Origin of the sequence: Nocardia abscessus NBRC 100374 (assembly GCF_000308455.1) — a bacterium.
GTDB lineage: Bacteria > Actinomycetota > Actinomycetes > Mycobacteriales > Mycobacteriaceae > Nocardia > Nocardia abscessus.
In genome coordinates this window covers 1-42,196 of sequence record NZ_BAFP01000103.1, presented here as the reverse complement: position 1 = coordinate 42,196, position 42,196 = coordinate 1, and the positions used below count along the sequence as shown (strand labels likewise).

37 protein-coding genes, 2 pseudogenes and 1 riboswitch are annotated in these 42,196 nt (G+C 69.9%); of the genes and pseudogenes, 24 read left to right on the top strand and 15 right to left on the bottom strand.

Features of this window, described 5'->3' with window-relative positions; genetic code table 11:
- Positions 1-51: 51 nt before the first annotated feature.
- Positions 52-582: a GNAT family N-acetyltransferase gene (locus ON19_RS20965; protein ID WP_051169124.1), complete on the bottom strand. Its 531-nt coding sequence runs from the start codon at positions 580-582 to the stop codon at positions 52-54.
- Between the two features lie 89 nt (positions 583-671).
- On the bottom strand, positions 672-863 hold the full coding sequence (gene rpmB / locus ON19_RS20960) for a 50S ribosomal protein L28 (RefSeq protein ID WP_011210730.1): 192 nt from the start codon (positions 861-863) through the stop codon (positions 672-674).
- A gap of 302 nt (positions 864-1,165) precedes the next feature.
- Here rpmB and ON19_RS20955 point away from each other — a divergent pair, with 302 nt between their 5' ends.
- On the top strand, positions 1,166-2,971 hold the full coding sequence (locus tag ON19_RS20955) for a DAK2 domain-containing protein (RefSeq protein ID WP_372478714.1): 1,806 nt from the start codon (positions 1,166-1,168) through the stop codon (positions 2,969-2,971).
- 3 nt (positions 2,972-2,974) lie between these two features.
- A complete protein-coding gene (gene recG, locus ON19_RS20950) occupies positions 2,975-5,254 on the top strand; it encodes an ATP-dependent DNA helicase RecG (RefSeq protein WP_043695452.1) in 2,280 nt (759 codons plus the stop codon).
- A 7-nt stretch (positions 5,255-5,261) separates the two neighbouring features.
- Here recG and ON19_RS20945 read toward each other — a convergent pair whose 3' ends face one another.
- The gene (locus ON19_RS20945) at positions 5,262-6,683 is read right to left on the bottom strand and encodes a short-chain fatty acyl-CoA regulator family protein (protein ID WP_043695448.1); all 1,422 of its coding nucleotides are present in this window, start codon (positions 6,681-6,683) and stop codon (positions 5,262-5,264) included.
- A gap of 146 nt (positions 6,684-6,829) precedes the next feature.
- Here ON19_RS20945 and ON19_RS20940 point away from each other — a divergent pair, with 146 nt between their 5' ends.
- On the top strand, positions 6,830-8,353 hold the full coding sequence (locus tag ON19_RS20940; RefSeq protein WP_043695446.1) for an MmgE/PrpD family protein: 1,524 nt from the start codon (positions 6,830-6,832) through the stop codon (positions 8,351-8,353).
- A gap of 8 nt (positions 8,354-8,361) precedes the next feature.
- Here ON19_RS20940 and ON19_RS40530 read toward each other — a convergent pair whose 3' ends face one another.
- Complete coding sequence (locus ON19_RS40530; protein WP_083899514.1) at positions 8,362-8,538, bottom strand: DUF1737 domain-containing protein; 177 nt, start codon at positions 8,536-8,538, stop codon at positions 8,362-8,364.
- Positions 8,539-8,564: 26 nt separating this feature from the next.
- Between ON19_RS40530 and prpB the strand changes: the two genes are divergently transcribed.
- The 3 genes from prpB to ON19_RS20925 all read left to right on the top strand — a co-directional run bounded on the left by prpB (position 8,565) and on the right by ON19_RS20925 (position 11,097).
- Positions 8,565-9,473, top strand: a complete 909-nt coding sequence (gene prpB / locus ON19_RS20935; RefSeq protein WP_043695478.1) for a methylisocitrate lyase — start codon at positions 8,565-8,567, stop codon at positions 9,471-9,473.
- 5 nt (positions 9,474-9,478) lie between these two features.
- Positions 9,479-10,603, top strand: coding sequence for a bifunctional 2-methylcitrate synthase/citrate synthase (locus tag ON19_RS20930; RefSeq protein WP_043695475.1), 1,125 nt, complete (start codon positions 9,479-9,481; stop codon positions 10,601-10,603).
- Between the two features lie 122 nt (positions 10,604-10,725).
- Complete coding sequence (locus tag ON19_RS20925; RefSeq protein WP_043695443.1) at positions 10,726-11,097, top strand: nuclear transport factor 2 family protein; 372 nt, start codon at positions 10,726-10,728, stop codon at positions 11,095-11,097.
- A 316-nt stretch (positions 11,098-11,413) separates the two neighbouring features.
- Here ON19_RS20925 and metE read toward each other — a convergent pair whose 3' ends face one another.
- On the bottom strand, positions 11,414-13,714 hold the full coding sequence (gene metE, locus ON19_RS20920) for a 5-methyltetrahydropteroyltriglutamate--homocysteine S-methyltransferase (protein ID WP_051169123.1): 2,301 nt from the start codon (positions 13,712-13,714) through the stop codon (positions 11,414-11,416).
- 116 nt (positions 13,715-13,830) lie between these two features.
- Positions 13,831-14,060: riboswitch (cobalamin riboswitch) on the bottom strand.
- A 274-nt stretch (positions 14,061-14,334) separates the two neighbouring features.
- Between metE and ON19_RS20915 the strand changes: the two genes are divergently transcribed.
- The 3 genes from ON19_RS20915 to coaD are packed head-to-tail and all read left to right on the top strand — an operon-like array spanning position 14,335 to position 18,837.
- Positions 14,335-17,739 carry a pyruvate carboxylase gene (locus ON19_RS20915; RefSeq protein ID WP_043695437.1) on the top strand — a complete coding sequence of 1,135 codons (3,405 nt, stop codon included), beginning with the start codon at positions 14,335-14,337 and terminating at the stop codon, positions 17,737-17,739.
- Positions 17,736-18,299 (top strand): 16S rRNA (guanine(966)-N(2))-methyltransferase RsmD, encoded by a 564-nt coding sequence (gene rsmD / locus ON19_RS20910; RefSeq protein ID WP_043695434.1) that lies wholly within the window; start codon positions 17,736-17,738, stop codon positions 18,297-18,299. Before ON19_RS20915 ends, rsmD begins: the two co-directional genes overlap by 4 nt.
- A gap of 52 nt (positions 18,300-18,351) precedes the next feature.
- The gene (gene coaD / locus ON19_RS20905; protein ID WP_043695432.1) at positions 18,352-18,837 is read left to right on the top strand and encodes a pantetheine-phosphate adenylyltransferase; all 486 of its coding nucleotides are present in this window, start codon (positions 18,352-18,354) and stop codon (positions 18,835-18,837) included.
- Positions 18,838-18,876: 39 nt separating this feature from the next.
- On the opposite strand, the gene ON19_RS20900 is transcribed toward coaD, so the two are convergent.
- Entirely contained in the window at positions 18,877-19,395 is a 519-nt protein-coding gene (locus tag ON19_RS20900) for a GtrA family protein (RefSeq protein ID WP_083899513.1), read from the bottom strand.
- 203 nt (positions 19,396-19,598) lie between these two features.
- On the opposite strand from ON19_RS20900, the gene ON19_RS20895 reads away from it, so the two are divergent.
- The 12 genes from ON19_RS20895 to ON19_RS20840 all read left to right on the top strand — a co-directional run bounded on the left by ON19_RS20895 (position 19,599) and on the right by ON19_RS20840 (position 31,396).
- A complete protein-coding gene (locus tag ON19_RS20895; protein WP_043695429.1) occupies positions 19,599-20,345 on the top strand; it encodes a DivIVA domain-containing protein in 747 nt (248 codons plus the stop codon).
- Positions 20,346-20,446: 101 nt separating this feature from the next.
- The gene (locus ON19_RS20890) at positions 20,447-21,076 is read left to right on the top strand and encodes a YceD family protein (protein ID WP_043695469.1); all 630 of its coding nucleotides are present in this window, start codon (positions 20,447-20,449) and stop codon (positions 21,074-21,076) included.
- Positions 21,077-21,129: 53 nt separating this feature from the next.
- Entirely contained in the window at positions 21,130-21,312 is a 183-nt protein-coding gene (rpmF, locus tag ON19_RS20885; RefSeq protein ID WP_043695426.1) for a 50S ribosomal protein L32, read from the top strand.
- Between the two features lie 22 nt (positions 21,313-21,334).
- Positions 21,335-22,048: a ribonuclease III gene (gene rnc / locus ON19_RS20880; protein ID WP_043695424.1), complete on the top strand. Its 714-nt coding sequence runs from the start codon at positions 21,335-21,337 to the stop codon at positions 22,046-22,048.
- Position 22,049: 1 nt separating this feature from the next.
- Positions 22,050-22,910 carry a bifunctional DNA-formamidopyrimidine glycosylase/DNA-(apurinic or apyrimidinic site) lyase gene (mutM, locus tag ON19_RS20875; RefSeq protein ID WP_043695421.1) on the top strand — a complete coding sequence of 287 codons (861 nt, stop codon included), beginning with the start codon at positions 22,050-22,052 and terminating at the stop codon, positions 22,908-22,910.
- Between the two features lie 63 nt (positions 22,911-22,973).
- Positions 22,974-23,555: a dihydrofolate reductase family protein gene (locus ON19_RS20870; RefSeq protein ID WP_043695418.1), complete on the top strand. Its 582-nt coding sequence runs from the start codon at positions 22,974-22,976 to the stop codon at positions 23,553-23,555.
- 28 nt (positions 23,556-23,583) lie between these two features.
- Complete coding sequence (locus ON19_RS20865; RefSeq protein ID WP_043695467.1) at positions 23,584-24,621, top strand: PHP domain-containing protein; 1,038 nt, start codon at positions 23,584-23,586, stop codon at positions 24,619-24,621.
- Positions 24,622-24,724: 103 nt separating this feature from the next.
- Positions 24,725-26,248, top strand: a complete 1,524-nt coding sequence (locus ON19_RS20860; RefSeq protein WP_043695464.1) for a PstS family phosphate ABC transporter substrate-binding protein — start codon at positions 24,725-24,727, stop codon at positions 26,246-26,248.
- A gap of 78 nt (positions 26,249-26,326) precedes the next feature.
- On the top strand, positions 26,327-27,436 hold the full coding sequence (locus tag ON19_RS20855; RefSeq protein ID WP_043695415.1) for a winged helix DNA-binding domain-containing protein: 1,110 nt from the start codon (positions 26,327-26,329) through the stop codon (positions 27,434-27,436).
- A 352-nt stretch (positions 27,437-27,788) separates the two neighbouring features.
- Positions 27,789-28,982 carry a glycosyltransferase family 4 protein gene (locus ON19_RS20850; protein WP_083899512.1) on the top strand — a complete coding sequence of 398 codons (1,194 nt, stop codon included), beginning with the start codon at positions 27,789-27,791 and terminating at the stop codon, positions 28,980-28,982.
- A complete protein-coding gene (locus ON19_RS20845) occupies positions 28,979-31,108 on the top strand; it encodes an amylo-alpha-1,6-glucosidase (protein ID WP_372478681.1) in 2,130 nt (709 codons plus the stop codon). The genes ON19_RS20850 and ON19_RS20845 overlap by 4 nt, the downstream gene beginning before the upstream one ends.
- A 99-nt stretch (positions 31,109-31,207) precedes the next feature.
- Entirely contained in the window at positions 31,208-31,396 is a 189-nt protein-coding gene (locus ON19_RS20840) for a hypothetical protein (protein WP_043695413.1), read from the top strand.
- A gap of 84 nt (positions 31,397-31,480) precedes the next feature.
- Here the strand turns inward: ON19_RS20840 and ON19_RS20835 are convergent, their stop codons facing one another.
- The 6 genes and pseudogenes from ON19_RS20835 to ON19_RS43895 all read right to left on the bottom strand — a co-directional run.
- The gene (locus ON19_RS20835; protein WP_043695410.1) at positions 31,481-31,936 is read right to left on the bottom strand and encodes a DUF350 domain-containing protein; all 456 of its coding nucleotides are present in this window, start codon (positions 31,934-31,936) and stop codon (positions 31,481-31,483) included.
- Positions 31,937-31,999: 63 nt separating this feature from the next.
- Positions 32,000-33,166 carry a glutathionylspermidine synthase family protein gene (locus ON19_RS20830; protein ID WP_043695406.1) on the bottom strand — a complete coding sequence of 389 codons (1,167 nt, stop codon included), beginning with the start codon at positions 33,164-33,166 and terminating at the stop codon, positions 32,000-32,002.
- Complete coding sequence (locus ON19_RS43900) at positions 33,167-33,991, bottom strand: hypothetical protein (RefSeq protein ID WP_227954665.1); 825 nt, start codon at positions 33,989-33,991, stop codon at positions 33,167-33,169.
- A gap of 30 nt (positions 33,992-34,021) precedes the next feature.
- Positions 34,022-34,300, bottom strand: a complete 279-nt coding sequence (locus ON19_RS20820; protein WP_043695403.1) for an acylphosphatase — start codon at positions 34,298-34,300, stop codon at positions 34,022-34,024.
- Complete coding sequence (locus tag ON19_RS20815) at positions 34,300-34,761, bottom strand: OsmC family protein (RefSeq protein WP_043695401.1); 462 nt, start codon at positions 34,759-34,761, stop codon at positions 34,300-34,302. Before ON19_RS20815 ends, ON19_RS20820 begins: the two co-directional genes overlap by 1 nt.
- A 104-nt stretch (positions 34,762-34,865) precedes the next feature.
- Positions 34,866-34,994: pseudogene (locus ON19_RS43895) on the bottom strand (DNA-binding response regulator); the annotation flags it as partial.
- Between the two features lie 2 nt (positions 34,995-34,996).
- Here ON19_RS43895 and ON19_RS42035 point away from each other — a divergent pair.
- A pseudogene (locus ON19_RS42035) lies at positions 34,997-35,104 on the top strand (potassium-transporting ATPase subunit C); the annotation flags it as partial.
- A 55-nt stretch (positions 35,105-35,159) separates the two neighbouring features.
- Here the strand turns inward: ON19_RS42035 and ON19_RS20810 are convergent.
- The gene (locus tag ON19_RS20810; RefSeq protein WP_086006678.1) at positions 35,160-35,789 is read right to left on the bottom strand and encodes an MBL fold metallo-hydrolase; all 630 of its coding nucleotides are present in this window, start codon (positions 35,787-35,789) and stop codon (positions 35,160-35,162) included.
- The gene (locus ON19_RS20805) at positions 35,783-36,868 is read right to left on the bottom strand and encodes an S-(hydroxymethyl)mycothiol dehydrogenase (RefSeq protein WP_043695396.1); all 1,086 of its coding nucleotides are present in this window, start codon (positions 36,866-36,868) and stop codon (positions 35,783-35,785) included. Before ON19_RS20805 ends, ON19_RS20810 begins: the two co-directional genes overlap by 7 nt.
- Before the next feature lie 229 nt (positions 36,869-37,097).
- Here ON19_RS20805 and ON19_RS20800 point away from each other — a divergent pair, with 229 nt between their 5' ends.
- On the top strand, positions 37,098-37,523 hold the full coding sequence (locus ON19_RS20800; protein WP_043695393.1) for a DUF1707 SHOCT-like domain-containing protein: 426 nt from the start codon (positions 37,098-37,100) through the stop codon (positions 37,521-37,523).
- A 57-nt stretch (positions 37,524-37,580) separates the two neighbouring features.
- Here ON19_RS20800 and ON19_RS20795 read toward each other — a convergent pair whose 3' ends face one another.
- Entirely contained in the window at positions 37,581-39,245 is a 1,665-nt protein-coding gene (locus ON19_RS20795) for a hypothetical protein (RefSeq protein ID WP_157229769.1), read from the bottom strand.
- A 420-nt stretch (positions 39,246-39,665) separates the two neighbouring features.
- Here ON19_RS20795 and smc point away from each other — a divergent pair.
- The coding region (gene smc / locus ON19_RS20790) for a chromosome segregation protein SMC (RefSeq protein ID WP_043695388.1) at positions 39,666-42,196 on the top strand (2,531 nt) is incomplete at its 3' end.

The following is a 42,196-nucleotide window of genomic DNA, read 5'->3' as shown; positions in this document are numbered from 1 at the left end:
AGCGAAGGCAGGAGGGAGCTGCGCACGGCCGGAGCGAAGGCGGAGGTACGCCTAAGGGGCGTCATCAGGCGCGAAGTCCGCGTGCATCGTCGGCGTGCGCACCATGCGCACCTCCACCTCGGCGGTGAACGACTCGAGTTTGCGCGTGCCGTCGAGCACGAAGCCGTGCCTCCGGTAGAACGCCTGGGCGCGCGCATTCCGCTCGAACACCCACAGCGAGCACGGAGCGGCCGGGTCGAGTGCGGCGCGAATCAGGTCGTCGGCTACGCCACTGCCGTGCCAGCGGGAGCGCACGTAGAGGGCGTGTAGTTCCAGCGGGGTCACCGCGTCCGCGGCAGCAGGCGGGCCCGCGCTGGCGAACCCGACCACGTCGTCCTCGACGATCGCGACGTGGGTGCGGCCCGGGTAGCGCACCCGATCGCGTTCCCACAGCTCGGCTCGCCGCTCGATGTCGAACGCGTCGAGCACGTGGTCGGGCACCAGCCCCCGGTACGCCTCGCGCCAGCAGGAGATGTGGCATTCGGCGAGGCTGTAGGTGTACTCGGCGGCCAGCGGCTGGACCCGCCAGGGGCGCTCGCTCACCGCGGGAACGCTCGCCGAGCGCCCGCAGTCATGACGACGCCCCGGACCACCCGTAGTGGGTGCCGGGGCGTTCGGTCAGCCGGGGCGGATCAGCCGCGGACGACCTTGCCCGCCTTCAGGCAGGAGGTGCACACGTTCATGCGGCGGGTGTTGCCCGGGGCGACCTGCGCGCGAACGGTCTGGATGTTCGGGTTCCAACGACGGTTGGTGCGCCGGTGCGAGTGCGAGACCGACTTCCCGAAGCCGGGGCCCTTGGCGCAGACGTCGCAGACGGCAGCCATAGTCGCGAACTCCTTCATGTCAATGGTGGGGACCGCCGCTTTCGCGAGCGCGCCCTCGTGCAATGTCGAGTGTGCCCTGTCGGCTGGGTAGCCGACCAGCGCAGACCGGTGACGGCCGCGCGAGGCAACCCTGCAAGGGTAGCTGTGCCGGTACCGATCCACCAAACCGGTCCCCGCGGACGAGTGCCGGAGCGGTAGCTGGGCACCTCCAGTTTAATGGCGCGGTCTTGCCGGTTGCCTGTCGGCACCGCCAGCTAACCTGGCGGACGGTGTGGTGCGGCGGCGGAAGGAGTGCGGTGACGGTGTCCGGGGCGCGAGATGTGCTGGACGGCACGGCATTGCTGTGCTGGGGCCGCACCTGTCTTGCCGGCCTGGAACACCGCCGCGAGGAGATCAACGCGCTCAATGTCTTTCCCGTCCCGGACGCCGACACCGGCACCAATCTGCTGGCCACCATGCGGGCCGCGGTCGAGGCGGCGGAAGCGGTCGCGGCGTCGCGGGCGAACACCGAGGCGAGCGGGGACGGGAGCGCGGCTCACGCCGTCGCCGTCGCGATGGCGCACGGCGCGACGGTCGGGGCCCGCGGCAACTCCGGGATCATCCTGTCCCAGGTGCTGCGGGGCGTCGCGGAAGCGGTGGGCGGGGGTCCGTTCACGGCAGACAGCCTGCGCGTGGCGCTGACCAGGGCCTCCGAGCTGGTGCGCGAAGCGCTGAGCGTGCCGATCGAAGGGACCATCCTCACCGTGCTGGACTGCGCCGCCGCGGCGGCCGCGGGGTGCCCGGATCGGACACTGGCAGGCGTGGCCCTGGCCGCGGCCGACGGTGCGGCCAAGGCGCTCGGCGATACTCCCTTTCAATTGGGTGTGCTGCGTGAGGCCGGTGTCGTCGATGCGGGTGCCCGCGGGCTGGTCGTGCTGCTGGACAGTTTGGTCACGATGACCAGGGGCGAAGCGCCCGAGCGGCCGGAGTACCCCCGGCCGTCGTCGGTGGCGCGCTGCGCGTCCGCCGACGACGCCGAACCGCAGTACGAGGTGATGTACCTGCTGGCCCACTCCGACGAGTCGAGAGTGGCCGCGCTGCGAGCCCGTCTCGGCGAACTCGGCGACTCGGTGGTGGTCGTCGGTGACGGCGGCGGGTCCTGGTCGGCGCATGTGCACTGCGCCGACGCGGGTGCGGCGGTGGAGGCGGGCATCGCCGCGGGCACGCTCAGCCGGATCCGCGTCGAGAACGTCACCTTCGGGTCGCATCGAGACGTATGGCCCGCGCCCGGAAACCGCGCCGGGGTCGCGGGCGCCGGAAACGAGCCGAACCCCGGCGCCGGCCGTGCCTCCGACGCGCGGACCTGGCCCGCTCGAACCGGAGACACCACGAAATCCACCCCGGCCGCCGATTCGACCCAGGTCGTGGCCGGTGCGCTCGGCTCGGCCGCGGCGAAGCCCCCCGGCGCTCCGGCCGACCGCGGGATTCTGGCGGTGGTCGCCGGCGCGGGCGCGGCGTCGCTGTTCGAGGACGCGGGTGCCGTGGTGCTGGCGGGCGACGAGCCGGTCACCGCGACGGCGCTGCTGGCCGCCATCCGGCGGATGCCGAACCGCGAAGTGCTGGTGCTGCCCAACGGCGCGTTGCCTGCGCACGAACTGGTCGCCGTCGGCGTCGCGGCGCGCGACGCCCACCGCGACGTGCTGCTGCTGCCGAGCGCGTCGATGGTGCAGGGCCTGGCCGCACTGGCCGTGCACGACCGAGGACGGATCGCGGTCGACGACGCTTTCACCATGTCGGAGGCGGCCGCGACGACGCGCTGGGGATCGCTGCGCGCGGCGACCGAGCGCGCGCTCACCATGGTCGGCACCTGTGAACCGGGCGACGGGCTCGGGCTGGCCGGCCACGACGTCGTCGTGATCGAGCCCGACGTGCGGACGGCGGGCCGGACGCTGTTGGACCGGCTGCTCGCCTTCGGCGGCGAGCTGGTCACCTTGCTGATGGGAGCGGCCGCGCCGGAAGGCCTCGGCGACGAACTCGCCGCCCACATCGCGCAGCACTTCCCCGGTGTCGAGGTGATCGTGTATTCCGGTGGGCAGCACGGCGATTCGGTGCAGATCGGAGTGGAGTAGGGCATGGCGACACTGAGCGATCGGCTCGACCACATACTCGGGGCGAAGGCGGCGGCCTCGCTGGCGGACGCGTTCGACATGCACACCGTCGAGGACCTGCTGCGGCACTACCCGCTGCGCTACGCCACACAGGGGCAGCCGCTCACCGAGGAGGCGCCCGAGGACGGTTCGCACATCACGGTCATCGGGCGGATCACCAAGGCCGATCTGCGGCCGATGCGCAACCGCCGCGGGTCGCTGCTGAAGGTGGTGCTCGACACCGGCTCCGGGCGCGGCGTCGACGTCACCTTCTTCAACGGCGACAAGGTGAAATACGTCGTGCGCGAAGGTCTGCGCGCGATGATGTCGGGCACGGTGACCTACTGGCGGCCCGGCCAGTGGAACCTCAGCCACCCCGGTTACCTGATCCTGCCGGAGACCGAGGACGACGACTCGGTCGGCGCGTTGACCAAGGTCCGCGGCGGCGGAGACCTGCGCGGCCTGGCGCAGAGCGCCAAAGGCGCCGGGGGAGTGGACACCTCGTTCATGGAACGCGAGTTCATCCCGGTCTACCCGGCGACCGCCAAGGTGCAGAGCTGGGATGTGCTCGCCTGCGTGCGTCAGGTGCTCGACCAGCTCGATCCGCTCGATGATCCGCTGCCGGAGGACGTGCGCGCCGAACGCGCGCTGCCGAACCTGTCCGACGCGCTGCGCTTGATCCACCTGCCCGAGCGCAAGTCCGATATCGATCAGGCCAGAGACCGGCTGCGTTTCGACGAGGCGCTGGCCCTGCAACTGGTGCTGGCCGAGCGCAGGCACGAGGTATCCGGTCGCCGCGCACGCGCCTGCGTGCCACGCACCGACGGCATCGCCGCGGCGTTCGACCAGCGCCTGCCCTTCGAGCTCACCGCGGGGCAGCAGCAGGTCGTCGCCGAGATCTCCGCCGACCTGGCTCGCGAGCAGCCGATGCACCGGTTGCTGCAAGGTGAGGTGGGCTCGGGCAAGACGATCGTCGCCCTGCACGCCATGCTGCAAGTGGTCGACGCGGGCCTGCAGTGCGCGCTGCTCGCCCCGACGGAGGTGCTGGCCGCGCAGCACTACCGGTCGCTGCGCGGCATGCTCGGCGAGCTGGGCGCCGCGGGCGAGCTGGGCGCGGCCGACAACGCCACCCGCGTGGCGCTGGTGACCGGCTCGATGTCGGCCGCGGCGAAGAAGGCCGCGCTGCTGGAGGCGGTGACCGGCGAGGCGGGCATCGTGATCGGCACACACGCGCTGATCCAGGACAACGTCGAGTTCTTCGACCTCGGCATGGTGGTGGTCGACGAACAGCATCGCTTCGGCGTCGAGCAGCGGGACGCGTTGCGCGCCAAGGCGAAAGCGGGCGCCAGCCCGCATCTGCTGGTGATGACCGCGACGCCGATCCCGCGCACCATCGCCATGACCACGCTCGGCGACCTGGAGACCTCCACGCTGACCGAACTGCCGCGAGGTCGCTCGCCGATCGTCTCCAAGGTGGTGCCGCGCAGACAGCATCCGAACTGGGTGGATCGCGCCTGGGAGCGGATCGTGGAGGAGGTCGCCGCCGGACGCCAGGCGTACGTGGTGTGTTCGCGCATCGGCGACGACGAGGAGGCGACCGGCAAGTCCCGCAACGGGCGCTCCAAGTCCGGTGACGGCGAGAAGGAAGGCCCCACCACCCAGGCCGTGCTCGACGTGTTCGAGATGCTGCGCGGCGGGCCGCTGTCGGGCGTGCGGGTCGGCCTGCTGCACGGCAGACTGCCCGCCGATGAAAAAGACCAGGTGATGCGGGCGTTCAACGACGGATCGGTGGACGTGCTGGTGTGCACCACGGTGGTCGAGGTCGGGGTGGACGTGCCCAACGCGACGGTGATGGTGATCGTCGACGCGGACCGGTTCGGCGTCAGTCAGCTGCACCAGCTGCGCGGCCGGATCGGCCGGGGAAAGCACCCCGGACTGTGCCTGCTGGTCACCGACGCCGCGCCGGGCGGGTCGGCCATGGCGCGGCTGGACGCGGTCGCGGCCACCACCGACGGCTTCGAACTCGCGGTGCTCGACCTGCGCACCCGCCGTGAGGGTGACGTGCTCGGCGCCGCCCAGTCCGGCACGGCCCGCTCGCTGCGCCTGCTGTCGCTGCTGGACGACCTCGAGGTCATCACCGCCGCCCAGGATTTCGCCCGGGACGTGGTGGCGTCCGATCCCGGATTGCGCAAGCATCCCGGTCTGGCCGGGATGATGCACGCGGCGGTGGACTCCGAGCGGCTGGAGTATCTGGCGAAGTCGTGATGCCTCGTCAGCGTCCGAGCCGCGGGTAGGGCAAATCGGTGCTGGTGTATTCGGTGACCGCCAACGGGCTGCCGATGTGCGGGAACGCCCGCTGCGGGCACCCGGGACGCTCGCACACCTTGCAGCCCGCGCCGATCGGGACCGCGGTGGCCGGGTCGTCCACCTGCAACCCGGCCGAATACACCAGGCGGTCGGCGTATTCGATGTCGCAGCCGAGACCGATCGCGAAGTTCTTCGCCGCGGTGCCGAACCCGTGCGGTGCGATCGCCGCGGTGCGGGCCACCCACAGATAGCGGCGGCCGTCGGGCATCTCGGCGATCTGGGTGAGTATGCGCCCGGGGTGTGCGAAGGCCTCGTGCACCACCCACAGCGGGCAACTGCCGCCCACCCGGGAGAAATGGAACGCGGTGGCGGACTGACGTTTGGAGATGTTGCCCGCGCGATCGGTGCGCACGAAGAAGAACGGGACGCCGCGCTGCCCTTGCCGCTGCAAGGTGCTCAGCCGATGGCAGATGGTTTCGAAGCCGACCTCGAAACGAAGGGCGAGCAGGTCGATGTCGTAGTGCAGTTCCTCGGCCGAGCGCAGGAATCGCCCGTACGGCAGCACCAGCGCGCCGGCGAAGTAGTTGGCCAGCCCGATCCGCGCCAGCGTGCGGGATTCGCCGCTGAGCGAGGGGGTTTCGGCCAGGACCCCGTCCAGCTCCGCCCCGTACAGCAGGAAGCCGAGCGTGGTGGCGATCTGGAAGGCGCGCTGGCCCGGCCGCAGCCGACGGGCGAGGGTGAGCGTGCGGGTCTCCGGGTCGTAGTGCCGTTTGGGAACGTTGGGGTCGGCGCCGTCACCGCGCACCAGCACGGTCACGCCCGCACGTTCCTCGGCGATCCGCGCTAGCTGGCGATCGAGTGAGCCGATGCTGAGTCCGGAGTTCTCGAACAGTTGCTCGGCGGCGATGTCCAGCTGCGGAATGTGATTGTGGTGGTCGTAGAAGAAGTCGCGCACGTCCTCGTAGGGCATCGGCACCCCGGGCGCGCCCGCGGGCGCGGAGACCCGCGCGGAGAGCAGGTCGAGCTGATCGGTGGCGGCGCGTAGTCGGCGATGCATCGCGACGACGATCCTGGCGACCTCCGGCTGACGGGTCGCCAGCTCCTCGACTTCGGTCAGCGGCGCGGTGTGCCCGCCCGCGGCGTCCACCAGCACTTCGTGCAGGTCGGACACCAGGCGCGCGTCCGAGTCGGCGGCGAAGAACTGGACGTCGAGGTCGAAGGTCGAATTCAGTTTCAGCAGTACGGGAATGGTGAGGGGGCGTTGGTCGCGCTCGAGCTGGTTGAGATAGCTCGGCGACAGATCCAGCGATTTCGCCAGAGCCGCCTGAGTCATCCTCCGCTCTTCGCGCAATCGCCGAAGCCGGGCGCCCGCATACATCTTGCGCACGTGCACGATGGTAGCTGCGCTTATTCGCAATCATCGCAAAAACACGCGTTGTTACCCACGAAAATATGCTTTTGCGAGGTATTAAGTGTCCTGTCCGATCTGCGTAGCGTGCGAAGAGAGATTCGTCGCCGCGTCGTGGAGGATGCATGAAGACACACATCGTACGAGCCCGTTGCGCCGCCGAGGAGTTCCCACGCTCCGAGCATCTCGCCACCAAGATCGCCGAAGTGGCCGCCGACCAGGTCGAAGTCACCACCGAAGTCGGTGCGATGATCATCGACCGGATCATCGACAACGCCGCGGTAGCCGCCGCTTCGCTGACGCGCCGCCCGGTGACCGCCGCGCGCGCCCAGGCCACCGCGCAGCCCTACCGGCCGCGGACCGGCCGGCGCGGGGCCACGGTCTTCGGCCTGCCGGTCGGGCAGCGGGTTTCGCCCGAGTGGGCCGCTTGGGCCAATGGCGTCGCGGTGCGGGAACTGGACTTCCATGACACGTTCCTCGCCGCGGAGTACTCGCATCCGGGTGACAACATCCCGCCGATCCTCGCCGTCGCCCAGCATCTCGGTCGCAGCGGCGCCGAGCTGATCCGCGGGCTGGCCACCGGCTACGAGATCCAGATCGACCTGGCGCGCGGGATCTGCCTGCACGAGCACAAGATCGATCACGTCGCCCATCTCGGCCCCTCCGCCGCGGCGGGGATCGGCACGCTGCTCGGGCTCGGCACCGAGACCATCTACCAGGCGCTCGGCCAGGCGCTGCACACCACCACGGCGACGCGACAGTCCCGCAAAGGAGAGATCTCCAGCTGGAAGGCCTACGCACCCGCCTTCGCGGGCAAGATGGCGGTCGAGGCAGTGGATCGCGCACTGCGCGGCGAGGGTGCGCCCGCGCCGATCTGGGAGGGCGCCGACGGCGTGATCGCCCGGTTGCTCGGCGGACCGGACGCCGAATATCGCGTGCCGCTGCCACGCCCCGGCGAGGCCAAGCGCGCCATCCTGGACAGCTACACCAAAGAGCACTCGGCCGAATACCAGAGTCAGGCGCCGATCGATCTCGCGCGCCGGATGCGGGCACGGATCGGCGATCCGGCGCAGATCGCCTCGATCGTGCTGCACACCAGTCACCACACGCACGTGGTGATCGGTACCGGCTCCGGCGACCCGCAGAAGTTCGATCCGCACGCCGGCCGCGAAACACTCGATCATTCGCTGCCCTACATCTTCGCGGTGGCACTGCAGGACGGGACCTGGCACCACGAGCGGTCGTACGCGCCCGAGCGGGCGCGGCGGCCGGACACCGTCGCGCTGTGGCGCAAGATCAGCACGACCGAGGACCCGGAGTGGACCCGGCGCTACCACGCCACCGACCCCGGGGAAAAGGCGTTCGGCGCGCGCGCCGTGGTCACGCTGGCGAGCGGGGAGACGATCGTCGACGAATTGGCCGTCGCCGACGCCCACCCGCTGGGAGCGCGTCCGTTCGGCCGGGCTCAGTACATCGCCAAGTTCCGCACCCTGGCCGAGGGGGTGCTCGACGAGGCCGAGCAGGAGCGCTTCCTCGACGCGGCCCAGCGGACGCCGGAACTGGCCGCCGGTGAGCTGGACCAACTGAATTTCACCGTGTCCGACGAGGTGCTCACCCGAGCGCCGCGGATTGCGGAAGGAATCTTCTGATGCGGGCGTCAGTCCTCGGCCGGGATCACCGCCTGCGCGGCGATCACGTTCTCGCCGTCGAAGGTGAGCGCGGGCGATCCGTGCAGCCGATAGCCCTGACCGAGCAGGTCGCTGACGCGGGCGCAGAATCGCGCGTCGTCGACGCCGGTGATCAGTCGGTAGCGCAGCGGTTCGGCTTCGGTCATGCGATGAGCGTAGGACGGTGGTCGCGGTGACCGGCCTGTTGTCGTCGGCGACGACCGCGCAGCAGAAGCGCGCGGCCTTCCGCGCCGGTCTGGCCTCGGGCCGGATCCAGCGGTTTCCCGGCGCGTTCGATCCGCTGGCGGCCCGGCTTATCGAGGAAATCGGGTTCGAAGGCGTGTACGTCTCGGGCGCGGTGCTGTCGGCCGAGCTGGCCTTGCCCGATATCGGCCTGACCACGCTCAGCGAGGTGGCCGCGCGGGCGCAGCAGATCGCGCGGGTCACCGACCTTCCGGTGCTCGTCGACGCCGATACCGGCTTCGGGGAGCCGATGAACGCCGCCCGCACCGTCACGCTCCTGGAGGACGCCGGACTGGCGGGCTGTCACATCGAGGATCAAGTCAATCCGAAGCGCTGCGGTCACCTCGACGGCAAGGCCGTCGTGCCGGTCGAGGACATGGTGCGGCGCCTGCGCGCCGCCGTCTCGGCCCGGCGCGACCCGGACTTCGTCGTCTGCGCCCGCACCGACGCGCGCGGCACGGACGGACTGGCCGCCGCGATCGACCGGGCCAAGGCCTACGCGGACGCGGGCGCGGACCTGATCTTCACCGAAGCGCTGGCCGACGCGGCGGAGTTCGCGAAATTCCGTGCTGCGGTGCACATCCCGCTGCTGGCGAACATGACCGAGTTCGGCAAGTCCGAGCTGCTGTCCGCGCGAGAGCTGGAGGAACTCGGGTACAACGCGGTCATCTATCCCGTGACGACGCTGCGGCTGGCCATGTACGCCGTGGAGCAGGGGCTGCGCGAGATCGACCGCACCGGGACGCAGGCCGCGCTGCTCGGGACCATGCAGCACCGGTCCCGGCTCTACGAACTGCTGCGCTACGAGCAGTACAACGCGTTCGACGCGGGCATATTCACCTTCACCGTGAGCGAGTGAGCGACATGACCGAGATCAAGAAGGGCCTGGCCGGAGTCGTGGTCGACACCACCGCCATCTCGAAGGTGGTGCCGGAGACCAACTCCCTGACCTATCGCGGCTACGCGGTGCCGGATCTGGCGCGGCACTGCGGATTCGAGGAGGTCGCGTACCTGCTCTGGTACGGCGAGTTGCCCGACGCCGCACAGCTCGAAATGCTGTGCGGGCGCGAGCGCGCCCAGCGGCGGATCGGCCGGTCGGTCCTCTCGCTGATCGAGAAGATGCCCGACTCCTGTCATCCGATGGACGTGGTGCGGACGGTGGTGAGTTATCTGGGGGCCGAGGACCCGGAGGAGGACCTTTCCGGTGCCACCGCACAGCGGGCGCTGCGCGCCAAGGCACTGCGCCTGACCGCGGTGCTTCCGACCGTCATCGCCGCCGACATGCGGCGGCGGCGTGGGCTGGATCCCGTCGCGCCGCATTCGCACCTGGGCTTCGCGGCGAACTTCCTGAACATGTGCTTCGGCGCGGTACCCGATCCCCGGATCGTCCGGGCGTTCGAGACGTCGCTGATCCTCTACGCGGAGCACGGTTTCAACGCCTCCACCTTCGCCGCACGAGTGGTCACCTCCACGCGATCGGATATCTACAGCGCGGTCACGGCCGCGATCGGGGCGCTGAAAGGGCCACTGCACGGCGGCGCCAACGAGGCCGTCATGCACGCGCTGCTGGAGATCGGCGAACCGGAAGCGGCGGGCGAATGGCTGCGCGCCAAGCTCGCCGACAAGCAGAAGGTGATGGGCTTCGGGCACCGGGTCTACAAGAACGGCGATTCCCGGGTGCCGACCATGCGCGCGGAACTGGCGCAGGTGGCGGCGGTGACCGGAGGCGAGCGCTGGCTGCGCGTGTCCGCCGCGCTGGAACGCGCGATGGACGAGGCCACCGGTATCGAGCCGAATCTGGATTTCCCCGCCGGACCCGCCTACTACCTGATGGGTTTCGACATCGCGATGTTCACGCCGATCTTCGTGATGAGCCGGATCACCGGGTGGACCGCGCACATCATCGAGCAGGTGGCCTCGAACGCGCTGATCCGGCCGCTGTCGGAGTACACCGGGGTACCGCAGCGGGAGGTGGTCGTCAGCCGCTGACCGGGGGCCTGCCGCAGGCAGAGCGGGGAGGCCGCGATCCACTCTTCCCAACCGAGCGATTGCTTGGTTCAATCGAGAGGTCCGGCGCCCCGCCCTCCGGCAGCAGGAAGTGAGCCAAGCGAATGCCCGATCCCGACGAGCTCGTGCGTGCGATGTGCCGAAGCTGGTCCGACCCCGACCCGGATCGAATCAGCGCGTACTTCGCCGAGGACGCCGTCTACCACAACATCCCGATGGAACCCATCGTCGGGCGCACCGCGATCCGCGACTTCATCGCAGGCTTCCTGACCACCTTCGAAGCTATCGACTTCGACATCCACCATCAGATCGCATCCGGCAACGTGGTCATGAACGAACGCACCGACACCCTGCGCTCCGCCGGCCGCGGGACCCCCCTCCCCGTCATGGGCTTCTTCGAAGTCACCGACGGCGCCATCACCATCTGGCGGGACTATTTCGACATGGCCGCCATCAACCGAGCCTTCGGCCTGTAGCGCCGACACGAGTTCCGGAATCGCAGGGAACCGAATCCGGTATGGGTGCGTCGAAGTAGGCAAGAGGGGAAAGACATAAGTCGAGGTTTGAGGAGGGGTGGCCGGTGGAGCGTTGTTCTGGTTGTCATACGGCGTGGCGGCGGGGGATGCGGGCGCGGGCGCGGGAGTTGCCGGTGACGCGGCGGGAAGAGCCCTGTGATCGGTACACCTTGCGGCGGCGGCAGCCGCCCCGGCCGGAGCCGGAATCCGACTGAGGCCGTGAAGAATTCGGTGCCCCCCTCGCCAGGCGAAGGGGGCACCGGTCAGGCGGGCCGGGTCATCGCACGGCCGCCGCCGCGGCGACCATGTTGCGCAGCGAGGCCTCCACCTCGACGCGTCCCCTGGTCTTCAGCCCGCAGTCCGGATTCACCCAGAGCCGTTCGGCCGGAACGGCTTTCAGCGCCGCGCGCAGCGACGCGGTGATCTCCTCCACGCCGGGGACCCGAGGCGAGTGGATGTCGTAGACGCCCGGCCCGACGCCGAGGTCGAAACCCGCCGCGTTGAGATCGTCGAGCACCTCCATCCGGGAGCGTGCCGCCTCGATCGACGTGACGTCGGCGTCCAGCCCGGCGATCGCATCGATCACCTCACCGAACTCCGAGTAGCACAGGTGCGTGTGGATCTGCGTCGTATCCGACACCCCGGAGGTCGCGAGCCGGAACGACCGCACCGACCACTCCAGGTACTCGGACTGATCGGCCGCGCGCAACGGAAGCAGTTCCCGCAGGGCGGGCTCGTCGACCTGGATGATCCGGACGCCCGCCGACTCCAAGTCGACGGTCTCGTCCCGGATCGCCAGCGCCACCTGGCGAGCGGACTCGCCCAACGGCTGGTCGTCGCGCACGAACGACCACGCCAGAATGGTCACCGGGCCGGTCAGCATGCCTTTCACCGGCTTGTCGGTGAGCGACTGCGCGTAGCCGATCCACTCCACGGTCATCGGCTCCCGCCGCGCCACGTCGCCGAACAGGATCGGCGGCCGCACGCAGCGCGTGCCGTAGGACTGCACCCAGCCGTGCTCGGTCGCCGCGAACCCGTCGAGCTGCTCGGCGAAGTACTGCACCATGTCGTTGCGCTCCGGCTCGCCGTGCACCAGCACGTCCAGACCCAGTTCCTCCTGGAGCGCGATGACGTCCGCGATCTCGGCGCGCATCCGGCGCACGTACTCCGCCTGATCGATCTCGCCCGTGCGCAGCGCCGCTCGCGCCAGCCGGATGCTCGCGGTCTGTGGGTAGGAACCGATCGTCGTGGTCGGCAACGCGGGCAACCGCAGCCGGTCCCGTTGCAGTTCCCGGCGCTGCTCGGCGGGGGCGCGTCGGACGGCGTCCGGCCCGAGTTCGGCCAGCCTGGCCCGCACCCGCGCGTCGTTCAGCCGCGGGTCCGACCTCCGCGACGCCAGTGCCGCGCGCGCCGCGGCCAGGTCCGCCTCGATGGCCTCCGTGCCCTCGCTCAGCCCGGTCGCGAGCAGGCGGACCTCGGCCACCTTCTCCGCGCCGAACGCCAGCCAGGACCGAGGCCGCTCGTCCAATCGCGTCTCCGCGGCCAGGGTATAGGGCACGTGCAGCAGCGAGCAGGAGCTCGAAACCGCCACGTGTGCAGCGGATCCCAGCAACGTGCCGAGTGTGGCCAGGGCGCGGTCGAGATCGGTGCGCCACACATTGCGACCGTCCACCACTCCCGCGACGATCAGCTTGCCCGCCAACGCGGGCAGGGCCGCCACCGCGGCGACGTCGGCCCCGGAGGTGAAGTCGAGGGCGACTCCCTCCACGCCGGTGCTCGCCAGGGCGGCGAGCGCGGCACCCGTCTGGCCGAAGTAGGTCGCGACGAGGATCGCCGGACGATCGGTGGCGTCGGCGAGCTCGTCGTAGGTGACCTGCACGAGGCCGATCTCCTCCGCCGTGAGGTCGGTGACCAGCACGGGCTCATCGATCTGCACCCACTCCGCCCCGGCGACGGCCAGCCTGCGCAGCAGCTCCCGATACAGCGGCAGCAACTCGATCAGCCGGGCGAGCGGCGAGCCGCCGCCGGCCTTCGCCAGCTTGAGGAAGGTGATCGGGCCGATCACCACCGGCCGCGCGGGCACACCCAGTTCGAGCGCTTCCCGCAATTCCTCCAGCAGCTTCTCCGGATGCAGCGAGAAGGCGGTATCCGGGCCTATTTCCGGGACCAGGTAGTGATAGTTGGTGTCGAACCACTTGGTCATCTCCAAGGGCTCGACCGTGTCGGTGCCGCGCGCGGCGGCGAAATACCGTTCCAGCGGGTCCGCGATCCCGGCGACCCGGGGCGGCAGCGCGCCGAGCAGGACGGCGGTGTCGAGCATCTGGTCGTAGTAGGAAAACGTGCCGACCGGGATCGAGTCCAGACCCGCGGCGCGCGATTCGGTGAGCTGGGCGTGCCGCAGGTCGCGCGCCACGGCGTGCAACTGGTCGGCGTCGATCTTGCCTGCCCAGTAGGATTCGGTGGCCCGCTTGAGTTCGCGCTTGGGCCCCACTCGTGGTAGCCCGAGAACCGTTGCGGTGAACGGCTTTTGCTGTGCAACAGTCACGATGTTTCTCCATTGCTGAGGATGACGAGCCATCGCCGTACGGGCAGCGGAGAACCTTTTGACATGCCGGGATGTTCCCGGCCGAGGAGCTCGACACGTCAGCTGGTGATCCGCACGCCCAATCCACGAGGCGGTGGCCGCCGGGTACGGCGTACCCGGCACGGCTGGCAGGTCTTCGGACTCGCGGGCACCGGCCCCAGGGACCGGCATGAGCCGGGGTGGTCCCCATGGCCGACCTACTGGCCGTCGCTTCCCAGGTCGCGGAGCCTTCCGGCTCGGTTGACCCAGTGCCTGGTGACGGCGGTCGTTCCTGCATACCGCTGCGGGACAGTCCCGGATTCTCACCGGGTTCCCTCTCGCCCGCCGTGACGTCGCCGCACGGGCGGGCTCGGCTCCGTCGCACGACGTCGGGGCTCCATCTCGTCGTGCCGCGGTGAACCAGCTGCCCGTTCAGCATAGGACGCGCAGTGCCGGGCCGGGGCGACCGGCCCGGCGCAGGCCCCGGCTTCCGGACAGCACACCGGTTGCTGCCGCGTCGCCCATGTATCGGCGCGGTGAACGCAACTTCGCAACGGTGCTAGTCGCCGTTGTGAAGAGGTTGCGAAGGGGGATTCCGTGTCGGTGCGGTTCACACGGCCGGGTACCTTAGGTCAATGTTCTCGAAAGTCTTGGTTGCCAACCGTGGCGAGATCGCCATCCGAGCCTTCCGCGCGGCGTACGAACTCGGCATCGGGACGGTCGCTGTGTTTCCCTACGAGGACCGCAATTCGGTTCATCGGTTGAAGGCGGCGGAGTCGTATCAGATCGGCGAACCCGGCCATCCGGTGCGGGCCTACCTGTCGATCGAGGGGATCATCGAGGCGGCCAAGTCGGCGGGAGCGGACGCGATCTACCCGGGGTACGGGTTCTTGTCGGAGAACCCGGATCTGGCGGCGGCGTGCGCCCGCGAGGGCATCACCTTCATCGGCCCGTCGGCCGAGGTGCTCGAACTGGCGGGTAACAAGGCGCGCGCCATCGAGGCGGCCAAGGCCGCCGGGCTGCCGGTGCTGCGGTCGAGCGCGCCGTCGGCGGACGTGGACGAGCTGCTGGCCGCCTCGCAGCAGCTGGAATACCCGATCTTCGTCAAGGCGGTCGCGGGCGGCGGCGGGCGCGGTATGCGCCGGGTCGCGGCCCCCGAGCAGCTGCGCGAGTCGATCGAGGCGGCTTCGCGGGAGGCGGAGTCGGCGTTCGGTGACCCGACGGTGTTCCTGGAGCAGGCGGTGGTGAACCCACGCCACATCGAGGTGCAGATCCTGGCCGATCAGCACGGCAATGTGATGCACCTGTTCGAGCGGGACTGCTCGGTGCAGCGGCGGCATCAGAAGGTGATCGAGCTGGCGCCCGCGCCGAATCTGGATCCCGGGCTGCGGGAACGAATCTGCGCCGACGCGGTCGCGTTCGCCCGGCAGATCGGTTACTCGTGCGCGGGCACCGTGGAGTTCCTGCTGGACGAGCGCGGCAACCACGTGTTCATCGAGATGAACCCGCGCATCCAGGTGGAACACACGGTGACCGAGGAGATCACCGACGTCGACCTGGTGCAGTCGCAGCTGCGGATCGCCGCGGGGGAAACCCTCGAGCAGCTGGGTCTGAGCCAGGACGCGGTGACCATCCGGGGCGCGGCCCTGCAGTGCCGGATCACCACCGAGGACCCGGCCAACGGGTTCCGTCCCGACACCGGGCGCATCACCGCCTACCGCACGCCGGGCGGCGCGGGCATCCGCCTGGACGGCGGCGCGAACCTGGGCGCGGAGATCGGCGCCTATTTCGACTCGATGCTGGTCAAGCTCACCTGCCGTGGTCGCGACTTCGATGCGGCGGTGGCGCGGGCGAGCCGGGCGCTGGCGGAGTTCCGGATCCGCGGCGTGGCCACGAACATCCCGTTCCTGCTCGCCGTGCTGGACGACCCCGACTTCAAGGCAGGCCGGGTGACCACCTCGTTCATCGACGAGCGCCCGCAGCTGCTGACCCTGCGCCGATCCGCCGACCGCGGCACCAAGATCCTCGACTACCTGGCGGACGTCACCGTGAACAAGCCGCACGGCGAGCGGCCGACCACGGTGTACCCGCACGACAAGCTGCCCGCGATCGATCTGAGCGTGCCGCCGCCGGACGGGTCTCGCCAGCGGCTGCTCCGGCTGGGACCGGAAGGTTTCGCGCGGGCTCTGCGTGAGCAGAAGGCGGTCGGCGTCACCGACACCACGTTCCGTGACGCACACCAGTCGCTGCTGGCCACCCGGGTGCGCACCAACGGCCTGCTCGGGGTGGCGGGGCATGTGGCGCGGTTGACGCCGGAGCTGCTGTCGATCGAGGCCTGGGGCGGAGCGACCTACGACGTGGGCTTGCGGTTCCTGTACGAGGACCCGTGGGAGCGGTTGGCGGCGTTGCGGGAAGCTGTCCCGAACATCTGTCTGCAGATGCTGCTGCGCGGCCGCAACACCGTCGGCTACACCCCGTATCCGGAGGCGGTGACCCGCGCGTTCGTCTCCGAGGCGACCGCCACCGGCATCGATATCTTCCGGATCTTCGACGCGCTCAACAACGTCGATCAGATGCGTCCGGCCATCGACGCGGTCCGCGAGACGGGCACCGCGATCGCCGAAGTCGCGATCAGCTACACCGGCGATCTGTCCAACCCGGACGAGTCGCTCTACACCCTGGACTACTACCTGAAGCTGGCCGAGCAGATCGTCGACGCGGGCGCGCACGTGCTGGCGATCAAGGACATGGCCGGACTGCTGCGCGCCCCGGCCGCGACCACGCTGGTCACCGCGTTGCGCAGCAATTTCGATCTGCCGGTGCACGTGCACACGCACGACACCCCGGGTGGGCAGCTGGCCACCTACCTGGCCGCGTGGCAGGCCGGTGCGGACGCGGTCGACGGCGCGAGCGCCGCGATGGCCGGTACCACCAGTCAGCCCGCGCTCTCGGCGATCGTCGCGGCCGCGGCGCACAGCGAGTACGACACCGGGTTGAACCTGCAGAACGTGTGCGACCTGGAGCCGTACTGGGAAGCGCTGCGGAAGGTGTACGCGCCGTTCGAGTCCGGGCTGCCCGCGCCGACCGGTCGCGTCTACACCCACGAGATCCCCGGCGGGCAGTTGTCGAACCTGCGCCAGCAGGCGATCGCGCTCGGGTTGGGCGACCGGTTCGAAGAGGTCGAGGCGAAGTACGCCGCCGCCGACCGGCTGCTGGGCCGCTTGGTGAAGGTCACCCCGTCCTCGAAGGTCGTCGGTGATCTGGCGTTGGCGCTGGTCGGTACCGGCGTCGATGTCGAGGACTTCGCCGCGGACCCGGGCCGCTACGACATCCCGGACTCGGTGATCGGGTTCCTGCGCGGCGAACTGGGCACCCCCGCCGGTGGCTGGCCCGAACCGTTCCGCAGCAAAGCACTGGCCGGACGCGGTGCGGCCAAGCCCGAGACACCGTTGACGCCCGCGGACGAGAAGGCGCTGGCCGGTAGCTCCGAGGAGCGCCGGGCGACGCTGAACCGGCTGCTGTTCCCCGGCCCGACCGCCGAATTCCTGGCCCACCGCGAGAAGTACGGCGACACCTCCGGACTGTCGGCCAACCAGTTCTTCTACGGCCTGCGCCGCGGCGAGGAGCACCGGGTGCAGCTGGAGAAGGGCGTCACCCTGCTCATCGGCCTGGAGGCGATCTCCGAACCCGACGAGCGCGGCATGCGCACGGTGATGTGCATCCTCAACGGCCAGTTGCGGCCGGTCTCGGTTCGTGACCGGTCGATCGCGAGCGAGATTCCGGCCGCCGAGAAAGCCGACAAGGCCAACCCCGGCCACATCGCCGCGCCGTTCGCCGGTGTCGTCACTCTCGCGGTGTCCGAAGGCGATTCGGTCGCGGCGGGCGACACCATCGGCACCATCGAAGCCATGAAGATGGAAGCCGCGATCACCGCGCCCCGCGCGGGCACCGTCGGTCGCGTCGCCATCGGTGCCGTGCAGCAGGTCGAAGGCGGCGACCTGCTCATCGAGCTGGCGGTGCGGGAGTCGTCCGCGGGATGACGCGGATCGTCGCCGGAACGGCGGGCGGGCGGCGCCTTCGGGTGCCGCCGTCGGGCACCCGGCCGACCTCCGACCGGGTACGGGAGGCGCTGTTCAGCGCGTTGGACGCCCGGCTGGACTTCGCGGGCGCCCGCGTTCTGGACCTGTACGCGGGTTCCGGCGCGCTCGGGCTGGAGGCGCTCTCGCGTGGCGCCGAGCACGCGTTGCTCATCGAGTCCGACCGCAAGGCGGCGTCGGTGGTGCGCGGCAATATCGCCGACCTCGGGCTGCCCGGCGCGGAATTACGGGTCGCGACGGTGGCCGGCGTGCTGCGCCTGGGCGGGGCGGGTCGCTTCGACGTGGTCTTCTCCGATCCGCCCTACGCGGTGGACAACGCCGCCGTGCTGGCCGACCTGCGCGCGCTGACCGAGCACGAGTGGCTGCGGCCCGGGGCGGTGATCGTGCTGGAGCGCTCGGCGCGCTCGCCCGAGATCGCTTGGCCCGCAGGCTTCGTCCCGGCCAAGTCGCGCCGGTACGGCGAAACACGCATCGATCTCGCGGACTTCGAGCCGGACGGATAGGCGCGGGTCGGCCACTGGTGCCGGGCCGCCGGTGCCCTGCTAGCGTCGGCTCATGGCAGGAGCACTGTGCCCCGGATCGTTCGACCCTGTGACCTACGGACACCTCGACGTCTTCACCCGGGCGGCGGCCCAGTTCGACGAGGTCGTCATCACCGTCATGATCAATCCGAAGAAGCAGGGCATGTTCACCGTCGAGGAGCGCATCGAGATGCTGCGCGAGTCGACCGCCCACCTGGGCAACGTCCGGGTGGACTCGTGGCAGGGCCTGACCGTGGACTTCGCGCGGGAGCAGGGCATCACCGCGATCGTGAAGGGTCTGCGCGATGCCGGCGACTTCGGCTACGAACTGCAGATGGCGCAGATGAACAAGAAGCTCTCCGGCGTGGACACCTTCTTCATCGCCACCAACCCGTCCTTCAGCTACCTGTCCAGCTCTCTGGTCAAGGAGGTCGCCGCATACGGCGGCGACGTCAGTGACATGCTGCCCCCCTCGGTGCACAAGCGCCTCCTGAACCGCCTGGCCGAGCGCAACAGCTGACGGACCGGTCCGTACGGCCTGGATACCCGGAGAGGCGGCTCAGAACACCAGGCCGCGGAGGGCCAGGAAGCGCATGCCACCGACCGCGGCGGTGATCCCCAGGATCGCGACGGCCTGGGCGGTGTCCCCGAGTCCGGGCGCCCACAGGCCGAGCGCGGCCAGCGCCGCAGTCGTGATGCCGAGCCCGACCAGCGCGAGCCCGCCGCCTTCCCACTGTGCAGTGAACCAGCCGACCCGTTCCGCGGCGTGGAAGGTGAGCTGGCGGTGCAGCTCGTTGGCGATGACGGTGCTCACGAGGGAGCCGACGACGTTGGCGATCAGCGGCCCGACGCCGTGCATGGCGAAGAACAGCAGGACATAGGCGATATTGCTGGATCCGCCGACCAGCGCGAAGCGGATCAGCTGCGCGAAGGCGCGATCGCCGCGCAGGTACCGGGTGAGCTGTCCGACCCTGGCCGCGCCCGATATCTTCGGCAGTACCGGGTATGGGCTCACCCACGGCACGAAGAAACTGGTGGCGCTCACTCCCGCCGGTCGCGGTAGTTCCAGAACAGTCATCGTCTTTCCGATCGAACGAGGCCTTGTTGGTCGACCTTCCAAAAGAATGTAACACGAAGCGGAGAGGCGGTCTCCACTTGATTTCTGTGGCGTGCAAGACACCCGCACGACACACCGGAAAGTGACTCGGCACGAGCGGTGACGAGGGGCACACTGGGCTTCGGCGGAGAGTTTCGCCGTGAGTCCGCAGGAGGGTAGTGAGCATGTATCGCGTATTCGAAGCGCTCGACGAACTGGTCGCCATTGTCGAAGAGGCCCGCGGCATCCCGCCGACCCGCAGCTGCATCGTGCCGCGTGGCGACGTGCTCGAACTACTCGACGACGTGAGAGACGCGCTGCCCGGCGAACTCGACGACGCGCAAGACGTGCTCGACCACCGGGACAAGATCGTCTCCGACGCCCGGAACGCGGCCGAGACCGCTGTGACCGGCGCGAACGAACAGGCCGAGCGCACCATCGGCTCGGCGCGCGAGGAAGCCGATCGCATCCTGGCCGATGCCAAGGCGCACGCCGACCGGATGGTCGCCGAGGCGAGCGCGCACGCCGATCACCTGGTCGTCTCCGCGCAGGAGGAGGCCGATCGCGTGGTGGCCGACGGCAACGCCGAATACGAGGCGGTGACCGGCCGGGCGCGGGTGGAGTCGGAGCGGATGATCGAGGCGGGCAAGGCGGCCTACGACCGCTCCGTCGCCGAAGGCCTCGCCGAGCAGGAGCGGCTGGTCACCCAGACCGAAGTGGTGCGCGCCGCGCATGCCGAATCGGCCAGGGTGATCGATGCCGCGCACGCCGAATCGGATCGGCTGCGCGAGGAATGCGACCACTATGTCGACTCCCGGCTCGCCGATTTCGAGGAGACGCTGGCCAGCACGCTGCGCACGGTCGGGCGGGGGCGTCATCAGCTCCGCAGCGGAGCGGGCGCACCCGACTACGCCTCCGAATTCCGCAGGTAGCGGCGCCGAGCGCGGTCGGCCGGGTTTGGGTGCGCACCGCATGATCGCTTATTGTTGAGTGGTTGGTTGCCCGTATCCCCTCGATCGTGAGTGAGTTCGTGATGTCCGCCGGTTCCGGTTCCACGTCGCGTCCCCAGTCGGCCAAGCGCCGGTCGCCGGATGCGGGTTTCGTGCTGGACGTCCGCAGCCTCGGCCGCAGGGCGGGGACCATGCGCGAGCTGCGCCGCACCGTGACCACCGAGGAGCGGATCGGCCTGGATCTGATCGCCGTTCCCGTGGGCGCGCAGGTGGAGCTCGACCTGCAATTGCAGGCGGTGTCGGAGGGTGTGCTGGTCACCGGCACGGTGTCCGCGCCGATCGAGGGGGAGTGCTCGCGCTGCCTGGAGCCGTTCACCAGCGAGGTCGCGCTGCGGGTGACCGAACTGTTCGCCTACCCGGACAGCACGACCGAGCAGACCACCGAGGACGACGAGGTCTACCGCCTGGTCGACGACCTCATCGACCTGGAGCCCGTGGTGATCGATGCGGTCGGCCTCGAGCTGCCGCTGCAGCCGCTGTGCACGCCGGATTGCGCGGGACTGTGCCCGGAATGCGGCATACGGATGGCGATTGCGGGATCCGACCACCGGCATGAGATACTTGACCCTCGCTGGGCCGGACTGGCTGAATTCGCCTCCGGATCGCCCGGCGCAGGCAGCCCCGACGAGGGTGCGGCCGACCGAGACCACTGAGCAAGACCGATCAGCCGAACCGGCAGAGCAATTAGGACAGAGGAGAAGTAGTCGTGGCCGTTCCCAAGCGCCGGATGTCCCGTTCCAACACCAGGTCGCGGCGCAGCCAGTGGAAGGCTGTCGCGCCCGCCCTGATCACCTGCCCGAACCGCGCCTGCGGCGAGAAGACCCTGCCGCACATCGCCTGCCCCTCCTGCGGCACCTACAAGGGCCGCCAGGTCACCGCCGCGGTCTGATCGTTCGACCTGTCGTAGCGACGTGACCGACGAACCCGACTCGTCCGGTGAACACGCGAGCCTGCTCGCAGCCTTGGGCGTCGACCTGCACCCGGATCTGCTGCGTCTCGCGCTGACCCATCGGTCGTATGCGTACGAGAACGGTGGTCTGCCGACGAACGAGCGTCTCGAGTTCCTCGGCGATTCCGTGCTCGGACTGAGCATCACCGAGCGGCTGTATCACGAGCATCCCTCGAAGAGCGAGGGTGAGCTGGCCAAGCTGCGCGCGAGCGTGGTGAACATGCGCGCTCTCGCGGAGGTGGCCCGCCGGCTCGGCGAGGGCGGCCTCGGTGTGCACCTGCTGCTCGGCAAAGGTGAGGAACTCACCGGCGGCCGGGACAAGGAGAGCATCCTCGCCGACGGCATGGAGTCGTTGCTGGGCGCCGTGCATCTACAGCACGGCATCGAGGTGGCGCGCTCGGTGGTGCTGCGGCTGTTCGCCGAGCTGCTCGAGCGCGGCCCGCGGATGGGCGCCGGCCTGGACTGGAAGACCAGCCTGCAGGAACTCACCGCCGAGCGTGGTCTCGGCGTGCCCAGTTACGAGATCACCTCGACCGGGCCGGACCACGACAAGGAATTCACCGCCACCACGGTGGTCGGCGGCCGGGCCTACGGGCAGGGCGTCGGCCGCTCCAAGAAGGAAGCCGAGCAGAAGGCCGCGGGGGCCGCCTACGAGGCGCTGACCGCCGAAACCTGACGTGCCCGAACTACCCGAGGTCGAGGTCGTGCGCCGCGGGCTCGCCGAGCACGTGGTGGGCCGCGTCGTCGAATCGGTGGCGATCACCCATCCCCGCTCGGTGCGCCGCCATCTCGAAGGCGCCGCCGATCTCGCCGCGCGGCTGACCGGTCTGACGGTCGAGTCGGCCCAGCGGCGTGGCAAATTCCTCTGGCTGACCTTCGACGACCCGGAAGCCGCCCTGGTCGTGCATCTGGGCATGAGCGGTCAGATGCTGGTCCAGTCCGCCGACGCGCCGGTGGAGAAGCACGCGCACATCCGCGCCACCTTCGGTGACGGCACTCAGCTGCGGTTCATCGACCAGCGCACCTTCGGCGGCTGGGCGCTCGCGCCGCTGGTCGAGATGGACGGCACCCTGGTGCCGGAGCCGGTCGCGCACATCGCCCGGGACCCGCTGGACCCGCGTTTCGACGTCGAATCCGTGGTCGCGGTCATCCGGGGCAAGCAGAGCGAGATCAAGCGCGTCCTGCTCGACCAGGGCGTGGTCTCGGGGATCGGCAACATCTACGCCGACGAGGCTTTGTGGCGCGCGCGGATCCACGGTGGCCGGCTCGCGTCCGGCCTGTCCAGACCCGCCGTGCGCGGGTTGCTCGCCGAGGTGAGCGCCGTGATGGGCGAAGCGCTCGCTGCGGGCGGCACGTCCTTCGACGCGCTGTATGTGAACGTCAACGGCCAGTCGGGTTACTTCGAACGGGCCCTCGCCGTATACGGTCGGGAGCACGAGCCGTGTCGCCGGTGTGGTGCGCCGATCATCCGGGAGCGGTTCATGAACCGCTCGTCCTACTCCTGCCCGCGCTGCCAGCCGAAGCCTCGCCGTCGCTAGCGCGCGCGAGCTACCGTTTCCTCAGGGCGGTTCGGAATGTCACCCGACCGTGAGGAAGGAAGCATGCGCAAGCTCACCTATTACGTCGCGTCGACCATCGATGGATTCATCGCCACCGAAGAGGGCTCGGTCGATTTCTTCCCCGTCGGCGGCGATCACGGTCCGTCGATCAATGCGCAGTACCCCGAGACGCTGCCCGCCAAGGTGCGCGAGGCGCTCGGCGTGGAGGAGCGCAATCGGTACTTCGACACGGTGCTGATGGGACGCAAGACCCACGACTTCGGCGTTCGCACCGGCACCTCCAGCCCCTACGCGCACCTGCGGCAGTTCGTGGTCTCGACCACGCTGCCCGAAAGCCCCGATCCCGCCGTGGAGCTGATCGCCGAGAACCCGATCGAGAAGGTCAAGGAACTCAAGCGGGAGAACGGCCTGGGCATCTGGCTGTGCGGCGGTGGTGAGCTGGCGCAGGTACTGCTGCCGGAGATCGACCAGATCTTCCTCAAGCTCTACCCGCTCGTGCTCGGCAGCGGCCGCGCGCTGTTCGGCACCGGGTCGCGGCTGCCGGAACCCGCCAAGTTCCGGGTGATCACCAGCACGGTCTTCGAAGACGGCGTGGCCTTCGTGAAATACAGCCGGGTGCGATAGCGCGGTGCCCGACCAGGAGCCGACCGGGATGCCGGACCGTGCCTCGGAGCTCGGTCCGGTGGCGGCCCTGCGCGAGATCGGCTTCTGGCTGGAGCGCTCCCGAGCGGAAACCCACCGGGTCAAGGCGTACCGGCGTGCGGCCGACGTCGTCGCGGGTTTGTCCGCCGACGAGCGCGAGGCGCGACGGGAGGCAGGCACCTGGACCGAACTCGCGGGTATCGGGCCCAAGACCGCGGCGATCATCGAGCAGGCCTCCGCGGGCGAGGTGCCGCGGTATCTGACCGAGTTGCGCGCTGCCGCGCAGCCCATCGGGGCGCCGGGCAAGCCGTTGCGGGAGCGACTGCGCGGCGATCTGCACACCCACTCGAACTGGTCCGACGGCGGCAGCCCGATCGAGGAGATGATGCGAGTCGCGGCCGCGCTGGGGCACGAATACTGTGCCCTCACCGACCATTCGCCGCGCCTGACCGTGGCCAACGGCCTGTCCGCCGACCGGTTGCGCAAGCAGCTGGACGTGGTGGCCGAACTCAACGACCGGATGGCGCCGTTCCGCGTGCTCACCGGTATCGAGGTGGACATCCTCGACGACGGCTCCCTCGACCAGCAGGCGGATCTGCTCGCCCGGCTGGACATCGTCGTGGCCAGCGTGCATTCGCATCTGCGCGACGACAGCGCGACCATGACCAAGCGCATGGTGCACGCGGTCGCCGATCCCAACGTCGACGTGCTCGGTCACTGCACCGGCCGCCTGGTCGCGGGCGGACGCGGCACCAGACCGGAGTCGACGTTCGACGCCGAGGTGGTGTTCGAGGCGTGTCGCGTCTACGGCACCGCCGTGGAGATCAACAGCAGACCCGAAAGACTCGATCCCCCTTCGCGATTGCTGCGCCTGGCCGCCGAAATGGGGTGTCACTTCTCGATCGACACCGACGCGCACGCACCGGGACAGCTCGACTGGCAGGGGTACGGGTGTGAGCGCGCTCTCGCGAACGGTGTTGCGGCGCAACGGGTGATCAACACCTGGCCGCTGGCGGATCTGCTGGCCTGGACTCGCGCAGGAGCATGACCGACGGGTTAACTGTTGCCGAATAGTTCGGCTTCCCCTGTGTCGGAGTGTGTTCGCCGCCGAGAATGGGGTCCACACGGATTGCTGGGGGTGGGATCAACTGGTGGGCGATTTTCCGCTCGAAATCGTTCTGGCGCTCATCGGTATCGCCGTGCCCATCTGCGCGTTCCTGTGGGAATTCGTCTTCGCCGGCCGCAGGCGGCTCGGCTACCGGGTACAGATGGACACGCCGGTCACCGGCGAGATCGAGTCGGTGTTCCCCGGGGTGCTTCCGCAGCTGCGCCCCTCGCTCGACGGCGCGAGCCCTGACCTGAAGGATATCTCGGTCGTTCTGGTGCGCATCGAGAACAGCGGCGTCACCACGATCGACACCCATGACTACAAGGCTCCGGACGCCGCGCGAGTCGGTCTGCACCTGCGCTTCCCGCAGCGCCGCGTGATCGGCATGGCGGTGAACGAACTCAGCGATCCCGACTTGGCCGACAATCTCGACGCGAACTCCGGCATCGCGGTGCCCGAGGACACTGGGCACGTCGGCGTGATCGATCTGCCGAAGGTGCCGCTCGGCCCGGGTGATCACTACAAGATCCTGGCCATCCTACAACGGTCCGGGGGCGACGGCGAGTATCCACAGCCGGTGCTGCGCGGCGGCATCAAGGGCGGCCGGATCATCGAGACCCGCAGCAACACGGGTATTTCCGGGATGATGGCCGCGCTCACCGTGTTCCTGGTGCTGGTGATCATCGTTCAGCTGGTGGTTTCCGCGCTCGAGCCGTCGCCGACGCCGCTGGAGTGCGCCTCGGGAAAGCTGACCGTAGTCGGGTCGTCGGCGTTCGGGCCGGTCGTCAGGGAAGCCGCCGAGCAGTATCGGAAACGCTGCACCGGCGCGAATTTCGCCTTCGCCTTCGAGGGAACCGAGCGCGGATTGGACCGGCTCGCCGAGGAGGGGGAAGGCAAGTCGGGGTTGCTCGCCATCACCGACGGCACGAAGGGCAACGGTTATCCGGCACTGGTGCACCGGCCGCTCGCATTGTCGCTGTTCACCATGATGGTGCATCCCGGCGTCGGTATCGGCGGGCTCACCGTCGCCCAGATCCAGGATCTGTACCGGGGCAGGATCGGCAACTGGCGCGAGGTGGGCGGCCCGGACCTGCCGGTGGTGCTGGTCAACCGCATACCGGGCTCGGGTACGCGCAACACCTTCGAGCGCAGGCTGCTCGACGGTACGCAGCCGGATCGCCCGCACGTGAGCTGCACGGCGTTGAAGGGCACGGTCATCACAGCGCCTGCGCACTGCGAGGTTCAGGTGACCGCGGACATGCGCAAGGCGGTCGCCGAGATTTCCGGCGCGATCGGCTATTCGGAGCTCTCCGAGGCCATCGACGCCGGTTTGCCGACCATCGTGATCGACGGCGTCGGTGCGAGCCGCGACGCCGCCGTGCAGCGCACCTACCCGTTCTGGGGAGTCGAGTACGCCTACAGCAATGGCGAATTGCCCGGTGACTCACTGGCCGCGAGCTTCCTGCACTTCCTGACCGTTCAGACCGGGAAAGAGGTGCTGCGCGCGCACGGCAACGCGCCGTGCGCCGACTTGCCCGACCCGGGTCGCTGCCTGCCCGAGCAGTGACCTGCCGGGACCAGCGGCACAGCGGGCCCGCGTCGTCGGGCGCGCCGGGATGTCGGTGGGCTCGGCGAGGATGGACGCATGACGGAACTGTCGCTGCGCGAACTGAATCGGACGCTACTGGTCCGCCAGAAGCTGGTGGAACGGGTGGAGCTGGCCCCGCTCGACCTCGTCCGGCATCTGGTCGCGGTGCAGGGCCAGGAGCCGAACTGGCCCTATGTGGGGCTGTGGTCGCGTCTGGCGGGGTTCCGGCACGACGACCTGGCGGCGCTGTTGCGTGATCGCAGCCTGGTGCGCTCCACCATGATCCGTCGGACCGTGCACCTGGCCGACGCCGCCGACTTCCGCTGGTTGCGGCCGACGGTGCAGCCGGTGGTCGCCGCCGCGCTGAAAGCGCCGTACTACCGCGACGAGATCGACGGTGTCGACCTGGACGAGCTCGCGGCGGCGGGACGCGAACTGCTGGCCGGACAGCAGCTGCGCCGCCGGGAACTGGGTGAACTACTCGCCCCGCGCTTCCCGGACCGGCACACGCGCCGACTCGCCGAAACCGTCGAGTTGCTGGTCCCCTTGGCGCACGGCTCGGAGACCGGCGCGTGGGGGCGGTGGCGCAACCGGTACGTCACGGTCGGGTTGGCCGAGGAATGGACGGGCGTGCCCATGGCGGAGGCGGCCCAGCCCCAGACGCTGGTACTGCGTTACCTGGCCGCGTTCGGTCCGGCCACGGTGGCCGACATGCAGGCGTGGGCGGGCATCACCCGGCTGGCCGAGGTCGTCGACGACCTGCGCACCCGGCTGCGGGTGTTCACCGACGACCAGCGCCGCGTGTTGTTCGACCTGCCGGACGCGCCGCTGGCCGAGCCGGATCTGCCCGTGCCCGTACGTTTTCTGCCCGCGTTCGACAACGCGTTGCTGGGCCACAAGGACCGCCGCAGGATCATCGGCGAGGAAGACCGCAAGCGCACCGCAGGTGAGGCATCCGCAGGCGTGCCCATGTACCTGGTCGACGGCTTCGTGCACGGCCGCTGGTCGCTCGACGGCGCCACGCTGCGCATCGTGCCCTGGCACCCGTTGTCCGCGTCCGACGAGGCGGCGGTGCGCGCGGAGGCGGAGGATCTGCTGTCGTTCATCGTGGCGGGCGGGAATGCCGTGGGGGCGGACCACGATCCACGGGTCGTCATCGAGGGGTGAGGCGCCGTGTCCGGCCCCGGCGGACAAGGCGGGGCCACCGGCTTACCCATCGGTAGCTGAACGAACGCTGGGCGGCGCGATTTTTTCCGAACTGTTTGGTTTGAACGATGCCCCCTGAGGTACCTCCCACTCGGCCCCCCTGATCATGCCGAAAGCGTGACCAGGCCAACCAAGCCCCATGGACGGCGGTGCAGCTAGGTCTTCACCCCCGCCGCGGCGGCCACTTAGTTCAGTTCGGCGCCCGGTACTCCGAGTGCTGGGTGAATGCGAGTGCTACTTGGTTGTCCCTGGAAGGAGGGTCATGAGCGCGCTTTCCGTGCCTATTTCCGCGCAGGCATCGTCCGATCTGGAAATGCCGTCGTCCGACTACTTGTCGACAGATCATGCCAGCGGCCCGTTTCGCATCGCGATGGTCGTGCCGCCGTACTTCGACGTCCCGCCCAAGGCGTATGGCGGTGTCGAGGCCGTGGTGGCCGATCTGGTCGACGCATTGGTGGCCCGTGGCCACGACGTCACCTTGTTGGGCGCGGGGGAGCCAGGGACCAAGGCCAAGTTCGTGCCGGTGTGGGACCGAGCGCTGCCCGAGCGCCTCGGAGAGCCGTTCCCCGAGGTCGTGCACGCGTTGCGGGTGCGCCGCGCCATCGAGAAGCTCGTGGCGACATCGGGTATCGACCTGGTGCACGACCACACCTTCGCGGGCCCGCTCAACGCGTCCGTCTTCCAGAGCATGGGCCTGCCGACGGTGCTGACCGTGCACGGGCCGGTAGAGGACGACATCTACCGCTACTACCAGGATCTGGGCGACGAGGTGGCGCTCGTGGCGATCAGCGACCGTCAGCGCGAGCTCGCGCCGGGCCTCAATTGGTCCGGACGCGTGCACAATGCGCTGCACGTCGACGACTGGCCGTTCCGGGTCGAGAAGGACGACTACGCGCTGTTCCTCGGCCGGTTCAACGAGTGCAAGGCGCCGCACTTGGCGCTGGAGGCCGCGCACGCCGCGGGTATCCCGCTGGTGCTCGCCGGTAAGTGCAGCGAACGTCCCGAACAGGCATACTTCGAGGAGAAGGTGCGGCCGCTGTTGACGGACAACGATCACCTGTTCGGTCTCGCCGACGCGGCGGCCAAGCGTAAGCTGCTTGCGAATGCGCGTTGCCTGTTGTTCCCGATCCGCTGGGAGGAACCGTTCGGCATGGTGATGATCGAATCCATGGTCTGTGGCACGCCGGTGGTCGCGCTGCGCGGCGGTGCGGTGTCCGAGGTGATCGTCGACGGCGTGACCGGCCGTATCTGTTCCGATCCCGCCGAATTGCCCGCGGCCATCGAAGAGGTCAGGGCGATGGACCCGTACGCCTGCCGTTCCCACGTCCAGGCCAAGTTCGGCTCCGACACCCTCGGCTTCGGGTACGAGCAGGTGTATCGCCGGCTGTTGCGTTCCAAGAAGCGGTTCGGCGCCGCGCCGCTGGACACCGCGGTGCCCGCCGCGGCGCCGGTCGACAGCGCGCCCGGCTCCGCGCCGGTCAGGATCGCGGCGAGCGGATTGGCGTGACCGGTTCCGCACCGTTGACCCCCGCCCCCCTGAATTCCGGTGAGCCCACCGGGTTCGGGGGGTGCGGCTCGGTCACCCTGGTCGAAGGCGGCACGTTCTGCCTGTCCAATCGGCTCGGCGATGTCGAGACGGGCAAGCCGCACGGCTTGTTCTTCCGGGACGCCCGTGTGCTGTCGCGCTGGGAGTTGCTGGTGAACGGCAAACCCGCCGAGCCGCTCTCGGTACTGAGTCCGGAGGCGTTCGCCGCCAGGTTCGTGTTGCGCAGGCCCCCGCAGGCGGGCTTGGCCGACAGCACGCTGCTGGTGGTGCGCGAACGGATCGTCGCCGACGGCATGCACGAGTTGATCACGCTGGAGAACATGGGCCGTGAGCCCACGGCGGTGCTGCTGGAACTGCACGTGGACGCCGACTTCGTCGACCTGTTCGCGGTGAAGGAAGGCCGCGCCGGACACGCCCGGGCCGACGTGACGGTCGCCGACGGCGAGCTGGTGCTGCACGACCACGCCGACCGCAGCCGGGGAATCTCGATCTCGGCGACCGTGGAACCGGAGGTTTTTCCGGGTTCGCTGGTGTGGCGGGTGATCGTGCCGGTCGGCGAATGCTGGCAGACCGAGATCATCGCCCAGCCGACGGTGGGCAACCAGCGGTTCCAGGCGATCTCTCCCGGTGAGCACTACGGGATCAGTGCGCCGGGCCGCAAGATCGAGGCGTGGCGCGACACCGCGACCGACATCGCCGCGTCCGACCCGGCGCTGACCCGGGTGCTGCGCCGGACCGAAAGCGATCTGGGCGCTTTGCAGATGCACGACGAATCCGGCGACGCCCGGCCGTTCGTCGCGGCGGGCGCGCCGTGGTTCATGACCCTGTTCGGCCGCGACAGCCTGCTCACCGCGTGGATGGCGCTGCCGCTGGAGGTCGACCTGGCCCTGGGCACGCTGCAGCAGCTGGCGGAACTGCAAGGGCAGGACGTGAATCCGCTCACCGAGGAGGAACCGGGACGCATCATGCACGAGATGCGCCGCGGCCCGGCGGGCGGGCAGGTGTTCGGCGGCAATATCTACTACGGAACCGCCGACGCCACACCGCTGTTCGTGATGCTGCTGGCGGAATGCCATCGCTGGGGCGCGGACGCCGAGGCGATCCGGCAACTGCTGCCCGCCGCCGACGCCGCCCTGCACTGGATCACCGACTACGGCGACCGGGACGGCGACGGATTCGTCGAATACCGTCGCGCCACCGACCGCGGCCTGATCAATCAGGGCTGGAAGGACAGCTTCGACGGAATCAACGACGCCACCGGCCATATCGCCGAGGCCCCGATCGCGCTGTGCGAGGTGCAGGGCTACGTGCACGCCGCGATGCTGGCCAGGGCCGAGCTGGCCGACGCCTTCGACGACCCGCGGCTGGCCGGACGGCTGCGCGAACGCGCCGCGGAGCTGCGGGTCAAGTTCGCCGAGCAGTTCTGGCTGCCCGACCGCGGCTGGTACGCCGTGGCGCTGGACGGCGGCAAACGCCAGGTCGACTCGCTGACCAGCAATGCCGCGCACTGCCTCTGGTCGGGCATCGCCACGGACGAGCACGCCGCCGAACTGGTGTCGCGCATGGCGAGCCCGGAGATGGACTCCGGGTTCGGATTGCGCACCCTGGCCTCGAACATGGGCGCCTACAACCCCATGAGCTATCACTGCGGCTCGGTCTGGCCGCACGACACGGCCATCGCGGTGGCGGGGCTGCTGCGCTACCGGCACATTCCCGGTGCGGTGGAGCTGGCGACACAGCTGGCCACCGGTCTGCTGGACGCGGCGGCGATGTTCGACGGGCGTCTGCCGGAGTTGTTCTGCGGCTTTCCCCGGTCGCGTTTCGCCTCTCCCGTGCCGTATCCGACGTCCTGCTCGCCGCAGGCATGGGCGAGCGCGGCGCCGCTGTTGCTGGTGCGCTCGTTCTTCGGACTCGACCCCGACGCGCCGACCCGGACGCTCACCGTCCGGCCGCAGCTGCCCGCGCGGTGGGGTAGGGTCTCGCTGCGCGCTCTTCGGCTCGGTTCGACCACCGTCGACCTGGAGGCCGAGGGTGCGCAGATCACCGCGGCGCGCCTGCCCGACGACTGGCGATTGGTGACCCGGTGACGCACACCGGTTGCCGAGGGGCGCGAGCGGGTATGCCTCCGGCGTAGGGATATTGGCAAGCCTTCTCGCACAAATACGTAGCACGGAAGGTGGCGCACGATGCAGACATCGCTGGATATGCAGGACCTGTGGCGGACACAGTATCGGGACTGTGCCGCGGAACCCTCGACGGATCTCGACCTGGATCGCGCCCTGTTCATCCGCAGCGTGCACGCCGGTCACGGCCCGGAATGCCGCCAGTACCTGGCGGCGGCGGCTTATTGCCTCGACCACCAAGACGCGCACTGACCGAGAGGTTCTCGGCCCGAGCGGCGGCCGTCGGGCGGGAGTACGAGCATCCCGCCCGATCCGGACCGCGAACCGGCGTGCGGGCTACAGAATCGCGAAGGCGACGACCAGCCCGAGCGCGAAATGCGCGGCCGCCACCACGAGCACTTCGGTGGTGTAGGTCTCGGCGTGCAGCGCGGCGCCGATATCGATGCCGATCGCCCGTTCGATGACGCGCACCGAGATGACCTGGGCGACAATGCCGACCAGGCCGAACACCAGCGCGGCGATCAGGCCCTCGGAGAGCTTGCCGCCGCTGCCCACGGCCAGGATGGCGAGTACCACGATGAACGCCATGCTGATCATGCCCGCGGCGGTGACGATGATGGCGTTCGGTTTGCCCGCCACCACCAGCTTGCGCAGCTTGCCCGGGGTGGTCAGGTCGATGGCGTAGAAGCCGACGAGCATGAGCACCAAGCCGACGAGGGCGTAGAGGACGATCGCTCCCACACCCTCGCCCAGCGAGTTCCAGTACCCCGATTCCAGGGCGACTGCGGTCATCTTGATCCTTCCGAAGTGGGTTGGCCTGCGCCGAGATGGATTCGTGCTTGTCGGTGACGATGCTCAGTCGGGGAGGATGCGATGCGGGACGAAGGCGGAGCCGTCGTCGGTGATCAGTCCCGCGGTCTCGCGGATGCCGAGCCCCGCCGCGGCGTCACCGACGATCCACGCGCCCAGCACCGGGCGCATATCATCGAATTCCGGCAGCGGGTCGAGCAACTGGTACACATAGCCTTCCTCGCCGTAGACACCGCCGGTCGCGGTCTCCAAGCCGGCGCCGACGATGGTCATGTTGGCGCCTTCGCGTCCCAGCTTCGGTTTGCGGATGTACTCGGTGAGTTCGTTGGGCTGGTCGAGGTAGGCGGGCAACAGATTCGGGTGGCCCGGGTACATCTCCCACAGCACCGCCAGGATCGCCTTGTTGCTCAGCAATGCCTTCCACAGCGGTTCGATCCACATGGTCTCCGGCAGGCTGTCCACGACCCGCTTGCCGAAATCGTCATCGAGCACCCACTCCCACGGGTAGAGCTTGAAGACGGCTTCCATCGGAGCCTCCGCCAGGTCGACGAACCGCTCCAGCTCCGAGTCGAATCCGATCTCCTCGATCGGCAGCGCGATCGTGTCGAATCCGGCCTCGGCCGCGGTCTCCTGCATATAGGCGGTGGTGACGTTGTCCTCGCCGGTGGCGTCCGCGCCGGACCAGGTGAAGTGCAGTTGCGAGCCGGGCAGCACATCGCGCAGCTCGCCCCACCGCTCGACCAGCTTCTCGTGCAACGAGTTCCACTGGTCTCCGCCGGGGTAGCGGTCGGTCAGCCAGTGCCACTGCACGATCGCCGCTTCCAGCAGCGAGGTCGGCGTGTCCGCGTTGTACTCCAGCAGTTTCGCCGGACGCCGCGCGTCGTAGCGCAGGTCGAAGCGCCCGTACACGTGCGGGTCGGAGCGCCGCCAGGATTCGGCGATCGGGCCCCAGCACCACTCGGGCAGGCCGAAATCGGCGAACCGCTCGGTGAGCACGATGTGCTCCACCGCGTTCAGGCACATCGAGTGCAGCAGTTCGACGTCGGCCTCCAGCGCGAGGATCTCCGGCATGTCGAACTCGTAGTGCACCGACTCGTCCCAGTACGGCCGGGGTTGACCGCTCGCGTCCCGCCCCGGGGAACCGTAGACCAGGCCCTGGCTTTCGATGGTCTGCTGCCAGCCCGGCCGTGGCGTATCCCGTACGCGCCGCATCTACGACCCTCCGCCGGTGCTCTTGCTGCCCAGACCGCCGCGCTGGATGGTGGTGCCGCTCTTGGTCTTGATCTCGGCGTTCTTCGGCTTGATCGTGGTGCCGCCGGTCGGCGGTCTGCCGACGGTGCCGGTGCCGCCGTAGTAATAGCGGTACTGCGGTCCGCCGCCGAGGATGATCAAACCCGGATTGACCCCGCCGTCGTTGACGAATCCGGGGCGGCCGTCGCCGCAGTATGCATCGTCGACCACGATCTCTTGACCGTTCTCGACTTTGACGCACTGAGCCGTGACACGGTCCGGCGCGGTCAGGGCGCGATAGGTTAGATAGCCGCCGCCGACCAGAGCGGCGACGCCGACAATGGCGACACCGCCGATCATGACGCGCTTGCGGGTGCGCTTCTTGGCCTCCGCGGCCGCGGCGGCGGCGCGCTGCGCTTCTTCGGCGCGCCTGCGCGCCTTGTCTCGTGCCCGTGCCTCGGCCACCGTCTGCGGGCGGGGTTGGGTCACGCCGGGTTGCTGGCGCTGGATGCTGCCGGGGCGCGGGGCGGACGCGGCGGGAGGTTCCCCGGCGCCCGGAGCGCTCGCGTTATCGGGCGCCGCGGAAGTGGGCGTCGACCAGTCGATCTCGGGCTGCTCGGCGGGGCTGCTCGGTGCGGGCGTCGACCGGTCCGTTCCAGCGGAGACGGGCGTCGACCAGTCCTGTTCGTCGCCCGACCCGGGCGTGGCCGGGGTGGATGCCTGCTCGCCATCGGCCGGGGATCGCGGGCCGGACGGCCGCTCGGGCTCGTCCCGGCGCTCGTCGTCACCCGGGTTACGTGTGCTCACCGCTGTGCCCCCTCGTCGCCCGAACCACCACTACCGCTCCTCGAAACCGGTCAAATCACCCCGCGCGGGCTCCCAGCTTTCCACAACCAACCTCACCTGACCAGGTGTATCCCCGGAACGCAAGCGTGCGAGCAACCGTTCACACGCCGCTCGCGGCCCTTCCGCGATCACGTGCACCCGGCCGTCCCTGGCGTTGGTCGCGTGCCCGACCAGCCCGAGTTCCAACGCCCGCGACCGGGTCCACCAGCGGAAACCCACGCCCTGGACCAGGCCGTGCACCCAGGCGCTCAACCGAACGGCCTCGGCCATCAGGCCTCGATGTCGAACGACAGCGTCACTTTCGATCCAGCCTTCAGCGTCCGCCCCACCGTGCAGACCTTGTCGATCGCACGCTGCACGGTGACCAGCAACCGTTCCCTGGCCGCGTCGTCGAGATCGCTGAGGTCGAGTTCGAACACTTCGTCCAGCTGCGGATAGACCTCGTTCTCCCGGTCGGCGTCGCCGGAGACGCGGATGGTCGCGTCGAAGTTGTCACCGAGCTTGCGCGACAGCGGGAAGTCCGCGCTCAGGCCCGAGCACGCGGCGAGCGCGATCTTCAGCAGCTCGCCGGGGGTGAACACACCGGGGACGCCCTGCGAACCGATCAGTACCTCGGCGCCGCGAGAGCTGCGGCCGGTGTAGGCCCTGGTCCCGGTGCGCTCGACCCACAGCGTGGTGGGTTCGGACGCGATCGGCGCCACGCCGGCGGTGGTAACGGTCTGTTCAGCCATGAGTTCGATCCTGCCATTGTCGTCGCAATCAGCTCGCGCGGCTGGCAACACCGCGCCCCACCGCGGCATTCCGCGCGCAGGGCGGCCCGTGGCCGGGATTACCACTCGAGCCGCCCGACCAGCTTGCCGCGATGGCGCACCAGCATCTCGAGCATGTCCCAGCCGGTTGGGGTCAGGTGCAGGGTCTCGCCGCCTTTGGTGACCTTCTCGGCGGCCAGGTCGACGGTGAACGCCGGTCGACGAGCGCACCCGCGGCCGAACCCCGGGATTCCTCGGCGAGCCGCGGGTCGATGTCCTGCGCTTGAACCTCGATCTGGACCGGTGCCACCCGTGCCGCGGCTAGCCTTCGCCCGGCCGACCGCGGGCGATCGCCTCCGATCGCCCTCGGTCCGCGGTGCTCAGTGACCGCGGGCGATCCACTCGGCGAGGTGCGGTTTCTCCGCGCCGATGGTGGTGGAGTCGCCGTGGCCGGTGTGCACGGTGGTTTCCTCTGGGAGCGTCAGCAGGCGCTCGCGGATCGACTCGATGATCGTGCCGAAATCGGAGAACGAGCGGCCCGTTGCGCCGGGCCCGCCCGCGAACAACGTGTCCCCCGTGAACACCGCCGTGGTCGCGGGCAGATGCAGTGCGACCGATCCGGGGGAGTGGCCGGGTGTATGTAGGACCCGGATCTCGGTGTCCGCCACAGGAATCCGGTCGCCGTCCGCGAGCGGCCGGTAGGCGGCTTCGGGGTGGGTCATGCGCCACAGCGGCTCGTCGGCGGGATGCAGGAGGACCGGCGCGTCGAGGCGCTCGGCGAGTTCGGGCGCGACCGTCACGTGATCGTTGTGTCCGTGGGTGCACACGATCGCGCGCACGGCGCGTCCGGCGACCGCGGCGACGATCGGGTCGGCGTCGTGGGCGGCGTCGATCACGACCACCTCGTCGTCGTCGCCGATCAGCCAGATGTTGTTGTCCACGGCCCAGGTACCGCCGTCGAGGGCGAAGGTGCCGGAGGTGACGACGCGGTCGATGCGGGTGGTCACCAGATCACCACCGAGCGCAGCACGTCGCCGGTGTGCATCTTGGCGAAGGCCTGCTCCACCTGGTCGAGCCCGATACGTTCGGTGACGAACCGGTCCAGCGGCAGCCGTCCCTGGCGGAAGAGGTCGATCAGGGTGGGGAAGTCGCGTTCCGGCAGACAGTCGCCGTACCAGGACGATTTCAGCGCGCCGCCGCGCGAGAACAGATCGAGCAGCGGCATGTCGATGGTCATCTCCGGAGTCGGCACGCCGACGAGGACCACCGTGCCCGCCAGATCGCGGCCGTAGAACGCCTGCTTCCAGGTCTCCGGGCGGCCGACCGCGTCGATGACGACGTCGGCGCCCCAGCCGCCGGTGTACTCCTGGATCTTCTCGACCACGTCCTCGGTGGTCGCGTCGATCGTGTGTGTGGCGCCGAAGTCGGTGGCCCAGCGCAGCTTCCGGGAGTCCCGGTCCACGGCGATGACGGTCGCGGCTCCGGCCAGCCGTGCCCCGGCGATCGCCGCGTCGCCTACGCCGCCGCAGCCGATCACCGCGACGGTGTCGCCGGTGGAGACGTTGCCGGTGTGCATCGCCGCGCCGATGCCCGCCATCACGCCGCAGCCGAGCAGGCCGGCCACCGCGGGGTCGGCTTCCGGATCGACCTTGGTGCACTGGCCCTCGTGCACCAAGGTCTTGTCGACGAACGCCCCGATGCCCAGCGCGGGTGTCAGCTCGGTCCCGTCGGCGAGCGTCATCTTCTGGCTCGCGTTGCGACTGTCGAAGCAGTACCAGGGACGGCCGCGCTTGCACGCCCGGCACTCGCCGCAGACCGCGCGCCAGTTGAGGATCACGTAATCGCCCTCCGCCACGTGGGTGACCGCGGCGCCCACGGTCTCCACCACGCCCGCGGCCTCGTGGCCGAGCAGGAACGGGAAATCGTCGTTGATCCCGCCCTCGCGATAGTGCAGGTCGGTGTGGCAGACCCCGCAGGCCTGCACCCGGACCACTACGTCGTGCGGTCCCGGATCGGGGATCACCACATCGACGATCTCGACCGGTGCGCCCTTGCTGCGGGCCACGACCCCGCGGACGGTTTCCGACACCTCTGCCTCCTCAGCGCGTTCACTGATGCCGCGGATCCGGCCGCATGGCCGACACGCGATTCTGAACAGATGTCCATACAGCTGTTCCTGACAATGTGAACATTACCGCCGGAGCGCGACAAGTCGGGGCTTTCGACCGGGAATCGTCCCGGGGTTGACATTCCACTTTGGAGGTTTATTCTGAAATCATATTCCACTATGGAGGGTGGAACAGTCGATAGGACCAGGCATGGACATCTCCACCGGCACCCGCGCCTCGGACGCCGAACGCGACACCGTGGTGCGCCTGCTCGCCAGGCACATGGCAGACGGGCGGATCGATCTGCCCGAGTACGACCAGCGCGTCGCCCAGGTGTACGCCACCACCGACCGCGAGGACCTGCGCTCGGTGCTGTCCGATCTGCCCGAACTCGACAAGGAGGCGGCCGCACCCGCGTCCGGCCGCCCACGGATGCCGATCTGGCAGCGCATCGAGGGCAGCGCCTGGCTCGCCGTGAGCGTGCTGGTGCTCGTGATCTGGGCCGCGATCTCGCTCGGCGTCGGCGCCTTCACCTACTTCTGGCCGATGTGGGTGATCGGCCCGTGGGGCGCCGTTCTCGCGTTCCGTATGGTGGCCGGCTTCGAGAACGGCCGATTCACCCACCGCGCGAGCTGAGCCTCGTTCACCGGCGCTGCCACCCGGGTTGCCGGGTGGCGGTGCCCATTTCGCGCCCTACCACCCACGCCGGGAGGTGTCCTGGGCGGACGGAGTGTCGCGCCGTGGCCGCTCGTCCCCGCGATGGCGGCGGCCGGGTGGAGGTTGATCGTGGGTTCGTTCCGCGGCTCGGTCGGACGGCGCCGGTCGGTCGCGGTACGGGGCATCGGGCCGCTCTCGTCGGCCGGTCCTGGGCTCGAAGTCCGGGGACGGCTGGGAGTTCCGCCCGGCCTGCCGACTCGCTGGTGGCCGACGGGTGTCGTCGTATCCCTCCGGACGTCCGGCGTCGTGGTGCGTGTCGCGCTGGTCGTCGGCGATGTCCTGGTGCCTGCGTCTCGGCAGATCCGGACGGCCGGGTGTCGGACGGCCGGGCGGGGAGGAATCCTCCGTGCCGGTGCGGGGAAACCGATCGCTGTGCGCGGGCTCGTTGTGCCGTCGGCGCGATGGTGTCGGCGAACCGTAGTCGTCGGACGAACGGCTCGGTTGTCCGGTAGATCGGGACTTGTCGCCGCGAGTCCGTCGCTCGGCATCGGTGCGCCGGGACGACGGCTGCGGGTCGGCGGCTCCGCGCTGGGCGGAGCGGCTCTCGCGGCGCGCGGGTGAGGGCTCCGGGGATCGTGCGGAAGCCGCGGGTCGTTCCCGCCGGGCACGGTCGTCCCCGGTTCCGGTGGACGTCCGCGCGGTCCGGGTGCCGGCTGCGTCGGGAGACGGCTTCCGCTGGGACCTGCCCGCGCGGGGCGGCTGCGGCGGACGTCCCGGCTGGAGCACCGGAAGTTCGCGGGTGACCTGTGTGGCGCTGACGCCCTTCTCCCGGTAGGTGGCCGGGATGTCGTGGGCGCGCAACCACGCGCCCGGGTCGTGGCGCGCACCGGCGTCCAGCCACGGAATGGTGTCCTCGAGCAGATCGAGCAGATCGCCGGGCCCGTCGCCGAGTGCGTTGCGGATGGCGGGGAAGGTCTCCGGCTGGAACGTCCACTTCCATTCCTGCGGACCACCGTGCGCGCGGCCGTGCACGACCAGGTCGCCGGAGCGGGCGATCTTGGCGCGCACCGTTCGGCTGCTGGACTCGATGACGAGCTCGCCGGTCTCGGTGTGGGTGATCTGCTCGACCTCGTCGTCGTCGACCTCGTCCAGGTCGGCGTCTTCGTCGGGCTCGACCCGGCGCATCCATTTCGTCATCGCGCTCAACGCGGGCAGCTGCGGTCGTTCGCCCGTTGCGCCGGGGCGGGTGATCCGCAATGTCCGCGCAATCCCCGCGACGAGATCGGCGCGGCCCGAGGGCTCGAGGGGTTCGGGCTGGTCGTCGTCCTCGAGGTGCGTCGTGGGCGCCGGTCGCGTGGCAGGGCGGGTGTGCTCCGCTCGGGGGCGTTCGGGGTAGGCCGCGTGGGCGGATCGCCGGGATCGACCGGGAAAATTCCCAGGACTGGGGGTTTCGTCCTGCCCGGAATCGTCCCATGACGGGTCGGCGTCCTCCTCCTGCGCCCCCAGCTTGATCTCGAACCATCCCGCGGCCAGAGCCGCCGCACCGAGAGCGGCCGCGATCGCCACCTCCACCCGGACATCGCCGAGCAGCGTGCTCTTGCTGCGCTCACAGGCGTGCAGGAACACCAGGCTGCCGAGTACCAGTCCCGTGATGCGGGCAAGGCGGAACCGCGTGCTTGTCCCTGGTGAGGGGGCAGACATCGTGGTGCGCTCCCGAACTTCCGCTGGCGAATCAGAGGGATCGTATGTGCCGGGAGGGCGCGGCGTCAGTGCCAGTTCGAGACTGCCTCGATCGGCGACGGCAGAAGGGGGTGCGGTCGGCCGAGCACGCGGGCTCGGCTGCGCGACGACGGGGCGATCCGCCGCGCTCGCTCCGATGCGCAAGGCCCGGTGCGGCACGCAGCGCGATCGGCGATGTGGGCAAACCTCGAGCACATCGAAATGCGCGCGAACCGGGGACGAGTCGATAACCTACGGATAACGCCGAACCGCTACTCGACCGCATGCATCGTCGGGCCCGGTCGGGCCCCCGCACGCGACGGATACCATGACTGGTCGCCGGATGCGCTGGCTGGACCACGCAGAACGCCGACCGGGCAGAACACGGAAAGGTCGTCGAACTTGCACCTGAAGAGTCTGACGCTGAAGGGCTTCAAGTCCTTCGCGTCCTCGACGACGCTGCGGTTGGAGCCCGGCATCACGTGTGTGGTCGGTCCGAACGGATCGGGCAAATCGAACGTCGTCGACGCGCTCACCTGGGTGATGGGCGAGCAGGGTGCGAAGGCGCTGCGGGGCGGCAAGATGCAGGACGTGATCTTCGCGGGCACGGCGGGCCGCGCCCCGCTCGGCCGCGCCGAGGTCACGCTGACCATCGACAACTCCGACGGCGCGCTGCCGATCGACTACGCCGAGGTGTCCATCACCCGGCGCATGTTCCGCGACGGCGCGGGCGAATACGAGATCAACGGCAGTTCCTGCCGCCTGATGGACGTGCAGGAACTGCTCAGTGACTCCGGCATCGGCCGGGAGATGCACGTCATCGTGGGGCAGGGGCAGCTGTCGGCCATCCTGGAGTCGCGCCCGGAGGACCGCCGCGCGTTCATCGAAGAGGCCGCCGGTGTGCTCAAGCACCGCAAGCGCAAGGAGAAGGCGGTCCGGAAGCTGGAGGCCATGCAGGCCAACCTGGCCCGCCTGACCGACCTCACCACCGAACTGCGCCGCCAGCTCAAACCGCTGGGCAGGCAGGCCGAGGTGGCCCGCAGGGCACAGACCGTGCAGGCCGACCTGCGCGACGCCCGGCTGCGCTTGGCCGCCGACGACCTGGTCACGCGCCGCGAGGAGCTGGCCGGTCAGCAGAGCAAGGAGGCGTACGCGCGCGAGCAGCAGATCACCGTGCACTCCGAGCTGGACGCCGCCAACGCGGCGCTGGCACAGCAGGAATTCCAGCTGTCCCGGCTGACCCCGAGCGCCGAGGCCGCCGCACAGATCTGGTTCCAGCTCTCCGCGCTGGCCGAGCGGGTCAACGCCACCGTGCGCATCGCGGGTGACCGGGCGCGGCACCTGGACGCCGCCGCTCCGGTCGGCACCGGCCGCGACCCCGAGCAGTTGGAGGCCGAGGCCGACCGGGTGGAGGCCGAGGAGGCCGAGCTGCGCGAGGCGGTCGAGATGGCCACCGAGACGCTGGAGGCGGCCAGGGACCAGTTGGCCGAACGCGAGCACGCCGCCAAGGCCGCCGAGCAGGCGCACTTGGCCGCGGTGCGGGCGATCGCGGATCGGCGCGAAGGAGTGGCGCGGCTGTCCGGCAAGGTGGACACCCTGCGGGCCAGGGCGCAATCGGTGGACGCGGAGATCGCGCGCCTGTCCGTCGCCATCGCCGACGCCCGCCACCGCGGCGAGGCCGCGCAGGTCGAATTCGACACGGTGCAGGGCGAACTCGCGGAACTCGACGCGGGCGAGGCAGGGCTGGACACCCAGCACGAACACGCGGTGCAGGCCCTTGAACTGGCCGATCAGCGCGTCACCGAACTGCGCGAGCAGGACCGCGACGCGAGCAAGCGGGTCGCGTCGCTGGGTGCGCGGATCGAGGCGCTCGGGATGAACCTGGCCCGCCGGGACGGTGTGGCCTGGTTGGTGGAGCACCGCGAACAGGGGTTGCTCGGTCCGCTGTCCGGCCTGCTGCGCGTGCACGGCGGCTATGAGGCGGCGGTCGCGGCCGCGCTCGGCCCGCTGGCCGATGCCGTCGCCGCCGACACCGGCGAATCCGCGCACGCCGCGATCCAGGCGCTCAAGGACGCCGACGGTGGCCGCGCCGCTGTGGTGTTCGGCACCGCGAGCGCCGAGCGGCCGCAGCCCGGCGCGCTGCCCGACGGGGCCCGCCTGCTGCTCGACGTGGTGGAGTGCCCCGACACGGTGCGCGGCGCGATCGCCGCGCTGACCGCGGGCATCGCCGTGGCCGACGATCTGCCCGCCGCCCGTGCGCTGGTCGCGGCGCGGCCCGACCTGCGCGTGGTCACCCGCGACGGCGACCTCGCCGGAAACGGCTGGCTACTGGGCGGTTCCGATCGCGCACCCAGCCAGCTGGAGATCCAGGCCGACATCGACACCGCCGAGGCGGAGCTGGTCGCGGCGCAGCGGCGCGCCGAGGAACTCGAGGCCGCGCTGTCCGGCGCGCTGGAGGAGCAGGCCGACCGCAAGGACGCCGTCGACCATGCGCTGCTCGCCCTGCACGAATCCGATCAGGCACTGGTGGCGATCTACGAGCGCCTCGCCAGGCTCGGCCAGACCGCCCGCACCGCGCACGCGGAGAGCGAGCGTCTGCTGGGCCAGCGCGACGACGCCGAGGCGAGCCGGGAAGAGGCGCTCGCCTCGCTCGCCGAACTGGAGGATCGCCTGCGGCACGCGGAGCTCGAACAGTCCGAGGACGACGCCGACGGCGCGGGCGCGGCGGGCACCGAGTCCGCGGGCCGCGCGCGGGAGGAGGCGGCGGCCGCGCTGGCCGAGGCGCGGGCGATGGAGGTCGAGGCCCGGCTCGCCGTACGCACGGCCGAGGAACGGGCGGAATCGGTGCGCGGCAAGGCGGACTCGCTGCGCCGCGCCGCACGCGCCGAGCGGGAGACCCGGGCTCGCGCCGAGCGTGCCCAGGCCGCGCGCAA

What these genes read in the sequence shown, in the direction of transcription:
- rpmB (WP_011210730.1), bottom strand. Translation starts at nt 863, where the DNA reads ATGGCTGCCGTCTGCGACGTCTGCGCCAAGGGCCCCGGCTTCGGGAAG.
- recG (WP_043695452.1), top strand. Translation starts at nt 2,975, where the DNA reads ATGGCGACACTGAGCGATCGGCTCGACCACATACTCGGGGCGAAGGCG.
- ON19_RS20940 (WP_043695446.1), top strand. Translation starts at nt 6,830, where the DNA reads ATGAAGACACACATCGTACGAGCCCGTTGCGCCGCCGAGGAGTTCCCA.
- ON19_RS40530 (WP_083899514.1), bottom strand. Translation starts at nt 8,538, where the DNA reads ATGACCGAAGCCGAACCGCTGCGCTACCGACTGATCACCGGCGTCGAC.
- ON19_RS20930 (WP_043695475.1), top strand. Translation starts at nt 9,479, where the DNA reads ATGACCGAGATCAAGAAGGGCCTGGCCGGAGTCGTGGTCGACACCACC.
- ON19_RS20925 (WP_043695443.1), top strand. Translation starts at nt 10,726, where the DNA reads ATGCCCGATCCCGACGAGCTCGTGCGTGCGATGTGCCGAAGCTGGTCC.
- metE (WP_051169123.1), bottom strand. Translation starts at nt 13,714, where the DNA reads ATGGCTCGTCATCCTCAGCAATGGAGAAACATCGTGACTGTTGCACAG.
- ON19_RS20915 (WP_043695437.1), top strand. Translation starts at nt 14,335, where the DNA reads ATGTTCTCGAAAGTCTTGGTTGCCAACCGTGGCGAGATCGCCATCCGA.
- rsmD (WP_043695434.1), top strand. Translation starts at nt 17,736, where the DNA reads ATGACGCGGATCGTCGCCGGAACGGCGGGCGGGCGGCGCCTTCGGGTG.
- coaD (WP_043695432.1), top strand. Translation starts at nt 18,352, where the DNA reads ATGGCAGGAGCACTGTGCCCCGGATCGTTCGACCCTGTGACCTACGGA.
- ON19_RS20900 (WP_083899513.1), bottom strand. Translation starts at nt 19,395, where the DNA reads ATGACTGTTCTGGAACTACCGCGACCGGCGGGAGTGAGCGCCACCAGT.
- ON19_RS20895 (WP_043695429.1), top strand. Translation starts at nt 19,599, where the DNA reads ATGTATCGCGTATTCGAAGCGCTCGACGAACTGGTCGCCATTGTCGAA.
- ON19_RS20890 (WP_043695469.1), top strand. Translation starts at nt 20,447, where the DNA reads ATGTCCGCCGGTTCCGGTTCCACGTCGCGTCCCCAGTCGGCCAAGCGC.
- ON19_RS20870 (WP_043695418.1), top strand. Translation starts at nt 22,974, where the DNA reads ATGCGCAAGCTCACCTATTACGTCGCGTCGACCATCGATGGATTCATC.
- ON19_RS20865 (WP_043695467.1), top strand. Translation starts at nt 23,584, where the DNA reads ATGCCGGACCGTGCCTCGGAGCTCGGTCCGGTGGCGGCCCTGCGCGAG.
- ON19_RS20855 (WP_043695415.1), top strand. Translation starts at nt 26,327, where the DNA reads ATGACGGAACTGTCGCTGCGCGAACTGAATCGGACGCTACTGGTCCGC.
- ON19_RS20850 (WP_083899512.1), top strand. Translation starts at nt 27,789, where the DNA reads ATGCCGTCGTCCGACTACTTGTCGACAGATCATGCCAGCGGCCCGTTT.
- ON19_RS20840 (WP_043695413.1), top strand. Translation starts at nt 31,208, where the DNA reads ATGCAGACATCGCTGGATATGCAGGACCTGTGGCGGACACAGTATCGG.
- ON19_RS20835 (WP_043695410.1), bottom strand. Translation starts at nt 31,936, where the DNA reads ATGACCGCAGTCGCCCTGGAATCGGGGTACTGGAACTCGCTGGGCGAG.
- ON19_RS20830 (WP_043695406.1), bottom strand. Translation starts at nt 33,166, where the DNA reads ATGCGGCGCGTACGGGATACGCCACGGCCGGGCTGGCAGCAGACCATC.
- ON19_RS20820 (WP_043695403.1), bottom strand. Translation starts at nt 34,300, where the DNA reads ATGGCCGAGGCCGTTCGGTTGAGCGCCTGGGTGCACGGCCTGGTCCAG.
- ON19_RS20815 (WP_043695401.1), bottom strand. Translation starts at nt 34,761, where the DNA reads ATGGCTGAACAGACCGTTACCACCGCCGGCGTGGCGCCGATCGCGTCC.
- ON19_RS20800 (WP_043695393.1), top strand. Translation starts at nt 37,098, where the DNA reads ATGGACATCTCCACCGGCACCCGCGCCTCGGACGCCGAACGCGACACC.
- ON19_RS20795 (WP_157229769.1), bottom strand. Translation starts at nt 39,245, where the DNA reads ATGTCTGCCCCCTCACCAGGGACAAGCACGCGGTTCCGCCTTGCCCGC.